The organism is Micromonospora antibiotica (assembly GCF_017599305.1).
In the GTDB taxonomy this organism is placed as follows: domain Bacteria; phylum Actinomycetota; class Actinomycetes; order Mycobacteriales; family Micromonosporaceae; genus Micromonospora; species Micromonospora antibiotica.
Window position 1 is genome coordinate 173,015 of sequence record NZ_JAGFWR010000006.1, and the last position, 57,671, is coordinate 230,685.

At 71.8% G+C, this 57,671-nt stretch carries 49 protein-coding genes (2 of these 49 running past the window's edge); 31 read left to right on the plus strand and 18 right to left on the minus strand.

The window, feature by feature from the left end; genetic code table 11:
• Together JQN83_RS13910 and JQN83_RS13915 are read right to left on the minus strand one after the other, a co-directional pair.
• Positions 1–247: the start of an FNR domain-containing protein gene (locus JQN83_RS13910; protein WP_208567552.1), read on the minus strand. It extends 1,100 nt beyond the left edge of the window; the window shows 247 of its 1,347 coding nt (coding positions 1–247); it begins with the start codon at positions 245–247; the stop codon falls past the left edge of the window.
• Positions 244–1,896 (minus strand): amino acid adenylation domain-containing protein, encoded by a 1,653-nt coding sequence (locus tag JQN83_RS13915; RefSeq protein ID WP_244252411.1) that lies wholly within the window; start codon positions 1,894–1,896, stop codon positions 244–246. The genes JQN83_RS13910 and JQN83_RS13915 overlap by 4 nt, the downstream gene beginning before the upstream one ends.
• A gap of 857 nt (positions 1,897–2,753) precedes the next feature.
• On the opposite strand from JQN83_RS13915, the gene JQN83_RS13920 reads away from it, so the two are divergent.
• From JQN83_RS13920 to JQN83_RS13940, 5 genes are all read left to right on the plus strand, one after another.
• Positions 2,754–3,824 (plus strand): sugar ABC transporter substrate-binding protein, encoded by a 1,071-nt coding sequence (locus tag JQN83_RS13920; protein WP_208567553.1) that lies wholly within the window; start codon positions 2,754–2,756, stop codon positions 3,822–3,824.
• Positions 3,821–5,362 (plus strand): sugar ABC transporter ATP-binding protein, encoded by a 1,542-nt coding sequence (locus JQN83_RS13925; protein WP_208567554.1) that lies wholly within the window; start codon positions 3,821–3,823, stop codon positions 5,360–5,362. Before JQN83_RS13920 ends, JQN83_RS13925 begins: the two co-directional genes overlap by 4 nt.
• Positions 5,355–6,392, plus strand: coding sequence for an ABC transporter permease (locus tag JQN83_RS13930; RefSeq protein ID WP_208567555.1), 1,038 nt, complete (start codon positions 5,355–5,357; stop codon positions 6,390–6,392). The genes JQN83_RS13925 and JQN83_RS13930 overlap by 8 nt, the downstream gene beginning before the upstream one ends.
• Positions 6,393–6,467: 75 nt before the next feature.
• Positions 6,468–7,793, plus strand: a complete 1,326-nt coding sequence (locus tag JQN83_RS13935; RefSeq protein ID WP_208567556.1) for an enolase C-terminal domain-like protein — start codon at positions 6,468–6,470, stop codon at positions 7,791–7,793.
• The gene (locus tag JQN83_RS13940; RefSeq protein ID WP_208567557.1) at positions 7,790–8,671 is read left to right on the plus strand and encodes an amidohydrolase family protein; all 882 of its coding nucleotides are present in this window, start codon (positions 7,790–7,792) and stop codon (positions 8,669–8,671) included. The genes JQN83_RS13935 and JQN83_RS13940 overlap by 4 nt, the downstream gene beginning before the upstream one ends.
• Before the next feature lie 15 nt (positions 8,672–8,686).
• Here the strand turns inward: JQN83_RS13940 and JQN83_RS13945 are convergent, their stop codons facing one another.
• Positions 8,687–9,382, minus strand: coding sequence for a FadR/GntR family transcriptional regulator (locus JQN83_RS13945; RefSeq protein WP_208567558.1), 696 nt, complete (start codon positions 9,380–9,382; stop codon positions 8,687–8,689).
• A 173-nt stretch (positions 9,383–9,555) separates the two neighbouring features.
• On the opposite strand from JQN83_RS13945, the gene JQN83_RS13950 reads away from it, so the two are divergent.
• The 8 genes from JQN83_RS13950 (at position 9,556) to JQN83_RS13985 (ending at position 16,631) form a co-directional block, all read left to right on the plus strand.
• Complete coding sequence (locus JQN83_RS13950; protein WP_208567559.1) at positions 9,556–9,891, plus strand: L-rhamnose mutarotase; 336 nt, start codon at positions 9,556–9,558, stop codon at positions 9,889–9,891.
• Entirely contained in the window at positions 9,888–10,913 is a 1,026-nt protein-coding gene (locus JQN83_RS13955) for a zinc-dependent alcohol dehydrogenase (protein ID WP_208567560.1), read from the plus strand. Before JQN83_RS13950 ends, JQN83_RS13955 begins: the two co-directional genes overlap by 4 nt.
• A gap of 115 nt (positions 10,914–11,028) precedes the next feature.
• Entirely contained in the window at positions 11,029–11,352 is a 324-nt protein-coding gene (locus JQN83_RS13960) for a PadR family transcriptional regulator (protein ID WP_208567561.1), read from the plus strand.
• A 4-nt stretch (positions 11,353–11,356) separates the two neighbouring features.
• A complete protein-coding gene (locus JQN83_RS34110; RefSeq protein ID WP_307799261.1) occupies positions 11,357–11,896 on the plus strand; it encodes a PspC domain-containing protein in 540 nt (179 codons plus the stop codon).
• A gap of 80 nt (positions 11,897–11,976) precedes the next feature.
• The gene (locus JQN83_RS13970) at positions 11,977–12,759 is read left to right on the plus strand and encodes a hypothetical protein (RefSeq protein WP_307799262.1); all 783 of its coding nucleotides are present in this window, start codon (positions 11,977–11,979) and stop codon (positions 12,757–12,759) included.
• A 57-nt stretch (positions 12,760–12,816) separates the two neighbouring features.
• Complete coding sequence (locus JQN83_RS13975; protein WP_208567562.1) at positions 12,817–14,103, plus strand: ROK family protein; 1,287 nt, start codon at positions 12,817–12,819, stop codon at positions 14,101–14,103.
• A 17-nt stretch (positions 14,104–14,120) separates the two neighbouring features.
• Complete coding sequence (locus JQN83_RS13980) at positions 14,121–14,951, plus strand: LacI family DNA-binding transcriptional regulator (RefSeq protein WP_208567563.1); 831 nt, start codon at positions 14,121–14,123, stop codon at positions 14,949–14,951.
• 126 nt (positions 14,952–15,077) lie between these two features.
• A complete protein-coding gene (locus JQN83_RS13985; RefSeq protein ID WP_208567564.1) occupies positions 15,078–16,631 on the plus strand; it encodes a cellulase family glycosylhydrolase in 1,554 nt (517 codons plus the stop codon).
• Positions 16,632–16,796: 165 nt separating this feature from the next.
• Here JQN83_RS13985 and JQN83_RS13990 read toward each other — a convergent pair whose 3' ends face one another.
• The 3 genes from JQN83_RS13990 to JQN83_RS14000 form a co-directional block, all read right to left on the minus strand.
• A complete protein-coding gene (locus JQN83_RS13990; RefSeq protein ID WP_208567565.1) occupies positions 16,797–18,572 on the minus strand; it encodes a DUF1996 domain-containing protein in 1,776 nt (591 codons plus the stop codon).
• A gap of 251 nt (positions 18,573–18,823) precedes the next feature.
• Positions 18,824–20,161, minus strand: coding sequence for a hypothetical protein (locus JQN83_RS13995; RefSeq protein WP_208567671.1), 1,338 nt, complete (start codon positions 20,159–20,161; stop codon positions 18,824–18,826).
• A 197-nt stretch (positions 20,162–20,358) separates the two neighbouring features.
• The gene (locus tag JQN83_RS14000; RefSeq protein WP_307799266.1) at positions 20,359–21,408 is read right to left on the minus strand and encodes an NAD-dependent epimerase/dehydratase family protein; all 1,050 of its coding nucleotides are present in this window, start codon (positions 21,406–21,408) and stop codon (positions 20,359–20,361) included.
• A gap of 153 nt (positions 21,409–21,561) precedes the next feature.
• Here JQN83_RS14000 and JQN83_RS14005 point away from each other — a divergent pair, with 153 nt between their 5' ends.
• The 5 genes from JQN83_RS14005 to JQN83_RS14025 are packed head-to-tail and all read left to right on the plus strand — an operon-like array spanning position 21,562 to position 25,223.
• Positions 21,562–22,221, plus strand: coding sequence for a glycosyltransferase family 2 protein (locus tag JQN83_RS14005; RefSeq protein WP_208567566.1), 660 nt, complete (start codon positions 21,562–21,564; stop codon positions 22,219–22,221).
• On the plus strand, positions 22,218–22,910 hold the full coding sequence (locus JQN83_RS14010) for a TIGR04282 family arsenosugar biosynthesis glycosyltransferase (RefSeq protein ID WP_208567567.1): 693 nt from the start codon (positions 22,218–22,220) through the stop codon (positions 22,908–22,910). The genes JQN83_RS14005 and JQN83_RS14010 overlap by 4 nt, the downstream gene beginning before the upstream one ends.
• Before the next feature lie 5 nt (positions 22,911–22,915).
• The gene (locus JQN83_RS14015; RefSeq protein WP_372444026.1) at positions 22,916–23,548 is read left to right on the plus strand and encodes a methyltransferase domain-containing protein; all 633 of its coding nucleotides are present in this window, start codon (positions 22,916–22,918) and stop codon (positions 23,546–23,548) included.
• Positions 23,545–24,759 (plus strand): molybdopterin-dependent oxidoreductase, encoded by a 1,215-nt coding sequence (locus JQN83_RS14020; RefSeq protein WP_307799268.1) that lies wholly within the window; start codon positions 23,545–23,547, stop codon positions 24,757–24,759. Before JQN83_RS14015 ends, JQN83_RS14020 begins: the two co-directional genes overlap by 4 nt.
• Positions 24,756–25,223: a hypothetical protein gene (locus JQN83_RS14025; protein WP_208567569.1), complete on the plus strand. Its 468-nt coding sequence runs from the start codon at positions 24,756–24,758 to the stop codon at positions 25,221–25,223. The genes JQN83_RS14020 and JQN83_RS14025 overlap by 4 nt, the downstream gene beginning before the upstream one ends.
• Here JQN83_RS14025 and JQN83_RS14030 read toward each other — a convergent pair.
• The 4 genes from JQN83_RS14030 to JQN83_RS34115 all read right to left on the minus strand — a co-directional run bounded on the left by JQN83_RS14030 (position 25,198) and on the right by JQN83_RS34115 (position 30,018).
• The gene (locus JQN83_RS14030) at positions 25,198–27,054 is read right to left on the minus strand and encodes an ABC transporter permease (RefSeq protein ID WP_307799269.1); all 1,857 of its coding nucleotides are present in this window, start codon (positions 27,052–27,054) and stop codon (positions 25,198–25,200) included. The genes JQN83_RS14025 and JQN83_RS14030 overlap by 26 nt on opposite strands.
• A gap of 176 nt (positions 27,055–27,230) precedes the next feature.
• On the minus strand, positions 27,231–28,667 hold the full coding sequence (locus JQN83_RS14035) for an extracellular solute-binding protein (RefSeq protein WP_244252412.1): 1,437 nt from the start codon (positions 28,665–28,667) through the stop codon (positions 27,231–27,233).
• Between the two features lie 404 nt (positions 28,668–29,071).
• The gene (locus JQN83_RS14040; protein ID WP_208567571.1) at positions 29,072–29,617 is read right to left on the minus strand and encodes a hypothetical protein; all 546 of its coding nucleotides are present in this window, start codon (positions 29,615–29,617) and stop codon (positions 29,072–29,074) included.
• 26 nt (positions 29,618–29,643) lie between these two features.
• Positions 29,644–30,018, minus strand: coding sequence for a UBP-type zinc finger domain-containing protein (locus tag JQN83_RS34115; protein ID WP_307799270.1), 375 nt, complete (start codon positions 30,016–30,018; stop codon positions 29,644–29,646).
• 162 nt (positions 30,019–30,180) lie between these two features.
• On the opposite strand from JQN83_RS34115, the gene JQN83_RS14050 reads away from it, so the two are divergent.
• Positions 30,181–30,909, plus strand: a complete 729-nt coding sequence (locus tag JQN83_RS14050) for an alpha/beta fold hydrolase (RefSeq protein WP_208567573.1) — start codon at positions 30,181–30,183, stop codon at positions 30,907–30,909.
• A 226-nt stretch (positions 30,910–31,135) separates the two neighbouring features.
• Here JQN83_RS14050 and JQN83_RS14055 read toward each other — a convergent pair whose 3' ends face one another.
• Complete coding sequence (locus JQN83_RS14055) at positions 31,136–31,819, minus strand: alpha/beta fold hydrolase (RefSeq protein WP_208567574.1); 684 nt, start codon at positions 31,817–31,819, stop codon at positions 31,136–31,138.
• A 53-nt stretch (positions 31,820–31,872) separates the two neighbouring features.
• On the opposite strand from JQN83_RS14055, the gene JQN83_RS14060 reads away from it, so the two are divergent.
• The gene (locus JQN83_RS14060; RefSeq protein WP_208567575.1) at positions 31,873–32,850 is read left to right on the plus strand and encodes a helix-turn-helix transcriptional regulator; all 978 of its coding nucleotides are present in this window, start codon (positions 31,873–31,875) and stop codon (positions 32,848–32,850) included.
• 31 nt (positions 32,851–32,881) lie between these two features.
• On the opposite strand, the gene JQN83_RS14065 is transcribed toward JQN83_RS14060, so the two are convergent.
• On the minus strand, positions 32,882–33,925 hold the full coding sequence (locus tag JQN83_RS14065; RefSeq protein WP_208567576.1) for an arabinan endo-1,5-alpha-L-arabinosidase: 1,044 nt from the start codon (positions 33,923–33,925) through the stop codon (positions 32,882–32,884).
• Positions 33,926–34,372: 447 nt separating this feature from the next.
• Between JQN83_RS14065 and JQN83_RS14070 the strand changes: the two genes are divergently transcribed.
• The 8 genes from JQN83_RS14070 to JQN83_RS14105 all read left to right on the plus strand — a co-directional run bounded on the left by JQN83_RS14070 (position 34,373) and on the right by JQN83_RS14105 (position 45,938).
• Positions 34,373–36,541: a HelD family protein gene (locus JQN83_RS14070; protein WP_208567577.1), complete on the plus strand. Its 2,169-nt coding sequence runs from the start codon at positions 34,373–34,375 to the stop codon at positions 36,539–36,541.
• Positions 36,542–36,823: 282 nt separating this feature from the next.
• A complete protein-coding gene (locus JQN83_RS14075; protein WP_244252456.1) occupies positions 36,824–37,852 on the plus strand; it encodes a LacI family DNA-binding transcriptional regulator in 1,029 nt (342 codons plus the stop codon).
• 86 nt (positions 37,853–37,938) lie between these two features.
• Positions 37,939–39,243: an ABC transporter substrate-binding protein gene (locus JQN83_RS14080; RefSeq protein ID WP_208567579.1), complete on the plus strand. Its 1,305-nt coding sequence runs from the start codon at positions 37,939–37,941 to the stop codon at positions 39,241–39,243.
• 67 nt (positions 39,244–39,310) lie between these two features.
• Positions 39,311–40,294 carry a carbohydrate ABC transporter permease gene (locus tag JQN83_RS14085; RefSeq protein WP_208567580.1) on the plus strand — a complete coding sequence of 328 codons (984 nt, stop codon included), beginning with the start codon at positions 39,311–39,313 and terminating at the stop codon, positions 40,292–40,294.
• A gap of 1 nt (position 40,295) precedes the next feature.
• Positions 40,296–41,171: a carbohydrate ABC transporter permease gene (locus JQN83_RS14090; protein ID WP_208567581.1), complete on the plus strand. Its 876-nt coding sequence runs from the start codon at positions 40,296–40,298 to the stop codon at positions 41,169–41,171.
• On the plus strand, positions 41,168–43,408 hold the full coding sequence (gene yicI / locus JQN83_RS14095; RefSeq protein ID WP_208567582.1) for an alpha-xylosidase: 2,241 nt from the start codon (positions 41,168–41,170) through the stop codon (positions 43,406–43,408). Before JQN83_RS14090 ends, yicI begins: the two co-directional genes overlap by 4 nt.
• Positions 43,405–44,805, plus strand: coding sequence for a GH1 family beta-glucosidase (locus JQN83_RS14100; protein ID WP_208567583.1), 1,401 nt, complete (start codon positions 43,405–43,407; stop codon positions 44,803–44,805). Before yicI ends, JQN83_RS14100 begins: the two co-directional genes overlap by 4 nt.
• 473 nt (positions 44,806–45,278) lie before the next feature.
• Entirely contained in the window at positions 45,279–45,938 is a 660-nt protein-coding gene (locus JQN83_RS14105) for a YczE/YyaS/YitT family protein (protein WP_208567584.1), read from the plus strand.
• A 110-nt stretch (positions 45,939–46,048) separates the two neighbouring features.
• Here the strand turns inward: JQN83_RS14105 and JQN83_RS14110 are convergent, their stop codons facing one another.
• Both JQN83_RS14110 and JQN83_RS14115 read right to left on the minus strand, forming a co-directional pair.
• A complete protein-coding gene (locus JQN83_RS14110; RefSeq protein WP_208567585.1) occupies positions 46,049–46,354 on the minus strand; it encodes a hypothetical protein in 306 nt (101 codons plus the stop codon).
• A 159-nt stretch (positions 46,355–46,513) separates the two neighbouring features.
• Entirely contained in the window at positions 46,514–47,029 is a 516-nt protein-coding gene (locus JQN83_RS14115; protein ID WP_208567586.1) for a hypothetical protein, read from the minus strand.
• Positions 47,030–47,372: 343 nt separating this feature from the next.
• Here JQN83_RS14115 and JQN83_RS14120 point away from each other — a divergent pair, with 343 nt between their 5' ends.
• Complete coding sequence (locus JQN83_RS14120) at positions 47,373–48,068, plus strand: DUF2690 domain-containing protein (RefSeq protein ID WP_208567587.1); 696 nt, start codon at positions 47,373–47,375, stop codon at positions 48,066–48,068.
• 176 nt (positions 48,069–48,244) lie between these two features.
• Here the strand turns inward: JQN83_RS14120 and JQN83_RS14125 are convergent, their stop codons facing one another.
• Complete coding sequence (locus JQN83_RS14125) at positions 48,245–49,204, minus strand: hypothetical protein (RefSeq protein ID WP_208567588.1); 960 nt, start codon at positions 49,202–49,204, stop codon at positions 48,245–48,247.
• Between the two features lie 142 nt (positions 49,205–49,346).
• Between JQN83_RS14125 and JQN83_RS14130 the strand changes: the two genes are divergently transcribed.
• On the plus strand, positions 49,347–52,475 hold the full coding sequence (locus JQN83_RS14130; RefSeq protein ID WP_208567589.1) for an AfsR/SARP family transcriptional regulator: 3,129 nt from the start codon (positions 49,347–49,349) through the stop codon (positions 52,473–52,475).
• Between the two features lie 153 nt (positions 52,476–52,628).
• On the opposite strand, the gene JQN83_RS14135 is transcribed toward JQN83_RS14130, so the two are convergent.
• Genes JQN83_RS14135 through JQN83_RS14145 form a run of 3 tightly spaced genes read right to left on the minus strand, consistent with a single transcriptional unit; the run spans position 52,629 to position 57,234 of the window.
• The gene (locus JQN83_RS14135) at positions 52,629–53,636 is read right to left on the minus strand and encodes an NAD-dependent epimerase/dehydratase family protein (RefSeq protein ID WP_208567590.1); all 1,008 of its coding nucleotides are present in this window, start codon (positions 53,634–53,636) and stop codon (positions 52,629–52,631) included.
• Positions 53,633–56,266, minus strand: coding sequence for an alpha/beta fold hydrolase (locus JQN83_RS14140; RefSeq protein WP_307799271.1), 2,634 nt, complete (start codon positions 56,264–56,266; stop codon positions 53,633–53,635). Before JQN83_RS14140 ends, JQN83_RS14135 begins: the two co-directional genes overlap by 4 nt.
• Positions 56,212–57,234, minus strand: a complete 1,023-nt coding sequence (locus JQN83_RS14145; RefSeq protein WP_279632754.1) for a 3-oxoacyl-ACP synthase III — start codon at positions 57,232–57,234, stop codon at positions 56,212–56,214. The genes JQN83_RS14140 and JQN83_RS14145 overlap by 55 nt, the downstream gene beginning before the upstream one ends.
• A gap of 136 nt (positions 57,235–57,370) precedes the next feature.
• On the opposite strand from JQN83_RS14145, the gene JQN83_RS14150 reads away from it, so the two are divergent.
• On the plus strand, positions 57,371–57,671 hold the 5' portion of the coding sequence (locus tag JQN83_RS14150) for an SDR family NAD(P)-dependent oxidoreductase (protein ID WP_307799273.1). It continues 116 nt past the right edge of the window; the window shows 301 of its 417 coding nt (coding positions 1–301); it begins with the start codon at positions 57,371–57,373; the stop codon falls past the right edge of the window.

The following is a 57,671-nucleotide window of genomic DNA, read 5'->3' on the forward strand; positions in this document are numbered from 1 at the left end:
CGGCACCCAGCGCGCCGGGCGCGGCGGGGCCGCCCCACCAGCCGGCGGTCAGCCCGTACGCCAGCAGGGCGAGGTTGGTCGCGACGACCGCCGCGACCAGGCGGTGGTGGTGCATGAACCGGGGATGGGCCAGCAGCCGGCGCAGCGTCGAGCCCGGCGTTGGCGGCGCGTCGCCGGTCGTGGCCGCCGCCGCGGTACGCGGACGCGCCGCAGGAACCGGCGGGGGTCGCAGTCCGGTGGTGCTCACGCCGCCGCCTCCTCGATGTGCGCCCACTGCCACCGCAGGTCGAGGGCGATCCGGCGTAATGCGTCCCGGTCGACCTTGCCCCGCCCGGTCATCGGCAGTTCGGGCAGCGGGTGCACGGCCGCCGGCACGCAGTAGTAGGGCAGCGCGGCGGCCACCGTGTCCCGACACCGCTGCGGGTCCAACTCCGCCGGGGCGACGAAGGAGACCAGGTCCCGGTCGGTCAGCCGGAGCGTGACCGCCAGCCGGCAGCCGGGCACCGTCTCCAGCACGGTGGAGACCGCGTCCAGTTCGACCCGGAACCCCCGGACCTTGACCTGGTCGTCGGTGCGGCCCAGGTGTTCCAGTTCCCCGTCGGCACGCCAGCGCCCCCGGTCCCGGGTGCGGAACATCCGCCGGCCACCGCCCAGGAACGGGTCGGGGGCGTACCGCTCGGCGTTGAGCGCGTCGTTGTCCAGGTAACCGGCGGAGACGCAGTCACCGCCCGCCCACATCTCCCCGGTCTCGCCGATGCGGCAGGGCCGGCCGTCGGCGTCGAGGACGTAGACGGTGTTGTTCGGGGTCGGCCGGCCGATGGTGAGCGCCCCGCCGGGCCGGTGGCGGTGCATGGTGTTGACGATGGTGGTCTCGGTCGGCCCACAGCAGTTGTAGAAGACCCGGCCGACCGCCCACCGGTCCGCCAGCGGACGCGGACAGGGCTCCCCCGCCACGGCGACCACCCGCACCCCGGCGCACCGGTCCAGGTCGATGCGGCCGAGCACCGACGGGGTGGCGATCACCACGTCGGCGCGGGCGGCGGTGGCGGTGAGGTCCCGGTCGCGTACGAGCAGGGTGCCGCCGTTGGCGAGGCAGCCGAGGATCTCCCAGGCCGCCATGTCGAAGGCGACGTTGAGCAGTTGGGCGACCGTCCGTCCGGGCCGGATCCCCAGGTCGCCGGGGGCGGTGAGCAGGATGTTGGCCACGTTGCCGTGGGTGACGGTGACCCCGTTGGGGGTGCCCGTGGTGCCGGAGGTGAACAGCACGTAGCAGCCGTCGTCGGCGCGGACCGGCCGGTCCGGGACGGGGGCGGTCAGGTGCTGCCCCGGGGGCAGTGGTTCGGCCATCAGCTCGTCGACCGCGAGCCGGGGCACTCCGGGCAGTTGCGGCACCGCGTCCAGGGTGGCCGCGGTGGTCAGCACCACCCGGCACCGGGCCGCCGAGGTGACCTGCCGCAGCTGCGTGGTGGGTGCGACCCGGACGTCCTGTGGGACGTAGGCCGCCCCCGCCTTCAGCGTCGCCAGGATCCCCACCAGCATCGGCAGGGACCGGCTGGCGAAGACGCCCACGGTGTCCCCGGTCCGTACGCCGAGGGCGGTGAGCCGGGCGGCCAGCCGGTTGGCCTGGCGGTCCAGTTCGCGGTAGCCGATCCGTACCCCGAGGTGCTCGGCGGCGACGGCGTCCGGGACGGCGGCGGCCCAACGGGCGAACGCCTGGTGGACGCGCAGTTCGGGGGCGGGCACCCGGGGGCCCTGACCGAACCGGTGGAAGAGCCGACGTTCGCGGGGTGGCAGGTGGTCCAGCAGGGGGCCCCGCCACCCGTCCGGTGCGGTGGGCAGGGTGCCGACCGGGCGCGTGGCCGGGTCGTCGAGCGTGCGGGACTGTCGTACGGACATGGCTGCTCCTGTTCTGACCAGCCGCCCTGCGCGGCGATCGAGATCGATGCTCGCCAATGCAAATGGGAAATCTCTTAGATCCGGCGCGCGACAGCCAGCCCGGGACGACACACCTGCTGGACGTCCACCGGCGACCCGGAACCGGGCAGACCCGGGAGCCGTACGGGGTGGCGGGGCGGGCGGCGGGGGCCGGAGCGGCCAACTCACCTCGACAGGAGCAAGAAAAAGAGAGCCTTCGATGTTAGCGTTCGTTTTTGCACCGGGACGGGAGCGTCCCGCCTCGCCACCGAGGCTCACCAGCCGGGGCGACCGCTCGACCCGGCCGCTCGGCCCGACCGCTCGGCCCGGCCACGGGCGCGGCGGCGCGATTGGTATGACGCCTGCCCGCCGCACCTCGCCGAGGACGCCCGGATTGCTGGCATATTCAGCACCGCGCTCGACGGTCGAGGCATTGACGTTACACACTGGAAACTCTAACGTCTGATGTCTCGGTCGAGCGTGCAGGAAATCACCCCGCACCCCACCCGCCGTCAGGAGGGATCTCCGTGTCCCGTCCCGCGTCCGTCGCCATCCCCGGCCCCGGCAGCCGCACCGAGAGCCGGGCGTCGGTCGGCCGACGCCCGACGGCCGACGGCCGACGCCCCGGCGTACCTGCTGGAGCTGACCTCCGGCGGCGACTGCGCCGCCGCCGGCCCACCGCTGAGGCAGTGGCGCTTCGACCGCAGCACCAACCTGCCGTGGACCGTCGCTCCCGGCTGATCCGCGCGGCGCACCAGCCGGCGCGGGTGTCGCCGCGATCCCCCAGGTCGCGGCGACACCCGCGCCGGACCACTCCCCCGAGGAACGGAGCGAACACGATGAACCACCGACATCTGGTGAGCGCGGGACTGACCGTGCTGCTCGGGGTGACGGCCACCCTCGCCGCCGGCTGCGGTGACCGGTCGGGCGGCGGGACCGCAACGGGCAGTGGCAAGCCGCTGATCGGGGTCGACTATCCCCGCTCGGACACCGACTTCTGGAACTCCTACATCAGGTACGTGCCGCAGTCCGCCGACGGGTTGGGGATCGAACTCAAGACCACCAACTCGCAGAACGACATCGCGAACCTCATCTCGAACGCCCAGACCTTCATGAGCCAGGGCGTCAAGGCGGTGGTGATGGCCCCGCAGGACACCGCCGCCATCGCGCCCACCCTGACCCAGCTGGAAGGTCGCAAGATCCCGGTGGTCACCATCGACACCCGACCCGACAGCGGCAAGGTGTTCATGGTGGTCCGCGCCGACAACCGCGCGTACGGCACCAAGGCGTGCCAGTTCCTGGGCGCCAAGCTGGGCGGCAAGGGCAAGGTGGTCATGCTCCAGGGCGGCCTGGACTCGATCAACGGGCGGGACCGCACCGAGGCGTTCAACGAGTGCATGGGCCGGGATTTCCCCGGCATCAAGGTGTTCGGCGAGGCGACCGACTGGAAGGCCGACGTGGCGGCGTCGAAGTTGCAGACCCGCTTCGCGTCCGACCCGGACATCAGGGGCGTCTACATGCAGTCCTCGTTTGCGCTGTCGGGCACCCTGCAGATCCTCAAGCAGCGGGGCCTCCAGGTGCCGCCGACCGACCCGAAGCACGTCTTCGTCGTGTCCAACGACGGCATCCCCGAGGAGCTGAAGGACATCGGCGAGGGGTTGATCGATGCCACCGTCAGCCAACCCGCCGACCTCTACGCCCGCTACGGGCTGGAGTACGCCAAGGCGGCGATCGAGGGCAGGACGTTCCAGCCCGGCCCCACCGACCACGGCAGCACCATCATCCAGGTACGCGACGGCCTGCTGGAGGACCAACTGCCCGCGCCCCTGGTGACCCTGGACGGCGCACCGATCGGGGGGCAGCCGACCGTGAAGTTCGACGATGCCTCGCTGTGGGGCCGCAACGCATGAGTGCCACCCCGCACCGCCCCGGCGACGGGCCGGTCGGCCAGGACCGACCCGTCGTCGAGGCGGTCGACGTCAGCAAACGGTTCGGTTCCACGGTCGCCCTGTCCGGGGCTGGGATCATGGTCCGGCCCGGTGAGACCCACGCCCTGGTGGGCCGCAACGGCGCCGGCAAGTCGACGCTTGTCGGCATCCTGACCGGGTTGCTGGCCGCCGACGGCGGGGCGGTCGCCTTCGACGGGCGTCCCGCCCCACCACTGGCCGACCGGGACGCCTGGCGGCAACGGGTGGCGTGCGTCTACCAGAAGTCGACGATCATCCCGACCCTCACCGTGGCGGAGAACCTGTTCCTCAACCGGCACGCGCGCTCCCGCAGCGGACTGATCCGCTGGTCGAGCCTGCGACGGGAGGCCGAACAGCTGCTGGCGGCCTGGTCGGTCGAGGTCGACGTACGCCAGCCGGCCGCGACGCTCTCGGTCGAGCAGCGGCAGTTCGTGGAGATCGCCCGCGCGTTGTCCTTCGGTGCCCGGTTCATCATCCTCGACGAACCGACCGCCCAGCTCGACGCCGCCGGCATCAGCCGCCTGTTCACCCGGATCAGGGACCTGCGGGCGCACGGCGTGACGTTCCTGTTCATCAGCCACCACCTGCAGGAGATCTACGAGTTGTGCGACCGGGTCACGGTCTTCCGCGACGCCCGGCACGTCGTCACCGCCCCGGTCGCCGAGTTGAGCCGGCAGGCGCTGGTCGCCGCGATGACCGGGGAGGACGTGACGATGCCGGAGGCCGACCGTCGGCCCCTGACGTCCGACGCGCCGGTGCTGCTGTCGGTACGGGACCTGGTCACCTCGTCCGGCGCCGAGATGTCGATGCAGGCCCGGGCGGGCGAGGTCGTCGGCCTCGCCGGGGGCGGCGGCAGCGGCAAGGTCGAGGTCGCCGAGGCGATGGTCGGTCTCGCCCGCCCGGTGGGCGGGACGGTCAGCCTGGCCGGCCGGGTGTTACGACCGGGCAATGTGCCCGACGCCCTCGCCGCCGGGGTGGGGCTGGTGCCGCAGGACCGGCACCGGGAGGGTCTGGTGCCGTCGTTGTCGATCGCGGAGAACGTCACGATGACCGTGCCGGACCGGATCGGACGGTACGGCCTCATCTCGCCGGCCCGTCGCGACGCCCTGGCCCGGGACACGATCGCCGACCTGACGATCAAGGCGGCCGGGCCGCAGGTGCCGGTCGCCGAGTTGTCCGGCGGCAACCAGCAGAAGGTCGTCATGGGCCGGGCGCTGGCCAACGACCCGCGGCTGCTGGTGCTGATCACACCCACCGCCGGGGTCGACGTGCGGTCCAAGCAGACCCTCCTCGGGGTCGTCGAGGACGTACGGCGGCGCGGCGCCGCCGTGCTGGTGGTCTCCGACGAACTCGACGACCTGCGCATCTGCGACCGGGTGCTGGTGATGTTCCAGGGGCGGGTCGTCGGCGAGATGGCCCACGGCTGGAGCGACAACGATCTGGTAGCCGCCATGGAAGGGGTGGACATCCACCATGTCTGAGACGCTGTCCACCGGCAAGGCGTCGCCTCCGGTGCCGCCACCGAGCCGACCGCCGTCGCGGCACCTGACTCTCGCCCGGCTGCGGGACCTGGCGCTGGTGCCGGCGATCGTCGCGGTGGCGATCGTCGGGTGGATCATCAGCCCGGTCTTCCTGAGTTCCGACAACGTCATCAACGTGCTGCAGAGCATGTCGGAGATCGCCATCCTGGTGCTGGCCCAGACGATCGTGCTGATCACCGGCAAGATGGACCTGTCGCTGGAGAGCACCTTCGGGCTCGCCCCGGGCATCGCCGCCTGGCTGGTCGTCGATCCGGCCCTCACCCGGGGGCTGGGGCTCGGCCTGCTGCCGGACGCCTGGGCGGTGCCGGTGGTGCTGCTGGTCGGGGCGCTGGTCGGGGCGTTCAACGGGCTGCTCATCGTCCGGTTCGGGCTCAACGGCTTCATCGTGACGCTGGGCATGCTCATCATCCTGCGGGGACTGCTCACCGGCATCTCCGGTGGCCAGACCTTCTTCGCGCTGCCCGGGTCGATGACGTACCTCGGTTCGACGAGCTGGTTCGGGGTGCCGGCCTCGATCTGGGTGTCGCTGCTGCTGTTCGCCGTGGGGATCGTGGTGCTCGGTCACACCCGTGCCGGGCGGGCCTTGTACGCCATCGGCGGCAACGCCGACGCGGCCCGGGCCGCGGGCATCCGCACCGACCGGGTGCTGTGGGTCGCGCTCATCGTGGCCAGCGTGCTCGCCGCTCTCGCCGGGCTGCTGATCAGCGGCCGGCTGGCGGCGGTGCCGGCGGCCCAGGGTGACGGCGCGATCTTCCAGGTCTTCGCGGCGGCGGTGATCGGCGGGGTCAGCCTCAACGGCGGCAAGGGCAGCGTCTTCGGCGCGTTCACCGGTGTCCTGCTGCTCTTCATGATCATTAATGTGCTGACCCTGGCCGGGGTACCGGCACAGTGGACGAACTTCCTCAACGGCGCGGTCATCCTGGTCGCCCTGGTGGTCTCCCGCATCACCGGCGGCAAGGCACAGACCTGACCCACCCCGATCCCGCGCGCCACGCCCACGAAGCGGGCCGCAGACCCAGCACCGTTCCCCCCTCCAGGAGTTCCGTTGACTGAACGCATCACCTCGGTGGACACGATCGACGTCCGCTTCCCCACCTCCGTGCACCGCGACGGGTCGGACGCGATGAACCCGTTCCCCGACTACTCCGCCGCCTACGTCGTCCTGCGGACCTCGGCGGACGCCGAGGGGCACGGGCTGGTCTTCACGGTGGGACGCGGCACCGAGATCCAGGTCGCCGCCGTCCGGTCGCTGGCCGCGATGGTGATCGGCCAGCCGGTCGACGAGCTGGTCGCCGACCCGGGGGCCCTCGCCCGCCGGCTCGTCGGCGACAGTCAGATCCGTTGGCTCGGCCCGGCCAAGGGGGTCGTGCACATGGCCGCCGGTGGCCTGGTCAACGCGGTCTGGGACCTCGCCGCCCGGCGGGCGGGCAAGCCACTGTGGAAGCTGCTGGCCGACCTCACCCCCGAACAGCTCGTCGCCCAGGTCGACTTCCGTTACCTGCGCGACGCCCTCACCGAGGACGAGGCGCTCGCGTTGCTGCGGCGGGCGGGCGACGGTCGGGCCGAGCGGGAACAGCGGCTACTGGCCGAGGGGTATCCGGCGTACACCACCACCCCGGGGTGGTTGGGCTACGACGACGAGAAACTGGCCCGGCTCTGCGCGGAGGCGGTCCGCGACGGCTACCAGCTGATCAAGCTCAAGGTCGGCGGGGACCTGACCGACGACGTACGCCGGATGGGCATCGCCCGGCAGGCCGTCGGGCCGCAGATCCGCCTCGCCGTCGACGCCAACCAGATCTGGGGGGTGCCCGAGGCGATCGGGTGGATGCGGCAGCTGGCCGCGTACGACCCGTACTGGATCGAGGAGCCGACGTCGCCGGACGACATCCTCGGGCACGCCGCCGTACGCAAGGCGCTCAGCCCGGTCCGGGTGGCCACCGGTGAGCACGTGCACAACGCGGTGATGTTCAAGCAGCTGCTCCAGGCCGACGCCGTCGACGTGGTGCAGATCGACGCCTGCCGGGTCGCCGGGGTCAACGAGAACCTGGCGGTCCTGCTGCTCGCCGCGCACTTCGGGGTGCCGGTCTGCCCGCACGCCGGTGGGGTCGGGCTGTGTGAGCTGGTGCAGCACCTGGCGATGTTCGACTTCGTGGCGGTCAGCGGCAGCACCGACGACCGGGCCATCGAGTACGTCGACCACCTGCACGAACACTTCGTCGACCCGGTCCGGGTCACCGGCGGGCGGTACCTGGCACCCACCACCCCGGGGATGAGCGCGGAGATCCTGCCGGCCTCGCTGGCCGCGTTCCGGTTCCCGGACGGCCCGCAGTGGGTCGACGCATCGGTGCCGGCGGAAGCGCCCATCCCATGATCATCGACGCGCACCACCACCTGTGGCGACCGGAACGCGGGTACACCTGGCTCGACGCGCCGGAACTCGCCACCATCCGGCGACCGTTCACCCCGGCGGACCTGACCACCGAGCTGGCCGCCGCCGGGGTGGCCGGCACCGTGCTGGTCGAGGGCGGTCGCTGCCATCCCGACGAGGCGGCCGAATTCCTCGGCTACGCCGCCGACACCGCACCGATCCTGGCGGTGGTGGCCTGGCTGGACGTCGCCGCCGACGACGTGCCCGCCACCGTCGGGCGGTACCGCCGGCTGCGCGGCGGCGAATACCTGGCCGGGGTGCGTTCACAGGTGCAGGGCGAGGCGGACCCGGACTACCTCGACCGGCCCGACGTGCGTCGCGGGCTCGCCGCGCTCGCCGCCGCCGGGCTGGCGTTCGACCTGGTGATCCGCGCCGACCAGCTCCCGGCGGCGGCACGGGCGGCCCGGGCGGTGCCGCAGCTCCGGTTCGTCCTGGACCACCTCGGCAAACCCCGGATCGACGAGGGTACGGCCGGGCTGCGGCGCTGGCGCGGCCCGCTGGCCGCGTTGGCCGCCCAACCCAACGTCACCGCCAAGCTGTCCGGCCTGGTCACCGAGGCCGGCCCGGACTGGTCACCGGACGAGCTGCGCCCCTTCGTCGAGGTGGCGGTCGCCGAGTTCGGTGCCGAGCGTCTGATGTTCGGGTCGGACTGGCCGGTATGCCTGCTCAGGTCGGACTACGCCGGGGTGGGGCGGGCGTTGACCGCGGCGCTGCCCCCGCTGTCGGACCGGGAACGGCACGAGATCCTCGCCGGCACCGCCGTACGCACCTACCGGTTGGCCGACCGGGTCGCGGCGCTGCTCCCGGCGCGGCCCGCGTGATCCCGGCCGGTGGGCTCACCCGTTCGCCACCTTGGCGGCCAGCACCGTCCGCAGCCATGCCTCGGAGGTGTTGACGTGCAGCAACGCACTCGCCTGCGCGAGCAGTTGGTCGCGCGAGCGCAGCGCGAGGTAGATCGCGTGGTGCTCGTCGATCGTCGTGTGCGCGGAGTTGCTCTCGATCAGCCCCCGCCACACCCGGGCCCGCAGCGTACGGCCGGACAACCCGTCCAGCAGCGAGGTGAGGGTCTCGTTGCCGGTGGTCGCGACGACGGTGTGGTGGAAGGCCGTGTCGAACCGGATCAGCTGCTCCGCGTCGTCGGCCGCCGCCCGCATCTGCTCCAGGATGGCGCTGAGGTCGTCGAGTTGGGCGTCGGTCATCCGCAGCGCCGCCAGGCCGGTCGCCATCGGTTCCAGCAGCCGCCGCACCTCCATGACCTCCAACAGCGTGTCGTCGCGCAGCAGCTCCACCGCGACCCCCAGCCCCTCCAGCAACAGCCGGGGGGCGAGGCTGGTGACGTACGTCCCGTCGCCGCGTCGTACGTCGAGCACCCGGGCCGATTCGAGGACCTTGACCGCCTCCCGGACCCCGCTGCGCGACAGGCCCATCTGTTCGGCCAGCTGCGGCTCGGGGGGCAGCCGGGCCCCCGGCGGCAGCTCACCACTCTGGACCATGCTCCGGATCTTCGCGATCGCGTCGTCGGTCAGTGCCATCCGCGTCCCCTTCTGGCCGGTCCGTCGGGCGTCGTCACGACGGTCCGTGCGCGGCGGGCGACGACAGCCCACCCCAATATAGAGACATCGGATGTTTTCCCCGGCTCCGGTCACCCCCGGGTACCGCACACCCGGCCGGCCGGAGAACGCCACCGCAACCGGAAGGGTACGACGTGCAACGCTACGGCTGGCTGATCCGGCTCCGACCGGAGCAACGCGAGACCTACCTTCGGCTGCACGCCGCCGTGTGGCCCGACGTCGAGCAGACGCTGCGCGCGGCGAACATCCGCAACTACAGCATCTTCCTGCACCACGACTTGCTGTTCGGCTACTACGAGTACGTCGGTGCCGACCACGACGCCGACCAGCGCCGCATCGCCGACGACCCCCGTACCCGGCAGTGGTGGACGTTGACCGATCCATGCCAGGAATCGCTCGCCGAACCCGGCTCGGGGCACTGGTGGGCCCCGATGCGCGAGGTCTGGCACCTGACCGAGGAGGCGTCATGAACCACAGCGCACACTACGTCGGCGACAACACCTTCGTCGTCGAGCCGACCGCGATCGTGCCGCCCGGCCCCGGCCAGGTACGCATCGACGTCGCGTACACCGGGATCTGCGGCACCGACCTGCACATCGCGCACGGTGCGATGGACCAGCGGGTGCGGGTGCCGGCGGTGATCGGCCACGAGATGTCCGGTCGGATCGCCGAGACCGGCCCGGGGGTCGAGGACCACCGGGTGGGCGATCCGGTGACCGTGATGCCGCTGGACTGGTGCGGCGAGTGCGCCGCCTGCCGGGCCGGCCACAGCCACATCTGTCACCGGCTCACCTTCGTCGGCATCGACTCCCCCGGCTCGATGCAACAGTCCTGGACGGTGCCCGCGCGGATTCTCGTGCCACTGCCCGGGGACCTGCCGCTGACCCACGCCGCCCTGATCGAGCCGACCGCGGTGGCCGTGCACGACGTACGACGCTCCCGGCTCACCGCCGGTGAACACGCGGTGGTCATCGGGGCCGGCCCGGTCGGCCTGCTCATCGGCACGGTCGCCCGGGCCACCGGCGCCGAGGTGACCGTGCTCGAACTCGACCCGCGTCGCCGCGCGCTCGCCACCGAACTCGGGCTGCGCACCGTCGACCCGGCGACGGTCGACGTCGCCCGGCACGTCCACGAGACGACCGGTGGTGCCGGGGCCGCCGTGGTCTTCGAGGTGTCGGGGTCGGCCGCCGGGGTCCGCACCGCGACCGACCTGCTCGCCGCGCGCGGTCGGCTGGTGATCGTGGCGATCCATCCCACCCCCCGGGAGGTGGACCTGCACCGGGTCTTCTGGCGTGAACTGGAGATGATCGGCGTCCGGGTCTACGAACGCGGGGACTACACCGAGGCCGTCCGGTTGGTGCACACCGGACAGGTGCCGGCCACCCGGCTGATCACCCGGATCGTGCCGTTGGCCGAGGTGGCCGAGGCGTTCGGGGCCCTGGCCACCGGCGGCGAGGTGAAGATCCTGGTGGACTGCGGGGGCGTGGGCTGAACCCGCACGTCGGGTAGCTGCCCTACCCCCCGGGGGTACGGCGAGTTCGACCGGGCCGGGAGCCGCCGCCCGGTCCGGCGTTGCCACAGGTACCTTGTTGTGACAAGGTAGCCGCATGCAGACCGACCCCAAGCTCGTCGCGCTGCGACGCGGCCTGCTCGAACCCCTCGTCCTGGCCACCGTCGAGTCCCGGCAGCGGTACGCGGCGGAGATCCTCTCCGCACTCCAGGAAGCCCGCTTCCCCACCCAGGAGGGCACGCTGTATCCGCTGCTGAGCAAGCTGCGCCGCGACGGGCTCGTGCAGCACGAATGGCGTGAGTCGCCGTCCGGCCCGCCCCGGAAGTACTTCTCCCTCACCGGGGCCGGCACGGCTCAGCTCGCCGCGTTCCGCGAGCACTGGAACGAACTCACCCACATGATCAACACGATCGGACGATGACTCCGTGGACGACCCGACCACCATCCGGCTCACCGGCCACCACACGGCCTTTCCCGCCACCGGCGACGCCCGTGCCGCCCTGCGGCGGTACCTCGACGAGGCGCACCGCGCGCTGCGCGGCGACCAGGACACCGACGAGGACGCCGACGACGTCGTCCGAGACCTCGAAGCCGCGATCGGCGACCGCCTGGGCGCCCTCACCGGGCCCGGCCGCGCCCCGGTGACCGGTGCGCAGATGGCAGCGATCCTGGACGGGTTCGGCCCGGTCCGCCCGGCAGGTCCCCCACCACCCGCCGCCGGACAGCGCCCGCGGGGCCGGTTCTGGTGCCGGATCGACGAGGGGAAGTGGTTCGGCGGCGTCTGCCTCGGCATCGCGGCGTACGGCGACTTCCGCGTCGACTGGGTCCGCACCGTCGTGCTGCTGCTCACCCTGGTCACCGGTGGACTACTCGGCATCCCGTACCTGGTCCTGCTGCTCGTACTCCCCACCGTCCCGACGGTCGCCGACTACCGACGCCGACGGGACGCGCCGCGCCCCGCGTGAGCCGGCGGTCCCGGCGGACGTGGCACGGCCGCCGCCGGTCGGGGCCACGCCCGCCGGGCCGACCGTGTGATGATCAGAGCGTGCGGGTGGTGCTGGCGACCGACGCGGGACATCCCGGTCGCCCCAACGAGGACTTCGCCGGTGCGGTGGCGGCCGGGCTGGTGCTGGTCGACGGCGCGGGTGGCGTTCCCGGTGCCGACCAGGTCTGCCGCCACGGTGTGGCCTGGTACGCCAACCGGCTCGGTGGCGCCCTGCTGGGCGGGTTGTCCGCGCAGCGGAGCCTGCGGGAGGTCCTGGCGGAAGGGATCGTCCAGGTCACCGACGTCCACCGGGACACCTGCGACGTCACCCACCCGAGCAGCCCGCACGCCGCCGTGGCGATGCTCCGGTTCTCCGACGACCTGGTCGAGCACCTGGTCCTCGGGGACGCGGTGGTGGTCGTCGGGCGGGCGTCCGGTGCGCCGGTCGTCGCCCATGACCCCCGCGAGGTGGTGATCGCCCGGTCCTTCGAGCGCCGGCTGGTGGGCGTCGCCGCCGGCAGCGAGGAGTACCGGCGGCTGCTCCGCGAGCTGCGGGGGCACCGCAACAAGCCGGGCGGTTTCTGGGTGGCCAAGGACGACCCGCAGGTGGTGGCCGAGGCGGTCACCGGCAACCACCCGGCGGGCGAGGTGACGCTGGCGGCGCTGCTGAGCAATGGTGCGAGCCGACTCGTGGACACCTTCGGGCTCACCGACTGGGCGGGACTGCTGCGCCTGCTGGACCACGGTCCGGCCGAGGTGATCCGACAGGTCCGGCAGGCCGAGGACCGGCACGGCGTCGCGACCGACGACGCGACGGTCATCTGCCGCAGCCGAGCCCTGTGACATCGGGATCCTTGTATACTCGGCTCGGCCGACCTAACAGCCCCTGGCAGAGAAGCAGTGAGCGGACCAGCAGCGAGCAAACCCCAGGCGAGCAGCAAGTCGGTCGTTCTCGACGCGATCCGGGCGGCCGGCACGATCAGCCGGGTCGGCCTGATCCGGGCCACCGGCTTCACCGCCCCGACCATCTCCACCCTGGTCCGCAAGCTGATCAACGAGGATCTGGTCGTCGAGACCGGGCACGCGAAGTCGACCGGGGGCAAGCGGCGGGTGCTGCTCCAGCTCAACCACGCCTCCCGCTACGCCGTCGGCGTGCACCTGGACCACGGTGTCATCACGTACGCCCTGACCAACCTGGGCGGGACGGTGGTGGCCCGGATCTCCCGACCGGGTGCCGGCGCCGAAGAGCCGCAGGTGGTGGTCGCCCGGATCGCCACCGAGATCGCCGCGTTGATCGACGGGGTGGGGGTGGAACGCCTGCGGATCCTCGGCGTCGGCGTGGTGTTCCCCGGCCCGGTCGACGCCCCCCGGGGCATCGGTGGCCCGCCGGACGTGGGGCTCGCCCCCGCCATGCGGCAGTGGAACGGGTTCCCGCTGGGCCGGGCATTGGAACAGGTGGCGGGCCTGCCGGTGGTGTTGGACAACGACTCGACCGCGGCGGCGCTGGGCGAGCACTGGACGGGCGGTTTCGGCACCGCGGCCTCGGCCGCCGCCCTCTACATGGGCACCGGCATCGGTGCCGGCCTGGTCATCAACGGCGTCACCTACCGGGGGCCGAGCGGCAACGTCGGTGAACTGGGCCATGTCAGTGTGTCGGCCGACGGCCCCCGGTGCTGGTGCGGTGCCCGGGGGTGTGTGGAGGCGTTGGCCGGGCCGGCGGCGGTGGTCGCCGCCGTCCGGTCGGATCCGGCGGCGACCCGGGCGGCGGGGTTGGCGGCCGGTGGCCGGCGCTCCTCGGTGGTCGCCGACTTCGCCGCGATCAGCCGCGCCGCCCGCCGGGGCGAGCCGCGCGCGCTGGCCCTGCTGGAGCGGTCGGCCCGGTACGTCGGGACGGCCGCCCGGACCCTGGCGAACCTCATGGACCTCGAGGTGCTCGTGCTGACCGGTCCCAGTCTGGCCGCCGCCGGGTCGGTGTACCTGCCCATCGTCCGGCACGAACTGCGTACCGCCTTCTCCCGGGGCACACACACCGTCGACGTGCGGCTCTCCCGGTCCGCCGCCACGGCCTCGGCCATCGGCGCCGCCGCATTGATCCTCGAATCCGAGCTCGTGCCCCTGGGCCACGGGCCGCGCCCGGCGGAACACCTGGCCGAGGAGCGGACCAGGCTCACCGAATCGGCAAGCTGACTGACCGGGGGTACGCAGTGGACGACGCGTGGCGGACGAGCGCGGTGGGCCTGGTGCTCGCCCGCCCTCCCCGGCTGCTCGGCACCGAACCGTTCTTCATGGAGTTCATCGCGGGTATCGAGGAGCGGCTCGCCGGACACGGTCGGTCGGTGCTGCTGCACGTGGTCGCCCATCACGCCGCCGAGATCGCCGCGTACCGCAGGTGGGCGCAGCAGCGGCTGGTCGACGCGATCGTGCTGGTGAACCCGTCGGTGGACGACCCCCGACCGGCGGTGCTGCGGGAGTTGCGGCTGCCCGTCGTGGTAGCGGGGGAGCCGAGCCACGACACCCCGGCGGTACGGCGCGACGACGTCGGTTCGATGCGGGCAGCCCTGGCGCACCTGGTCGGTCTCGGGCATCAGCGGATAGCCCGGATCACCGGCCCCGGGACCCTGCTGCACACCCGGACCCGCACCACCGCCATGTTGGCCGCCGACGTCGACGCCGTCGTCGTGGAGGGCGACTACTCGGCGGAGTCCGGGGCCCGGTTGACCGCCCGGTTGATGACCGGCCCCGAGCCACCCACGGCGATCATCTACGACAACGACCTGATGGCGGTGGCGGGCCTGCACGCGGCCAAGGAGCTGGGCCACCGGGTCCCCCGTGACGTCAGCCTGATCGCCTGGGACGACTCCAGCCTGTGCCGGCTGGCCTCGCCGGCCCTGACCACGATGAGCCTCGACGTGCACTCGTTCGGGGAGTCGGTGGGCGAGTCGGTGCTGCGGCTGATCGACGGTGGGTCGGTGCCGGAGCGGTGGTGTGCGACCGAAACCGTGGTGGCCCGGGAGACGACCAGCACGCCCCGATAGGTCAGTGGCGCGGTTCACCTGGCGGTCCGTCGAAACGGCATCGATACGCTTGACTTAGTGAGGCGCATAAAGAAAGCTCGCAGACGCGCTCCCATCGACGCTCCCCGCTATATCTAGGAGAGCTTCATGACACGTCGACATGCCCTGCTGGCATCGGCAGCCGCCGGCACGCTGGTGGCGGCCAGCCTGACCGCAGCCACCCTGCCCGCCTCGGCCGCAGCCTCGGGCTGCGCGGTCACCTACACCGTGCAGAGCCAGTGGAACGGCGGGTTCAGCGGCAACATCGCCATCACCAACCTCGGCTCGGCCGTGGCCGGCTGGACGCTGACGTTCGACTTCCCGGACACCGACCAGCGGGTCACCCAGGGCTGGAGCGCCACCTGGTCGCAATCCGGCGCCCGGGTGTCGGCGGCCAGCCTGAGCTGGAACGGCGCGCTGAACACCGGCGCGTCCACCACGATCGGCTTCAACGGCGCGTGGAGCGGGACCAACCCCGTACCCAAGTCGTTCGCGCTCAACGGGACGACCTGCACCGGCGTGGTCGACCCCACGACGCCCACCCCGCCGCCCACGACCACCCCACCGCCGCCCACCACCACGCCGCCACCCACCACTCCCCCGCCGACCACCCCGCCGCCGACGACCACCCCGCCGCCCGGCGGTGCCGCGCCGAGCCTGCGGGTCTCCGGCAACCGGCTGGTGACGGCGGCCGGCGCGACCTACCGCCTGCTCGGCGTCAACCGGGCCAGCGGCGAGTTCGCCTGCGTCCAGGGCAAGGGCATGTGGGACAGCGGCCCGGTCGACCAGGCCTCCGTCGACGCGATGAAGGCATGGAACATCCGCGCCGTCCGGATCCCGCTCAACGAGGACTGCTGGCTGGGCCTGTCCGGCTCGCCCAGCGGCGCCACCTACCAGCAGGCGGTCAAGGCGTACGCGAACCTGCTCGTCGCCAACGGCATCAACCCGATCCTCGACCTGCACTGGACCCACGGCCAGTACACCGGCAACATCTCGGCCTGCCCCGACGTGAACGCCACCTGTCAGAAGCCGATGCCGAGCCGGCAGTACACACCCCAGTTCTGGACCGGGGTCGCCAACGCGTTCAAGGGCAACGACGCGGTGCTGTTCGACCTGTTCAACGAGCCGTACCCGGACGCCGCCAACAACTGGTCGGACATGACGGCCGCGTGGCGCTGCCTGCGTGACGGCGGCACCTGCACCGGCATCGAGTACCCGGTGGCGGGCATGCAGAGCCTGGTCGACGCCGTCCGCGCCACCGGCGCCACCAACGTCCTGCTGGTCCCCGGTCTGACCTGGACCAACGACCTGACCCAGTGGCTGGCCTACAAGCCGACCGACCCGCGCAACAACATTGTGGCCTCCTGGCACTCGTACAACTTCAACGCCTGCGTCACCGAGACCTGCTGGGACACCCAGATCGCACCGGTGGCCGCGCAGGTGCCGGTGCACGCCGGGGAGATCGGCCAGGACAGCTGCGCCCACGACTACATCGACCGGTTGATGACCTGGCTGGACGGCAAGCGGCTCGGCTACACCGCGTGGACCTGGAACCCGTGGGGTTGCAGCGGTGGCAACGTGCTCATCGAGGACTACAGCGGCACCCCGACCAAGAGCTACGGCGAGGGTTACCGCGCGCACCTGCTCTCCGTCACGCCGTAACCGACCCCGGCCCTCCCCCGCCGGCAGCAACCCGGCGTCGGTGGTCGGTGACGCGACCGACGGAGTAACGGTGGGGGTGGGCGCGGCGACCGTTCGCCGCACCCACCCCCGTCCGCACTGCAGCCCCGGATGGAAGGCTCGTGTGCAGGCTCCCGCCCCGGCACGTCAGGAGCAGTTCTTGCCCTTGTTGATGCAGGTCGCGATGCGCTGCATGGTCTGCGCCGAGTTGACGTTGACGAAGTCGTTGTGGTCGGAGAACGGGTTGTGGTTCTCCTCGGGGAACGAGTCGAGCGCGTACTGACCCTTGACCTGCACGTCGCGGGGGATGTCGTAGCCGATGGTGATCCGCAGCTGCGGGATCGCCTGGAAGCCCTGCGGGCAGGCACCGGTGGCCTTGTCGGCGAAAGCGACGTGGTTGCGGTGGTTGTCGCTGTCGATGTTCTTGCCGTCCCAGCAGCCGGGGAAGTCCTGCACGCGCTGGACCTGGCTGCCGGCGGGGCAGATCGGGTACTTGTCGGAGAGCCGGTCGGCGAAGCCCGAGCAGCTCCAGGTGGCGCGGGCGTTGGCCGGGCCCCGGCTGGTGGGCTTGGCGTCACCGGTGAGGGCACGGAGGAACTTCGGCATCGGCACCACCTTGCTGACGGGGTTGCCGCGGTATTCGATCAGCACCTGCGCCGGGCGGACGATGCCGCCGGTGTTGCCGGGCAGCTCGAAGTCGGGCCCCTGCGGGTCGGGCAGCGCGGCGGGGGTGGTGGGCGCGGCGGCGGTCGGCGCGTTACTCGGTGCCGCCGAGGCACCCGGGGCCTGGTCCAGGGTGCAGGTGGCGAACGCTTCGAGACCCTGCGGACGGGCGGCCTGCCGGCTGATCGCGATGGCGATCCGGTCGAGCACGGCGATCCGCTTGGCCCGCAGCGGCCCGAGGATGGCGTTGTCGACGAAGGCCGGGCCGCCCTGGCCCCGGCTGGTGACGAGGCGCTCGTTGGCCTCGGAGATCTGCCGGTCGAGTTCGTCGAGGTTGCGGTTCACCTCGGCGAGCGCCCCGGCGGGCACGCCGGGCAGCTTGTCGCGGACCGTGGGACACTGGATGCGCGGGTTCGCTGCCTGGGCCGCCTTGATGCTGGCGCGGTGGGCGCTGCCGGGCATCCGGGCGTGCATGTCGTCGTAGCTGATGTCGCACTCGACCAGCGAGACCAGGCCGGGCTGGTTGCCGCCGGCGGCGGTGACCGTGGTGCTGATCTGCTTGATCATCGCGGCGCGGCGTTCCCGCAACGAGTCGATGACCTCCCGGTTGAACGCGGCGTCGATGCGGCCCCGGCTGGCCGTCATCCGCTGGTTCGCGGCGGCCTGCTGGCGGTCCAGCTCGGCGAGCAGCCGGTCCACGGTGCCGCGGGCCCCGGTGGGGACGGCACGCAGCCGCTTGCCGACCGAGGGGCAGACGACCACCGGCTGGGTCTGGGCGAGGGCCTGCTGGACCTGGTTGTCGCTGCGCACGCTCTTGTCGATGCGCACCACCGGCCAGAAGTAGGACGACTTGTCACCGTTGCGGCAGGTGGTGCCGGAGGCGTCCAGGTCGGCGTTGGAGGAGTTCGCGGTGATGGCCAGGTTGCCGACGAAGTCGTGGACGTGTTCGGCGCCGTTGCGGATGCCGGGCTGGGCCACCGGGTTGTCCGGGCTGAACTTGCCGTTGCCGTTCGTGCCGCAGTCCACGGTGAACCGGCCGGTCGACCCGCCGGCAGCCGGCTGTGGATTCCGCACGTTCGGCGACACGTTCTCGATCTGCACGAACTGGTCGAGGCTGGTGGCGGCGTCGGCGGTGCCCTTGCCGCCGCTGGAGACGAAGGTGACGGTGAGCGCACCGGTGGCCGCCAGCACGACCGCGGCCAGGGCGATCCTGGCCGGCCGGGTCTGGACCAGCGCGGTCCCGTTCTTTCTGCGGTTCATCGGAATCTCCTCAAAGCCGCGAACGGCTCCGGTGATGTTGCTGTCTCCACTCGGTACGGGCCGGCACCCGGTCGACGGTCAACGGTCGCCGGCCCCGTCATGGTTCGGTAAGAAGTCCCCGGCTCCCTCGGTGACGGCGGTGACCGGCACGCCGCTGAGCCGTTGCGTCCTCGGGCAGCCGGCAACAGCGGCCGACGACACGGTCTTCGGCCGCTGCGTCAGCGGTGTGGGGGTGGTCGCCGCCGGGTGGTCTACCAGACCGTCAGCAGCAGGTGGTTGATCGTGAGCGCCACCGCCGCCTGCGCGGCCAACCAGCCACGGCGGTCGGCGGGCGGGATCAGGGCCGCCCCCGCCATCAGCCAGACCATGAAGGGCAGCCAGATGCGTTCGACCTCGGCCTTGCTGTAGCCGGACAGGTCGGCGGCGAGGATCACCGCCGTGGCGGCCAGCGGCAGCAGCCAGCTGGCGTGCACCACCCCCGGCCGCCGGTCGGCAGTCCGCACGCCGTCCCGGTGCCGCCGAGAAACGGCCCGCCACCCGGCCGGCACCGCGCGCCGCAGGATCACGGCCACCACGGGACCGGCGGCCACGACGACCACCGCGAGGTCGGCCCAGACCCAGTAGGCGTACGCCCGGTCGGAGGCGAGACCCTGGTAGTAGCGCTCGATGACGAGGTCATAGCCGGTGGGCCACCAGAAGCCGGCGACGGTGAACGCGGCGGCGACCGGCACCGCCCCGACGAACGCCCAGCCCACGGTGCGCCAGCGTCGGCCGGCCAGCACGACGACGGCCAACGCGACCGGCGCCATCAGGACCAGCCCGTAGGAGAGGTAGCAGCCGAACGCCAACAGGGCGCCACCGCCGACCGCGCCCAGCGCACGCCCCCGGATGACGCCGTACGCCAGCAGGGCCACCGCGGTGGCGGTCACCCCGGCGAACAACCCGTCGGCGGACACCCCGGACCAGACCGCCCCGGGGAACAGCACCACGAACGGCACCACCGCACGGGCCGCCTCGTCGGTGCCGAGCAGCCGTACGGTGTGCGGCACGGCGACGGCGACGAGGGCCGCCACCAGGATGCACAGCACCCCGGCCCAGCCGCCGCCGGACAACCCGATCCGGTCGAGGACGACGAAGACGAGCAGGGCCCCCGGTGGGTGACCGGACACGTGGGTGGTCCAGGAGTCCGGTTGGAGGCCGAGGATCCGACCGCTGAACCCGGCCAGCATGGCGGGGATGTCGGTGACGCCCGGGACCTCGTGCAGGTACTCGTAGGTGGTGGTCAGCCGACCGGCGACGCCGCGCTGCCAGCCGTCGACCAGGGCCAGCGACAGCGTCCAGGCCACGGCGGCGGCGTAGGAGACCGCGAGCAGCCCTCGCCAGGCCAGCCGGGCGGCCAGGGCGGGCCCGCGCCACCAGACCAGCGCGGCCACCAGCAGGGCCAGCGGGGTGCCGGGGCCGACGTGCGGCAGCCACTGCGCGAACAGCGGCGCCGAGGTGGCATGCACCGGGCGTCCCCACAGGTAGAGCAGGCCACCGGTGACGGAGGCCACCGCGAACAGGCCGAGCGCGGCAGCGACGGCGATCAGGTCGGCGCGCGGCGGCCGGTGGCGCGGGGTGTCACCCGACGGGCGCGGACGGTCGCCCGGGGCGCGGTGGCCCGGGGGGTCACCCGGCTCCGCCGCACGGCCACCCGGCGGACCGCCCGCACCCACCGGCCCGCCGCACAGGGTGCCGCTCGCGGGCGACGGGGGGCCCGCCCGCTCGGGGCGACGCGGGATGCCGCTCACCCGCGCAGCGGCGCGTGGGCGAACTCCGCGATCCCGTCGGCGAGGCCCACCACGGCCCGGAAGCCGAGTTCGGTCTCGGCCCGGGTGGGCGAGGCGACCACGTGCCGCACGTCGGCCAGCCGGAACTCGCCGGTGACCACCGGCGACGGCCCGCCGGCAGCTCGGGCCAGCTCCGTGGCCAACTGGCCGATGGTGGCCGGCCGGCCGGAGGCCACGTTGTACGCCCGCCAACCGGTGCCCGTACCGGTCGCGTCCAGGGCGGCGAGGTTGGCCGCCGCCACGTCGCGGACGTGCACGAAGTCGCGGCGCTGGCCGCCGTCCTCGAACACCCGCGGTGCCTGCCCCGCCTCCAGCGCCGAACGGAACATCGCCGCGACCCCGCTGTACGGGGTGTCCCGGGGCATCCCCGGCCCGTAGACGTTGTGGTAGCGCAACGCCACCACCGCGCCGCCGGTCTGCCGGGCCCACGCGGCGGTGAGGTGCTCCTGGGCGACCTTGGTGGCGGCGTACCCGCTGCGGGGGTCCAGCGGGGCGTCCTCGTCGACCAGGCCCGGCGTGACGGCGACGCCGCAGCTCGGACAGGTCGCCTCGAAGCGGCCGGCGGCCAGGTCGGCGACGGTACGCGGCCCGGGGCGCACCGGGCCATGTCCGGCGCAGACGTAGGCGCCCTCGCCGTAGACCACCATGGAGCTGGCGAGCACCAACCGGTGCACGCCCGCCCGGGCCATCGCGGCGAGCAGGACGGCGGTGCCGAGGTCGTTGCAGCCGACGTACTCGGGCAGGTCGTCCAGGTCGACGCCGAGTCCCACCATGGCCGCCTGGTGCACCACCGCGTCGACACCGGCCAGGACCCCGGCGACGCCCGGCCCGTCGCGCACGTCGAGCCGGACGACCGGGGCGCCCGCCACCGTGTCCGGCAACGGCCGGCGGTGCGCACCGGGATGACCGCAGTCCACGATCGTCACCCGGTGGCCGGCATCGTGCAGGGCGGTCACCACGTGGGTGCCGATGAAACCGGCGCCGCCGGTCACGAGTACGTGAGTCACCCGCCGACGGTAGGGCCGGGACGCGTCGCCGTGCCCCGGCCGCGACGGCCCGTCAGCGGTTCGTAAGAACTCCGTGCGCGGGTCGCCGGTGCCCCGGATTCCGTCATCAGCAGGTAAGAACTTCCGGCCGGATCGTGTCCTAGCGTCCGCAGCATGACCGACGTGGTTCTTCCCTGCCGCAACGAGGCCCCGGCCCTGCCCGACCTGCTGGCCCGGATGCCGGCCGGCTACCGGCCGATCGTGGTGGACAACGGCTCGACCGACGGCTCGGCGGCAGTGGCCCGCGCCTGCGGCGTCGAGGTGATCAGCGTGACCGAACCCGGGTACGGTGCCGCCGTGCACGCCGGGGTCCTGGCGGCCGACCCGGTCGACGGGGTGGTGTGTGTGCTGGACGCCGACGGGTCGTTCGATCCGGCGCAGCTGCCCCGGCTGGCCGATCCCGTCCGGGCCGGCGAGGCGGAGTTGGGCACCGGCCGGCGACGCCCCACCGCACGCGGCGTGTGGCCCCTGCACGCCCGGGTCGCCAACGCCCTGCTGGCGCACCGGCTGCGCCGGACCACCGGCCTCGACGTCCACGACATCGGGCCGATCCGGGCCGTCCGCCGGGCCGACCTGCTGGCGTTGGGGCTGCGTGACCGCCGTTTCGGTTACCCGTTGGAGCTGCTGATCTCGGCCGGTCGGGCCGGCTGGCGGGTGGTCGAGATCGACGTCGACTACCACCCGAGGGCGGCCGGGACCCGGTCGAAGGTGACCGGCACGGTGCTCGGCACCGCCCGCGCCGTCCGCGACATGAGCGCGGTGCTGGCCCGGTGAACGTCCCCCGACAGTCGCACGTTCCCGGGTCCCGCGCACCGCAGGTGCTGGTGCTGGCCAAGACCCCGGAGCCCGGCCGGGTCAAGACCCGGCTCTGCCCGCCCTGCACTCCGGTCCAGGCCGCCCGGGTGGCCGCGGCGGCGTTGGCCGACACCCTCGACACCGTCGCCACGGCCACGGCCGGCACCCGGGTCCTGGTCGTCGACGGCGACCACCCGGCCCCCCAGGGCTGGACGAGGCTCGCCCAACGGGGCGGCCCGCTCGGCGACCGCCTCGCCCACGCCTTCGCCGACACCCGCACGGCGGGCACGGCCACCCTGCTGATCGGCATGGACACCCCGCAGCTCACCGCCGCCCACCTCGACGCCGCACTGGAACTGCTGCGCCGGCCGGACGGGCCGGACGCGGTGCTCGGTCCGGCCGACGACGGCGGCTGGTGGACGCTGGGACTACGCGAGCCCGGCCACGCCTCGGTCCTGCGCGCGATCCCCACCTCTCTGCCGAGCACCGGGCAGCTCACCCTGGCCGCGTTGCGCCGCCTCGGTCTGCGGGTCCACCTGCTGCCCCGGCTGCGGGACGTGGACACCGCCGCCGACGCCCACGCGGTGGCCGCGGTGTGCCCGCCGGGCAGCCGGTTCACCGTGGCCGTCGCCCGCGACGTGCCGTCCCCCACGGCGGTCGCCCGGTGAACGCGGTGGCCCTCTTCGATGCCGTATTCGACCGGGCCGCGTCGGGTGTCCCCGCCGCGTTCACCGCCCGGCACCCGAGCGGTGGCGTGCACCGGTTCGACCCGGCCGGCTGGTGCCGGGACGCCATCGCCGGGGACGCGACCCTGCTGCGGCGCTGCACCGGACCCACCCTCGACGTCGGTTGCGGCCCCGGGCGGCTCACCGGCGCGCTGATCGACGCCGGGCAGCCGGCGCTCGGCATCGACGTCAGCGCCACCGCCGTCCGGCTGGCCCGGGAACGCGGTGCCGTCGCGCTGCAACGCGACGTCTTCGGCCCGGTGCCGGGTGCCGGGCGTTGGCCGCACCTGCTGCTGGCCGACGGCAACGTCGGCATCGGCGGTGACCCGTACCGGCTGCTGCGGCGGTGTCGTCGGCTGCTGGCGGCCGACGGCCACCTGCACGCCGAGTTCGCGCCGCCGGGCACGCCGGCCTGGTCCGGCACGGCCATGGTGCAGACCCCGGGTGGTGTCGGCAGCCCGCTGCCGTGGGCCTGCGTACCCCTCGACGACCTTTCCGTACTGGCCGGGGGCACCGCGTTGCGGGTGCACGACACCTGGACGGAGGCGGGCCGGTGGTTCGCCACCCTCACCCCCCGGTGACCGGCCGGCCGGCCGCGCTGCGGCGGCTCGCCCGACGGTGGTCGGCACCCCTGCCGGCCCCGCCCGGGGCGCTGCGGCGCGGGCCGCTGCGGCCTGACGGTTTCCCGTCCCCGTTACGGTCGACCCGGTTGACCAGCCAGCTCGGCGTCGCGCTCGGGGTGGCGTTCGCCGTCTGCTTCCTGACCGGGCTGCTCAGTCACCTGATCCAGCACCCGCCGGGCTGGTTGCCGTGGCCGTCCCGCCCGGTGGGCCTCTACCGGTTCACCCAGGGCCTGCACGTGGCGACCGGTCTGGCCACGGTGCCGCTGCTCGGGGCCAAGCTGTGGTCGGTCTACCACCACCTGTTCCGCTGGCCGCCGGTCCGGTCGCTCGCCCACGCGCTCGAACGCGCCAGCGTCGCCGTGCTGGTCGCGGCGGCGCTGTTCCAGGTGATCGGCGGCGTCCTCAACGTCGCCCGCTGGTACGCGCCGATGCCGTTCTTCTTCACCGCCGGGCACTACCGGGTGGCGTGGTTGTCGGTCGGTGCGCTGCTGGTGCACGTCGGCGTGCAGTTGCCTGCGGTACGCGCTGCGCTCGGCCCGACCACCGCCGAATCTGCGCGGGAGCGGCTCAGCCGACGCGGGTTGCTCGGTGGGATCGCCGCCGCGGCCGGGCTGGTCACCCTGACCACCGTCGGGCAGACCGTCCGCCCGCTGTCCGCCCTGGCGGTGCTCGCGCCCCGCCGACCGGACGTCGGGCCGCAGGGGCTGCCGGTCAACAAGACCGCCCACCGCGCCGGGGTCCGCGCCCAGGCGCTCGACCCGGCGTACCGGCTGGTGGTCGAGGGTCCCCACCGGCGCACCGAACTGGATCTCGCCGCCCTGCGCGCCCTGCCGCAGCACACCGCCGAGCTGCCGATCGCCTGTGTGGAGGGGTGGAGCGCCACCGGGCGGTGGACCGGCGTACGACTGCGGGACCTGGTCGCGTTGGTGGGCGTCGACCCGGACCGGGCGACGGTGCTGGTCGAGTCGTTGGAGACGGCCGGCCGCTACCGCACGTCGACCGTCGGGGCGGCGCACGTGCGTGACCCGTTGACGCTGATCGCGCTGCGGTTGGGTGGGGCACCCCTGCACCCCGACCACGGCTACCCGGCCCGGTTGATCGCCCCGAACCGGCCCGGTGTGTTGCAGACCAAGTGGGTCGGTCGGCTCACCGTCCGGGAGGCGTCGTGAGGACCCGGGTGGCGCTCGTCGCGGTCGGCACCCTGCTGATCGGGTACGCCGTGGTGGGCGCGCTCGCCGACCCCGACCTGCGGCCGGCCGGGGTGCTGCTCTTCCTGGCCGGGGTGTTGGCCGGGCACGACCTCGTCTGGATGGCCGGGCTGCTGGGCGTCGGCGCGCTGCTCGCCCGGTGGGTCCCGCAACGTCACCGGCCGGTGGTGCGGGCCGGCGTGATCAGTGCCGCCACGGTCACCGTCGTGGCGTTTCCGCTCGTCCTCGGTGTCGGCCGGCCGCCGGACGACCCGTCGGTGCTGCCGCTGCCCTACGGCCGTAACCTCGCGGTCGTCCTGCTGCTGATCGCCGTTGCGACACTGCTGACCTGCTGGGCGGCCGACCGGCGGCGCTCCCGGCGACCGGCCCCGGACGGGCCGGACGGGCCGACCGCCCCGGTCAGCCCTTCACCGCCCCGGCGGTGAGCCCTTCGGTCAGGAAGCGCTGCCCGAAGGCGTACATGATCACCACGGGGATGCTGACCAGCAGCGACGCGGCGGCGAGCTGCCCCTGCGGCACGACGTCCCCGGTGATCATCGACTGCATCCCCACCGGGAGGGTCTTGTACTCGTCCTTGGTGATGAACACGAAGGCGAAGAGGAACTCGTTCCAGGCGTTGGTCAGGGTGAACAACGCGACCGCCAGCAGTCCCGGCTTGGCCAGGGGCAGCATCACCCGCAGGAACGCCTGGAACCGGGTGCAGCCGTCGACCAGCGCGGCCTCCTCCAACTCGACGGGGATCGACGCGAAGTACCCGGCCAGCAGCCAGGTGGCGAACGGCAGGGTGAAGGTCGGGTAGGTCACGACCAGCGACCACAGCGAGTCGGTGAGCCGCACCCCGATGAGCAGTTGGTAGAGCGGGATGAACAGCAGCGCGCCCGGCATCACGTAGGTCACCAGCACCGTGACGGTGAAGCCCTGCGCCCCCCGGAACCGCAGCCGGGCCAGGGCGTAGCCGGCGAGGGCGGCGCAGACCAGCGCGACCACGGTGGACGCCACGGACACCAGCACCGTGTTGAGGTACCAGCGGCCGAACGGCTTGGTGGCGAAGAGGTCGGTGAACTGTTGCAGGCTCCACGGCGTCGGCCACAGGTCGCGGTCGTGCATGACGATCTGGCCGTCGGACTTGAAGGCCGTGACGACGATCCAGTACAGCGGGGCCAGGACGAACAGGAGCAGCCCGGCCAGGGCGACCCAGGACGCCAGCCCCGACACCAGCGACGACGCCCGGCGACGCCCCCGGGCCCCGAGGGCCGAGACCACCCGGCCGACCACCGCCGCGACCAGGAGGAAGACCCCGAGGACGACGGCCGCCTTCCAGAAGATGTGCGGTGACGCCCAGGCCAGCAGGGCGGCGGCGACCACCGCGACGACCCACGGCAGTGCGGTGCGGACCGTACGGGTGGCGCGGGCAGAGCGGTCCGGCCGGGGCTTGCGGGAACGTCGGGGCGGCGCCACGCCCGAGTCCCGGCGTAACAGGCGGACCAGCACGAACACCAGCGAGCCGATGACCGGCAGCATGACGAGGGTGACCGCCGCTCCCGCGCCGTACTGCAGTTGCAGGATCGCCTTCGAGTACGCGACCAGCACGTACGGTGCCGTCGCGTCGCCGGGGCCGCCCTGGGTCAGCAGCCAGATGAGGTCGAAGTTGTTGAACGTCCAGATCGACGACAGGGTGACCGTCACGGTGATCACGTGGCGCAGTCCGGGCAGCGTCACGTGGACGAACCGCCGCCACGGCGAGGCACCGTCGACGGTCGCCGCCTCGTACAGGTCGGTGGGGATGGCCTTCAATCCGGCGAGGAAGGCGACGGTGAAGAACGGCACCCCCTTCCACACGTTGACCATGATCACCGACGGCATGGCCAGGGACGCCTCGGACAGCCAGCCCGCCGGCCAGCTGTCGACCAGGTGCGCGTCGACCAGCAGCGGCCCGATCCCCGACTCGGTGAGCAGCAGGTTGACGCTGCCGAAGATCGGGTCGAGCAGCGAGCGCCAACTGAACGCGGTGACCACCGTCGGCACCACCCACGGCAGCAGGAGCAGCCCGGCCAGCACGGCCCGTCCCCGCCGTCGGTGGTGCAGCAGCAGGGCCGCGGCCAGCCCCAGCACCGCCTTGAACACCTCGGCGTACGCGGTGAAGACGAACGAGTTCACCACTCCCGTGTGGAACTGGTCGTCGTCGGCGAGGGCGAGGTAGTTGGCCAGGCCGACGAACACGCTCTGCTGCCCGTGCCGTTCCGTCGTGCTGGTCACGACCGACCAGGCGATCGGCACGAGCACGAGACCGCCGACCAGCACGGCGGTGGGCGCCAGGAACAGCGCCGCCAGTCGCCAGTCGCGGCCCAGCCGGCGTCGGGTCGCGATGCGGAATCGGGATTCCGGCGGCGAGGATCTCCGCGACGCCGGGGCGGACGCCGGGCGGACCGACGTCACTGCGGCAGCCCCTGCTGGGTGAAGATCTGCACCATCTTGGCGTGCGCGGCCCGCACGGCCTGCGCGGGCGGCGTGCCCTGGATGACCTGCTGCATCATGTCGGTGAGGACGTAGGCGCCGACGGCGGCCTGCTGCCCCGCGCTGGCCTTCTGCGGGAAGTTGAGGCCGTTCCTGGTCGACAGCGGCAGCTGCTGTTGGGTGATCCTGCGCATGATGGGGAAGGCCGGGTCGCCGCTGGTGAAGAACGGGTCGGCGTCCCAGACCTTCTCCCAGGCCGGCAGCGCCAGACCGGGCGCCTCCTTCGCCACCCCCACGAGGGCAGGCGCGGTGACCAGGTATTGCGTCAGGAGCTTGGCCAGGGCGGCGTTCTTGGCGCCCTTGAAGATGACGAAGCCCTGGGACTGGCCGAGCAGCAGGGACTTGTCGGTGGCCGGGCCGGTGCAGTCGGCGAAGACGTGGGTGTTGTCGTAGACGGGGTTCTTCTTGGTCTTGGAGTCCGCGTAGACGCTGAACTGGTTGCGGGTGTAGCCGAGGATGCCGGCGAGCCAGTTCTCGTTGTTGCTGGAGTCGGTCCAGGCGGCCACTCCCGGCGGCAGCATCGGCTTGTAGCGGGGGTTGGTGTAGATGTCGGCGAGGAAGGTCACCGCCTGCACCGTCTCGGGAGAGTCGAAGGTGACCTTCCGGCCGTCGTTGGAGGCGATCGCCCCGCCGTAGGAGTTGATCAGCGCCTCGATCATGCCGTTGGCGTCACCGGAGCGGTTCACGGTCATGCCCCAGCCGAACCGCCGCTTGCCGGGGTCGGAGATCGCCAGGCACAGGTCCCGCAGCTCCTCCCAGGTGTAGACGTCCCTGGGGGTGATGCCCTCGTCGCGCATCCAGTCCTTGCGCAGGAACGACCCGATCCCGATGAAGTGGTAGGGAATGGCGAACCACCTGCCGTCGAAGACGCAGAAGTTCTTGGATTCGGCGGTGGGTTCGCCGTACGTCGCCGTCAGCGCCTGGACGACGTCCGTCACGTCCTCCAGGTCGCCGAGCGCCTGGAACTGGGCGACGAACCGCGAGTCGGTCATGAACGCGAGGTCACGCGCCACACCACCCTGGACCTCGGCGTGGATCTTGGCAACCACGTCGCCCGCGTCCGCCTGGACCAGGCTGTTGCCGATCTTGGTGCCGGTGGTGTCGGCGAACTTCCTGATCGAGGCGTCGAGCGCCGCGTTCGCCGCCTCCGAGTACAGCTTCTGCGACAGCATCCCCAGCGAGGAGCCCTTCAGCGCCACCGCGGCGTCGACGAGTTCCTTCGGGACCTCGGCCTGCGCCCTGGGCGTCGACGGTGCGGTGCCTCCGCAGGCGGCCAGGCCGGCCGCACCGAGCAGCCCCACCCCCATTCCCAGAAAGCCGCGCCGGGACCGTAACGCACTGTCCTCGATGGACATCCGTCTCCTCCGTCTCGCCTCACCGGGACCCACCGGGAGAGGCCAGGGGCAAGACCGTCCTGTATGGACGCCAGTACAGCACGCGCCCGGGGACGGTTGCCTGATCGGATGGCCTCAGCCCGCTCCTGCCCGCGCAGTCATCGGGAAAGTCGCCCCGCCACCGGCGGGCCCTCCCCGGCCTGCCCCGAGCTGTTCGTGCCCCGGGCGGCGGAACGGCGACCGGGGCGGCGCTGCGCCCACTCTACACATTTCGGAAAGTCGCGCCTAGCCTTGAACACAATTCGGGAGACCGCCCGCGCAATTCATCTTCACCAATATTGCTAACCGAGAACACACTCCGGGTCTCAGGCCCGAGCCATTGACGCTGGTGAGCCGCGCGATGGCCGGCCGGTGACGCCGGAACGTCAGGCGGGAAGGCGGCGGGCCAGTTCGCGCCGCAGCTGGTCACGGCCGGGGCTCAGGTAGACCAGCGGGACCCGGATCTCGTACGGCCGGCTCTGCCCGTACGTCGCCCACTCCCACCGGGCGATCGGGGGGCGGGTCCGGTCCGGGTCGGCCGGCTCGATCGCCAGGACCGGGTACCACCATCCGCTGATCTCGGCACGCGCGACATTCGACCACTCGATGGCCAGGGTGCGCTCACCCGGACCCGCCACCTGGAGGTGGTCCACGGCGAGCCGCAGGGGCAGCCCCGGCCTCTGGCCGCTGGACGGCGGACGGGCCACCCCCCGGAAGAACCCCCAGAGCAGGAACCACGTCAGCGGCAGCCACAGCCCGTCCCACCACGGGTCGCCGGAGGCCAGATTGACGACCGCCAGCGCCACCGCCAGCACAGGGAGCGCGGTGGCCAGGAAACCGACCTCACGACCCCGGGAACGGCGGAACTCGATGACGGTCGGCTCATCGGCGGTGGTCACTGCGGCGTACTGCCCGGCGGGCCTGAGCGCCAAACCCGCCGCCCCCGGCATGCGTACAGTCAGTGCAGCCGGCGCTTCCAGTCCTCCGGCACCCGCCCCTCGGGGCCGGGGGCGGGCTGGTCGGGCGGACGCGACTGCGGCCCGGCCAGCTCCGGACCAGCGGCATAGAACTGATCGTCGGAGTAGTCCCAGAACCACGACTCGCCGGGTTCGAAACTGCGTACCACCGGATGCCCCGTCGCGGCCGCGTGCGCCGTCGCGTGCTGGCCCGGCGAGGAGTCGCAGCAGCCGACCTGGCCGCAGGACGCGCAGCGGCGCAGGTGGAACCACCACCCACCGGAGGACTCACACTCGACGCAACCCGGGCCGCTCGGCGGCACCGTCGTAGTTACACCCACCGCGGTCGCGGCGAGGAGCTTGGGCTGATCGGCCACGGCGTGTTCCTCTCGACTCGCCGCTACGGTACCCGGACTCATCCGTCGACACCCCACCCCGGTTACCCGGCCGGGTGAGCCGGTCGGTCGACGCACGCCGGGGTACGCCCGTGGTCCGAGAATGAAGCCGGCACCCGGCCAACTATCCGGAGGAACCCGACGATGTCCCTCACCACCGCACAGCCCGGCCGACCGACGGTCGTCCTCGTCCACGGCGCCTTCGCCGAATCGGCGAGTTGGGCCGGGGTGATCACCGCACTGCGCGACGACGGCTACCCCGCGGTGGCCGTGGCCAACCCGCTGCGCGGCGTCCGGCACGACGCCGACCACCTGCGCGCGGTGCTCACCGGGATCGACGGGCCGGTCGTCCTCGTCGGCCACTCGTACGGCGGAATGGTGATCTCGAACGTGCCGGCGGCGGGTGCCGGCGTGATCGCGCTGGTCTACGTCGGGGCCTTCGCCCCCCTCGCCGGCGAGAGCGCCGCCGACCTGGCCGGTCGGTTCCCCGGCAGCTCCCTGGGTGAGACGCTGGCCCCCGTCACGCTCCCGGGCGGGGCGACCGACCTCTACATCCGGCAGGACCGCTACCACCAGCAGTTCGCCGCCGACTCGACGACGGCGCAGGCCGCCGTGATGGCGGTGACCCAGCGGCCGATCACCGAGGCGGCCCTGGGTGAGCCCTCCGGCGAGCCCGCCTGGCAGTCGCTGCCGTCCTGGTTCCTCTTCGGCAGCGAGGATCTCAACATCCCGGTCGCGGCCCACCGGTTCATGGCCGAACGGGCGGGCTCCCGGCGGACGGTGGAGATTCCCGGAGGTTCGCACACGGTGGCCATCCCGGAGGCCGCCATGCTGGCCGACCTCATCCGGGAGGCCGCCGACGCGACCCTCTAGCCGGGCCCGGCCGGAAAACCGTGATCCGCCCCCCGGCCACCGCACTCCGCCCGGTCACGCCGGGCCCGGGAGGCACGGCGCGGCTACCTCACCCACCACGGGCGAGGTAGCCGCCGCTGCCCCGAGGCACGTCCCCGACCGTGCCGGTGCGCCCCCGTTCACCGTCGCCCGGTACCGCCGTGTCGTCGTCGCCGAGATCGGGGTCGTCGAACTGCTGCCGGGTCCGTCAGAGGTCGGCCAGGATGCGGGCCAACTCGACCGGCCGGCTCAGCATCGGCCAGTGCCCGGAGTCGATGTCGACCAGGTCGACCTTCCGGGCCTTGGCGAGTTCGGGCAGGTCACCCCCGTCGAGCATCGCCTGGGCCTGCTCCGGGGTGAACTCGGGGCACACCAGGACGACAGGCACGTCGAAGCGCCGCGCATCGGTCAGCCGGACTGTCCCCCGGGCCACGCCCTCGGGCACCGGGATGGCGGTGGCCAGGAATTCCGCCCGCGCCCGTTCGTCGAGGTCGGCCGCGTCCGCGCCCTCGAAGGGCGCCCAGCCGGGGAACGGCATCGCCCCGTCCTCGATCGGGAAGAAGTCGGCGTACAGGTCCCCGTCGGCCTGCGGGAAACCGCCGATCAGCACGACCCGGGCGACCGTCGAGGGCCGCGCGTCGGCGATCAACCAGGCCAGGGCGCAGGAGGCCGAGTGCCCCACCACCACCGACCCCGCCGGTGCCGCGTCCACGACGGCCAGCACCGCGGCAACCTGGTCGTCGAGCGTCGCCGCCGTGTTCCCGTCGCCCTGGCCCGGCAGGTCCACCGCCACCGCGTGTCGCCCCACCCGGGTCAACTCGGCGACGACGCCGTCCCACGCCGAGGCGTCGAGCCACAGGCCGCCGACGAGCACGATCTGTTCATCAGTCATGACGACAACGTAGCGTCGATTCCGGACGTTCCACTTCCGGTACCGTCCGGTGCGTGGAGAATGCCGACAGCCCCACCGCCCGTGCCCTGCGGACGCTCGACATCCTGCGGGACCGCCCGGGTACGACCGCCGAGGAGCTGGCCGCCGGTCTCGGCGTGACCGAACGCGCCGCGCGCCGCTATGTCGGGATCCTCCGCGAGGCGGGCATCCCGGTCGAGTCCGTGCGCGGGCCCTACGGCGGCTACCGCCTCGGCCGGGGCGCCCGGCTGCCGGCCGTCGTCTTCACCCAGGAGCAGGTCATCGGCCTGGTCATGGCCGTTCTCGACGGGCAACCGGCCGCGATCGACGCCGACGGCCTGGTCGGGTCCGCGCTCAGCAAACTCATCCGGGCGCTGCCCGACAGCGTCGGACGGCAGGCGGCGGCACTGCGGGCGTACGCGGCAGCCGCCTCCGACCGACGGTCGGCGCACGCCGATCCCACCACGACGAGCACGCTGGTGGCGGCCGTGGCCGACCACCACCAGGTGGCCTTCACCTACACGACCGAAGGCGGCGAGTCCTGGGAGGCCGTGGTCGACCCGTGGGCGGTGGTGGTGCGCTTCGGCCGCTGGTACCTGCTGTGCCACTCGCACCGGGCGGGCGCGATCCGCACGTACCGCATCGACCGGATCGGGGCCGTGCGGCACCTGCCGCAACGGTTCATCCCGCCCGACGATCTCGACCCCGTGGCCACCCTGGAGGCGCACCTGGGTTCCGGGTGGAAGTACCCGACCCGGGTGGTGTTCCACGAGCCCTACGAGCGGGTGGCACCGTGGGTCCGGCCGACGATGGGCCGCCTGGAGCCTACCGGCGACCGGTGCGTCCTGACCGGCAGCACGACCAACGCCCGGATGTACGCCCAGGAGTGGCTGGCCGCCGTCCCGTTCGACTTCACCGTCGAGGAGGGTCCCGAGCTGCGGGCCGCCGTGGCCGCGGTCGCCGCCCGCCTCACCGCCGCGCTGGACGGCGGCCCCCGACCGTCGCCATCCTGACCGGGGGCGCACCGTCGGATCGTGGTCGCCGTCAGTAGACGAACGGCCAGCCGGCGTTGTCGTAGCCCAGCAGGTTGACGCCCAGCAGTGCGGTGCCGTTGTCGGCGTAGTAGTGGTAGACGAGGACTTCGGCGTCGGTGTCGGTGAACACCGCCTGGTGGCCGGGGCCGTGGATGCTGCCGTGTCCGGCGAGGACCTGGGTGCCGCCACCGGCGGTCATCGCCACCCCGTTACGGTCGACGTACGGGCCGGTGACCGAGGTCGACCTGCCCACCATGACCCGGTAGGTGCTCGCCGCCCCCTGACAGCACCGGTCGAACGACACCCACAGGTAGTAGTAGGCGCCGTGCCGCACGATCACCGGCGCCTCGATGGCACCCCCGTTGCGGCCCGCGACGCTCCGCACGGTCGTGTCGGCGCGTTTCCCGGTCGCCGGATTCAACGACACCATCTTGATACCGGACCAGAACGACCCGAAGCTCAACCACCACCTGCCGGAAGCGTCGACCACCAGATTGGGATCGATGGCGTTGAAGTCGTCCGACGTCCGGGACTCGATCACCAGACCCTGGTTGGTCCAACTCCCCGACGCCCCGGTGGTGCTCGTGGCCAGGAAGATCGCCGACCGGTTGGAGCCGAACGTCGAGGCCGAGTAGTACAACCAGTACCGGCCGTCACGGTAGGATAGATCCGGCGCCCAGAGGTTACGACTGCCCCCGGTGTACGTCGTCGTCCACGGTGCGCCGCCGGGGAACACCGTGCCCGCGTTGCGGAACGCGATCCGGTCAGTGGAGGTCTTGAGCGCGATGTTGTCGCCGGTGTGGGCCAGCAGGTAACTTCCACCGGGACGGATCACGACCGTCGGGTCGTGCACCCCGACGTCCCCGGTCACCCGACCCGGGCCGGGGTAGGACCCGGGCGGGGTGGTGGGCGTCGCCGCGACCCTCGGTGCGGCCGTCGACGCCGACGGCGATCCCTGAACGATGCCGGCGACCACCAGCACGACCGACAGGGAGATCAACGCCAGTCGGCGGAGGGTGGACGGATTCTGTACGGAGGCGAGCGAAGTGGTCACGACAGTTCCCTGGGTCGGGCGTCGGGCAGCGTGATGCCGACGCGGCGGGACGTCGACAAAATGTCGAGATCATTGCATTCATGTTTTCCCAGAAGTTAACGCAGGCATCGAAGCCTGTCAACGCCTGTGGCCGCCGGCCCCCGTCGGCCGCCCCTCCTCGACAGCCGACGCCGGCGGGGGTCGCGCCGGGCCGGCCCGGCGGCCCCGCACCACGTCGTCCACGACCACCCACGTGGTATCCCGCCACCGGCACCCGCCCGCGAAAGGGCCGGCACGACCCGTCCAGATGGGATGAGGCCACAATCGGCAAGAAACTGTGAGGTATTGAGACGCTTGTCTCCGCCGCCGATTTCACGGCACGCCGACGAGACCGCGACCCTATGCTTGTCGCCGAAATACCTGCGGCCGGTCGGGTAGCAGGAAAAGAACCAGTCCGAGGATCTGCGAATGCGTCGGAAATCTGCTCTGGACAATGGCATCGCTGACGTCACCACGGCAATTGCCCGCAGTGGAGCACCAACCTCCCCCGCAGCGGAGGCCGCGCGCCGAGCCGCGGTCGCCGAGGAACAGGAGTTCCTCGACTCGGCCGTGGCGCGGCGCGACAGTCTTGTCGACCATCTACAGGCCGAGCTTTCCTCAGCTGCCCTGGACGTGTTGGAACGGGCGCGGCTGCGCATGCTCCGCCAGCAGTACGAGCAGTTGCGGCGAGCGCAGGAACGGTTGGTCTTCGGCCGCCTCGACGGTCTTGACGGCACCGTGCGGCACGTCGGCCGGGTCGGCCTGCGCAACGACGACGAGGACGGTGAGCCGCTGCTGCTGGACTGGCGCGCTCCCGCGGCCCGGCCGTTCTACACCGCGACCGCTGTCGACCCGCAGGGGCAGGCACGACGGCGGCACATCCGCACGACGGGACAGGTGGTCGTCGGGGTGGACGACGAGCCGCTGGACGGGACCATGACAGCGGAACTCGTCGGTGAGGGGGCGCTGCTGGCCGCCCTGGACCAGCGGCGCACCGGTCACATGTCGGCGGCGATCTCCACGCTGCAACGCGAACAGGACGACATCATCCGGGCGGAGGCGACCGGCCCGCTGATCGTGCAGGGCGGTCCCGGCACCGGCAAGACCGTGGTGGCCCTGCACCGCGTCGCCTACCTGCTGTTCGCCCACTCGGCAATGGCCGACCAGGCGGTCCTGGTCCTCGGCCCCTCCCCGCGGTTCCTCCAGTACATCGCCCAGGTGCTGCCCGCTCTCGGTGAGACCGCCGTCGTCTCGGCGACCTGCGACACCCTGCTGCCCGACATCCGCGTGGGCCGCGACGAGAGCCGGACCCTCGCCGAGATCAAGGGCCGGGCCCTCTGGCAGGCCGCGCTCGAGAACTACGTCGGCTCGCTGTTCCCGCGCCCCCGCGAGTTGACGCTGCGCTGGGAGGGCGAGTTCTACGCCATCCCCGCCGGGACGGTCGCCCAGGTACTCGCCTCGGTGCGGGGACGCCCCTATCACCGGGCCCGTCAGGCGTGCGCCGAGCAGCTGCACCACCTCCTGACCGAAGCCGTCGTCGATCAACGCGAGGCGCTGGTGAACGCGATGGACGAGGGCTTCGAGGACATCCTCGCCCGCGTCGACCGGAGCATGCAGCACGACCACCGGTCCGCCGGTGGGCCCACCGGCAGTGACGTCGACGGGCTGCTCTCCGAGGAAGAGATCGACGCCCTCCGTGGTCGAATCGCGGAGAACGCGAGCATCGCCCGGTTCGTCGAGGCATGGTGGCCCACCCTCGACGCCGAAGACCTGTTGCGGGGTCTGGTGACCGACCGCGCCCTGCTCGCCCGCTTCGCCCCCCAGTTGTCCGCGGCGGAGATCACCGCCGTCGCGACGGAGCCCGCGCCGTGGGCTTCGAGCGACATCCCCCTGCTCGACGCGGTCGCCGACCTGCTGGGCGAGGTCGAAGCCCCGCCGCCGCAGGGCGAGTTCGTCGCCGACCACGCTCGCCGGCAGCGCGGCTGGGTGTACGGCCACGTCGTCATCGACGAGGCGCAGGAGCTGTCCGAGATGCAGTGGCAGATGGTACTGCGGCGTTGTCCCAGCCGTTCCGTCACGGCGGTCGGCGACATCGATCAGACGGAGGCGGCGCACCGGCACACCACCTGGGCACAGGCGGTGCAGGCGGCTTTCGGACAGCGGTGGACCGCTGCGGAGCTGACCATCTGCTACCGCACCCCGCGCGAGGTCATGGACCTCACCGGGCCCGTCCTGAGGCAGGCCGGTAGCCACAACTCCCCGCCCCGGGCGGTGCGTTCCTGCGGCATCGACCCCTGGGTCCTCACGGTCGCCCCTGCGGAGCTTGCCGACACCGCCGCCCGGGCGGTGCGACAGTTGCAGCAGCGGTGGCACGGCGGCACGGTGGGCGTCATCGCCCCCGCCGACCGCATCGCCGAACTCCACGCCGCACTGGCTGACGTCCCGGTGCTCACCGCGGTGCAGTCCAAGGGCCTGGAATGGGATGCGGCGCTCCTCATCGATCCCCAGGGCATCGCCGCCGGGCCGCGCGGCTGGAACGGCCTCTACGTCGCGCTCACCCGATGCACCCAGGAACTGGGACAGCTGGTTCTCGGGTAGCGAACTCCCCGGGTGTGCCGCCGTTGCGCCGGCGTCCGGTCACCGCCGGCGCCGGGTGGCCAGGGCGCCGTCCCAGGCCACCCGGCGTCGACGCGGAAGGACGCGGCCGACCACCGGGCGGGCGGCACAGGCGGGAAGTGCCGAGCTGACCGCTTCCGACATCGGCTATTGACGTCGCCGTAACACCGGGTCTAGCGTCTGTCGAACCGCTTCGTCGAACCGCTTCGACGAGCCGGCGAACACGGTTCCCTGCCTGCCCGGAGGAGGTGCGCGGTGGCCACCATGCAGGACGTCGCCCGCCTGGCGCAGGTCTCGGTCAGCACCGTCTCCTACGTGCTCACCGGAGCCCGGCCGATCTCCCAGGGCACCCGGGCCAAGGTGCTCGCCGCCATGGCCCAGCTCGACTACCAGCCCAACGCCATGGCCCGGGGTCTGGCCAGTCGCCGCAGCCGGATCCTGGGCCTGCTGCTGCCGATGGACGAGCGCGGCCTCGGGGCGACCGAGACGGCGTTCGTCACCGGGGCCGCCGCGGCGGCCAGCGCCGTCGGCTACCACCTGGTGCTGTCACCCGTCGGCGGGGGCGGCGACCTCGACGGGCTGCGTCGGCTGGCCAGCCAGCGGATGTTCGACGGCGTCGTGCTGATGGAGGTGCAGCTCGCCGACGAGCGGGTCGGCGCGCTCCAGCAGGCCGGGGTGCCGCTGGTGCTGATCGGGCGCACCGGGGACACCGCCGGGCTCTCCTACGTCGACATCGACTTCGAGCAGACCGTACGGGAGGCGGTGGCGTACCTGGTCGGCCTGGGACACCGGCAGATCGTCTACGTCAACCACTCGGCCGAGACCCTGGCCAGCGGTTACGGGCCGGCGCTGCGGACCCGGGACGCCTTCGTCACGGCGATGACCGGCCACGGCCTGGAACCGGTCATGATCCCGGCGCAGGACAGCGCCGCCGGTGGCCGGGCCGCGTTGGCCGCCGCCATCACACGGACGCCGGGCCTGACGGCCGTGCTGGCGATGAACGAGACGGCGGTCTTCGGCATCCTCGGCGAGCTGACCGGGCGGGGGCTGGCCGTGCCCGACGACGTGTCGGTCGTCTCGATGGTCACCTCGCCGCAGGTCGCCGAGCTGGCCACCCCGGCGCTGACCGCGATGACGTCCCCCGGTTCGGCGCTGGGCCGGATCGCGGTCGAGGCCCTGGTGCGCCACCTGGACGGGGCCGGTGACGAGCGCCACCAGCAGTTGCTGCCGTGCGCGCTGGAGATCCGGGGATCGACCGCAGCACCACGAAGCCGTCACCCCGATGGGGGTTGACCAGGTAAAACGGCCCGTCGCCGCGCGGCAACGCGACGACGGACCCAGTGAAGTACCGGGCTCGATACTCAACGAGGAGGATAGCAATGCAGCGATTCCGCCGGATCGTCGCCGCGATCGCCCTGGCGGCGACCGCGACGACCACCGTGGCCGCCTGCGGGGGCGACGACAGCGGTGACGACAGCGGGGCCAAGACCCTCAAGCTCTGGCACTACGAGGGCGAGAACAGCGCGATGGGGGTCGGCTGGGACAAGGCCATCGAGATCTTCAAGACCGAACACCCGGGCGTCGAGGTGCGCTTCGAGCGCAAGGCGTTCGAGCAGATCCAGCAGAACGCCGGCATGATCATCAACTCGTCCGAGGGTCCGGACATCATGGAGTACAACAAGGGCAACGCGACGGCCGGCCTGCTGTCGTCGCAGGGACTGCTCACCGACCTCAGCGGCGAGGCCGAGAAGCGCGGTTGGGCCGGCAAGCTCAGCCCCAGCCTCCAGACCACCGCGCGGTACAGCGACAAGGGCGTGATGGGCTCGGGCAACTGGTTCGGCGTGCCGAACTACGGGGAGTACGTCACGGTCTACTACAACAAGGACCTGTTCGACCGTAACGGCGTCACGGTGCCCACCACCATGGCGGAGCTGACCGCCGCGATGGACACCTTCGTCGGCAAGGGCATCACCCCGCTGGGCATGGCCGGCGCGGAATACCCGGCCGGGCAGCTGTTCTACCAGTTGGCCCTGGCAAAGGCCGACCGGCAGTTCGTCGACAACTACCAGCTCTACAAGAACCCGGTCGACTTCCGCGCCGACCCGCTGAAGTACGGCGCGGACACCTTCGCCGACTGGGTGCGCAAGGGCTACGTCGCCAAGGACTCGTCGAGCCTCAAGGCCGAGGACATGGGTACCGCCTTCATCGCGGGCAAGACCCCGATGATCGTCTCGGGCAGCTGGTGGTACGGCCGGTTCAAGGCCGAGATGAAGGCCAACTGGGACACCTTCCTGTTCCCGGGCAACACCCTCAACGCCGGCTCGTCCGGCAACATCTGGGTCGTCCCGACCAACAGCAAGGCCAAGAGCCTGGCGTACGACTTCATCGACATCACCCTGCGCCCTGAGGTCCAGGACCTGATCGGCAACAACGGTGGCATCCCGGTGGCCGGCGACCCCGCCAAGATCGCCGACCCGAAGGACCGCAAGCTCATCGAGGACTTCAACACGGTCAGCAAGCAGGACGGCCTGGCCTTCTACCCGGACTGGCCGGTGCCCGGTTACTACGACGTGCTGGTCGGCGGGTTCCAGGCGCTGATCAACGGATCCAAGTCCCCCGACCAGGTGCTCGACACGATCGCCAAGCCGTACGCCGACGGCGTCAAGGAGATCACCGGCAAGTGACACGGCGAGCGGCGGGCGTGCCCGGTACGACCGGCACGCCCGCCCGCCCTGCCGGGAAGGATCCTGCATGGCAGTCCCCGACACCGTCGCCGGCACACCACCGGCGGCGACCCCCACCCCCACCCCCACGCCTGCGCCTGCGTCCCGCCGTCGACCGCGTGGCCGCGACGCGGCGTACTGGCTCTACCTGCTCCCCGGAGCGGTGCTGTTCATCCTGGTCATCGGCGTGCCACTGGTCGGCACCGGCTACCTGTCGCTGACCCGGTGGTCAGGCGTCGGCGACCCCACCTTCGTCGGCCTGGACAACTACCAGCGGTTGCTGCACGACGAGGTGTTCTGGGCATCGTTCCGCAACACCGTGGCGATGATCGTCGCGATGGTGGTGGTGCCGACCCTGGTCGGGCTGCTGCTCGCCTCGGTGCTCTTCGACGTCGTCGGGCGACGGTTCCGGCCCCGGACGGCGGCGGCGTTGCGGGCCGCGTTCTATCTGCCGCAGGTGCTGCCCGTGGTGGTCGCCGGCATCGTCTGGGGCTGGATCCTGCGCCCCGACGGCGCGTTCAACAGCACGCTCGACGCGATCGGTCTCGGGGCGCTGCGCCACGACTGGTTGGGCGACCCGGACACCGCGCTGCCGGCGGTGATGGCGGTGATGATCTGGGTGCAGATCGGCTACCCGGTGGTCGTGTTCATGGCGGCGTTGCAGCGGGTCGACCCGGAGCTGTACGAGGCGGCCGAGGTCGACGGGGCGAACTGGCTGCACCGGTTCCGGGCGATCACCCTGGCGCAGATCCGGCCGGAGACCTTCGTGGTCGCCCTGACCTGCACCATCGCCGCTCTGAAGGTGTTCGGGCCGATCTACGCGCTGACCCGGGGCGGCCCGGAGAACGCCACCAACGTGCCGTCGTACTTCGCCTACTACACGTTCTTCAAGAAGCTCCAGGTCGGGTACGGCTCGGCGATCTCCACCGTGCTCACCGTGATAATCGTGGTGGTGGCCGTGGTCTTCATCGGGGTGCAGGCCCGCAGCGAACGCCGGGACCGGGGGATCTGAGATGACCGCGACGATCACCAAGGTCCCGATCCGCCCGAAGGTGCGCGACCGGCACCACCGGGGCCTCAGCCGCTGGGTGGTGCTCGCCGGCGTCACCGTCGGCGCGCTGGTCATGCTGGTGCCGTTCGCGTTCATGCTGCTCAACGCGTTCAAGTCGCCCGGTGACTACTCGTCGGGCGGCCCGTTGAGCTGGCCGACGCAGTTCTACACCCAGGGCCTGCGGACGTACTGGTCGGAGGTGAACTTCCCGCTCAAGCTGTGGAACTCGACGCTCATCGCCGGGTCGGTGGCGGTGTTCGGCGTCATCGTGTCGCTGCTCAACGCGTACGCCCTGGGCATCGGCCGGGTCCGCGGCCGGCTGTGGATCGTCGGGCTGTTCCTGCTGGCCAACATGCTGCCGCAGGAGGCGTTGATCTATCCGCTGTACTACGTCGCCAAGGAGATCGGCCTCTACAACACCCGGCTGTCGGTGATCATCATCTTCACCGTCATCCAGAGCGCGTTCGGCACGTACCTGCTCGCCTCGGTGCTGGGCACGTTCCCCCGCGCGCTGCTGGAGGCCGCGGCGCTCGACGGCGCCGGGAAGTGGACGGTGCTGTGGCGGGTGGTCTTTCCCAACCTGCGGCCCACCCTCGCCGTCCTGCTCATCTTCTTCTTCATCTGGACCTGGAACGAGTTCCTCATCCCGCTGGTCATGTTGATCGACAACCAGACCCAGACCATCCCGGTCGCCCTCGCATCGTTGCAGGGCGACCGGCTGATGGACGCCCCGACGACCAACGCCGGTGCGCTGATCAGCCTGGTGCCGGCCATCCTGTTCTTCCTCATCTTCCAGCGCACCCTCGCGCGCGGCATCACGGCAGGAGCCGAGAAGTGAAGTTCACCGACGGGTACTGGCAACTGCGTCCGGGGGTCAGCGTGCTGCGCCCCGGCACGGTCGAATCGGTCGAGCCGGACGAGCGCGGCTTCACCGTCTTCGCCCCGTCCGGGCAGATCAACGGCCGGGGCGACACGCTGAACCGGCCCGTCGTCACCGCCCGCTTCTTCTCCCCCGCGCCCGGCGTCGTCGGGGTCACCATCGGCCACCACAGCGGCGGGCTGCCCCGCGAACCCCACTTCGGGGTCAGCACCGACCACACCCACCCGGTCACCGTCGACATCACCGGACTCAGCGCGTCGCTGACCACCGGCGAGCTGACCGTCCGGGTCGCGCTGGTCGACGGCTGGCGGGTCGAGTTCCGGCACGGCGACCGGCTGGTCACCGCGTCCACCGCACGCAGCGTCGGCATCGCCACCGACGGCGAGGGCCGCCGGTACGTGCACGAACGGCTCGCGCTCGGCGTCGGCGAGACGGTGTACGGGTTGGGCGAACGGTTCGGCCCGTTCGTGAAGAACGGTCAGACGGTCGACATCTGGAACGCCGACGGCGGCACCGCCAGCGAGCAGGCGTACAAGAACGTGCCGTTCTATCTCAGCAGCGCCGGCTACGGGGTGTTCGTGGACCACCCGGAGCACGTGTCGTTCGAGGTCGGTTCGGAGGTCGTCGCGCAGACCCAGTTCAGCGTCGAGGGCCAGTCGCTCACCTACCACGTCATCGACGGGCCCACCCCGAAGGACGTGCTGCGCCGCTACACGGCGCTGACCGGCCGACCGGCCCGGGTGCCCGCCTGGTCGTACGGGCTGTGGCTGTCCACGTCGTTCACCACGTCGTACGACGAGAAGACGGTGACCGAGTTCGTCGACGGGATGGCCGAACGGGACCTGCCGCTGTCGGTGTTCCACTTCGACTGCTTCTGGATGCGCCAGTTCCACTGGGTCGACTTCGTGTGGGACCCGGCGACCTTCCCCGACCCGGAGGGGATGCTGCGCCGGCTGCACGAGCGGGGCCTGAAGGTCTGCGTGTGGATCAATCCGTACATCGCGCAGCGGTCGTACCTGTTCGAGGAGGGCCGCGAGGCCGGCTACCTGGTACGCAACCCGGACGGGTCGGTGTGGCAGTGGGACAAGTGGCAGGCCGGCATGGCGCTCGTCGACTTCACCAACCCCGACGCGGTGGCCTGGTTCACCGGCAAGCTCAAGTCGCTGCTGGACATGGGCGTCGACTGCTTCAAGACCGACTTCGGCGAGCGCATCCCGACCGACGTGGTGTGGCACGACGGGTCGGACCCGCAGCGCATGCACAACTACTACTCCTACCTCTACAACCGGGCGGTCTTCGAGCTGCTGGAGACCGAACGCGGCGAGGGTGAGGCGGTGGTGTTCGCCCGCTCCGCCACCACCGGCGGCCAGCAGTTCCCGGTGCACTGGGGCGGCGACTGCGAGTCGACGTTCGTCGCGATGGCCGAGTCGCTGCGCGGCGGGCTGTCCCTGGCGTCGTCCGGCTTCGGCTACTGGAGTCACGACATCGGCGGCTTCGAGGGCACCCCCGACCCGGCGGTGTTCAAGCGGTGGATCGCGTTCGGCCTGCTGTCGTCGCACTCGCGGTTGCACGGCTCCGGCTCATACCGGGTGCCGTGGGCGTACGACGAGGAGGCCGTGGAGGTGCTGCGCCACTTCACCCGGCTCAAGCTCGGCCTCATGCCGTACCTGGCGGCGACGGCCGAGGAGGCGCACCGCGACGGCATCCCGATGATGCGCCCGATGATCGTGGAGTTCCCGGACGACCCGGCCGTGGCGCACCTCGACCGGCAGTACATGCTCGGCCCGGACGTGCTGGTCGCACCGGTGCTCAGCGCCGACGGGCAGGTCACCTTCTACGTACCCGCCGGCACGTGGACCCACCTGGTCACCGGCGCGCAGCTCACCGGCCCGGCGTGGGTGACCGAGAAACACGAGTACGACAGTCTGCCGGTGCTCGCCCGCCCCGGCGCGGTCATCGGGTTCGGGGCGCGCTGCGACCGGCCCGACTACGACTGGGCCGACGGGGTGCAGCTGCGGCTCTACGCACCGGCCGAGGGGCAACGGCACCGGGTGCGCATCCCGTCGCCCGACGGGGGCCCGGGTGCGCAGTTCGAGGTGGGTTTCCGTGACGGGGTGGCCACCGCCGAGCTGGTGGCGGGCGAATCGTCGGCCTACCACTGCGTGGTGGTCGGCGCGGAGAGGGCGGGACGATGACGGCACGCAACTTCCCGGAGAGCTTCGTCTGGGGGTCGGCCACGGCGGCGTACCAGATCGAGGGCGCGGCCACCGAGGACGGCCGGGGGCGGTCCATCTGGGACACCTACAGCCACACCCCCGGGCGTACGTTGAACGGCGACACCGGCGACGTGGCCGCCGACCACTACCACCGGTGGCCGCAGGATCTCGACCACATCGCCGGGCTGGGGTTGTCCGCGTACCGTTTCTCGATCTCCTGGCCCCGGGTGCAGCCGGGCGGTTCCGGCCGGTTCAACCCGGCCGGCCTGGACTTCTACGCGCGGCTGGTCGACGGCCTGTTGGAGCGCGGCATCCGGCCGGTCGCCACCATGTACCACTGGGACCTGCCGCAGGAGTTGGAGGACGCCGGCGGGTGGCCGGCGCGGGACACGGCGCTGCGCTTCGAGGAGTACGCCTCGGGGATCGTCGGCGCGCTCGGCGACCGGGTGCACACCTGGACCACGCTCAACGAACCGTGGTGCTCGGCCTACCTGGGGTACGGCTCCGGCGTGCACGCGCCCGGTCGCACCGAACCGGCGGCGGCGCTGGCGGCGGTGCACCACCTCAACCTCGCGCACGGCCTGGCCGGGCGGGTGGTGCGGGAGCTGGTGCCGAGCGCCGAGCTGTCGGTGACGCTCAACCTGCACGTCGTGCGGGGCGCGTCCGGGTCGGATGCCGACCGCGACGCGGTCCGGCGGATCGACGCGTTGGCGAACCGGGCGTTCCTCGGCCCGATGCTGGACGGGGCGTACCCGGCCGACCTGCTGGCCGACACCGCCGCCGTCACCGACTGGTCGTTCGTGCGCTCCGGTGACGAGAAGCTGATCGCGGTGCCGTTGGACGTGCTCGGGGTCAACTACTACTCCAGCACCCTGGTCCGCGCCTGGGACGGACACTCGGCCCGCTCCGATGCCGACGGGCACGGCGCGTCGACCCACTCGCCGTGGGTGGGTGCCGAGGACGTCGACTTCCTGCCGCAACCCGGCCCGTACACGGCGATGGGGTGGAACATCGACCCACCGGCCTTCACCGAGCTGCTGCTGCGGCTGCGGCACGACTACCCGGGCCAACCGTTGATGATCACCGAGAACGGCGCAGCGTTCGACGACGTGGTCGCGGCGGACGGGCGGGTCCACGACGACCGGCGCATCGATTACCTGCGCCGGCACATCGGCGCGGTGGCCGACGCCCGCGCGCAGGGCGTGGACGTGCGGGGTTACTTCGTCTGGTCGCTGCTGGACAACTTCGAGTGGGGCTACGGCTACGACCGCCGCTTCGGCATCATCCGCGTCGACTACGACACCCAGGAACGCCTCTGGAAGGACAGCGCCCACTGGTACCACCGGCTGGCCCACACCGGACACCTGGACGGGTAGGTCGCGGGCGGGCCGACCAACGGTCGGTCGGGCACCGTCGGGCCCGCACCCGGCCGGCGCGGCGTCAGGGGGTCGCCGCGCCGGCCGTTCACCGTGCGACGGTGCCGAGGTCACGGTGGCCACGAACCCTGTGTGATGCATCTCTCACCCCTGGTGACCACCGCTGGTCACCAGGGGTGGGCGCCAGGGTCGGCCGAACACGGGCCCATCCGGCGTCCCGCGCGGTCGAATACGACTAAGACATTGATGGCGATCAAGCCAAGCTGTGCGGCAGAATTCGGACCACGCGAACACGCTCCGACGTTATCGCCCATCGCGACCATGCTCGACCGATCAGCGCGCGACAGCTGCGTGCCGGCTCCGGCAGGGGCCACCGCCACCTGGATGCGCGCACTCCCGACGTGCCGGACGCCTGCTCCCGACGTCACGAACCGCCCCATCAGGCAGACGGCCCCCGACAATCGGAGACCTGGATGCCTGCCGCCCCTGTTCGCCCTGCCGTCGACAAAGCCTTTCCCTATCTCATCGGCTGCTTCTTCTTTTCGCTGGGCGCGTATTTCTTCATCGTCTCGCACCTCGGCACGGATCCGCTCGACACGTTCGCGCTCGGCCTGCTGCGCCACGTACCCGGGACGATCGGTATCGCCCAGGCCGCCGTCGCGGTCACCTGCGTGTCCATCGTCGCCGTGTGGACCCGTCGCCGACCGGTGCTCTCCCCCATGCTGACGTTCTTCCTCTGCGGCAGCGCCATCGACGGGCTGCTGATCCTCGACCCGGTTCGCCTCGCCCCGGCACCCGCGGCGACGTTGCTAGCCGCCGGCACCGCATGCTGTGCGTACGGTTCGGCGCTGATCATCATGAGCGGGTTCGGCATCCGGGCGATGGACCTTCTCGCGATCGCCATGGTGCAGCGCTGGCGGTGGCCGTTCTGGCTGGCCAAGGGCGCGCTAGAACTGACCCTGCTCGCAACCGGGTGGCTGATGGGCGGGCCGGCCGGGGTGGGGACGCTCTGCTTTCTGATCGGCGTCGACCTGCTGATCCAGCCGCTGATGTGGCTCAATGCCACAGTCTTCCGGGTACGGAACCTGGGTCTGCCACCGCACCCGGCGCCGGCCGGCGGCGGCCCCACGTGACGGGCGGGGTGGTGACACCCTGAGCGCAGCGAGGCTCGTCACCCCCCGTAAAGCATCCTAGGACATCGCCGGCCCCGCGTCACGAGCTGGACCGTCGACCGTCCCGCTGCTCAGTCGTCTGCCAGGTATCCGGTGCTCGGGTCGACGGTGTCCAGGAAGTCACGGATGTTCTTGGTGTGCTCGTCAGCCGACAGGTCCGCCGTCGGGCCCACACCGAAGCCGTAGCCAGGGTTCGGCCCGCTGAGCCAGGCGTAGTCGGTGCCGCCGAGCCCGTTCGGGCGGAGAACGAAGGTCTCCCCGTCGACCTCGAGCGTGCGGGACGTGGCGTCGGTCGCCCCGTCGGTCACGGGGCGCAGACCGGGCACCGCCCCGGGGTCCACCGCCGGATCGCCGTCGTCGGAGTAGATCGCCTTCACGCAACCATCATCGCGGGTCGACCGGCCCGGCGCGCGCATCCGGCGCGGACCGGACGGCACGTCGGAGGTGGATCAGATCGACGGGCCCATCCGACAGCCTCCGACCCGGCGTGCCACCCGCATGCGCGGTGACGGACGCCGGGTCGGAGGCTCACGACGTCAGACGCACAAGCGCGCACCGTTGGTGTGGTAATTGAGCGTGCCGAAGTCCGATGACAGCCACGCCTGCACGCACGCCGTGCTCTGCGAGTTCGCCAGCCGAATATAAGGTGACCAGGCACTTGTTCCACCGGCGCCCGTCAGCAGATTGGGGTCGTACGCGCTCGCCCTGCGGCCCTCCGATTCGACGACCTGTTCCACGGTCACCGGGTTCGAGTACATTCCGCCGTACAGGACGACCCGCGACCAGTTTCCGTGGCAGGACCACGACCAACGCAGCTGAAGTTCCCCGATCGCCTTGCCCGCGAGGGCGCCCCGCGAACCGTGGATGGGCACGGTGGCGACAGTGCTGGTCTGCGAGCAACCGGTGGGGCTGCCATCACCACCGGAGTCCGTCGCCTGCGCCGGAGCCGCGCCCGTGAGAATGATCGTGCCGGCGGCCAGGATCGCGGTGACAGCCGCCAGCAGGGCTCTGCCGAATCGACGGGGTCGTTCGACCGTGGACGTTGTACTCATCGGGTTTCTCCTCACCAATTATGATCCGCGCCGCAGCGGCGGATCGTGGGATGTCCGAGGCGACGCCACCATGCGAGCGAACTGCCGACGGCGGTACGTCCCGGACACCCCGAACTGCACCCGTTCAGTCGTCCATCCACCAGGGAGATGGAGGAATAGACCGCGATTACGCCACACTGGTCCGGCGGTGGCGAATCCGTCGCGGGCGGGGGGTGTGGTGAAGCAGGAGTCGGATCGGCAGGACCGGGGCGACTCGGTTGACCGTTTCGTGGGTGACCTACGCAGGCTGCGCGACGACCGTGAGGTGCCGCCCACATGGGACGCGATGGTCCACCGCGCCAGAATGAACGGTGTACGGGTCAGTAAGAGCACCCTGCACAAGGTCGCGAAACTCGAAGCGCTGCCCTCCGAGTTGGCGGTACGCGGCTACCTGACCGCCCTCGGCGTCGACCACGCGGAAATCGAACGGTGGGTGGCTCGTCGTACGGCGCTGGTCACGCCAGCCGGCGAGCAGAACGCTGCGGAGTTCACCAGTCGACCACCTGGACAACCTCGATGGCGGTGGTGGGCAGCGGTCGCGGTCACACTGCTGAGCACCAATGTCGTGACCGGGTTCGTCGTACACCGTGTCTCGACGTCTGAGCCGGCCACCGCCACGGCAACGAAGCCGACCTCCGCACCGGCAGCGACCGGTGACAACCCGCTGGACACGCCGTGCCTGGACGACGCGAAGGTCGCGACGAGCACGAACAAGAACCCGGAGTTCCTGCTGGAGATCGTGTTCTCGGTCAGGTGTCGGGCCGCGTGGGCCCGAATCACCCGAGCAGACGACAGCCCGCTGGGCAACCACGTCGAGGTCGCCATCTACCGCAGGTCCGACCCGCACGGGGATACCCGCCAGGAAGCCGTGGAACCCGATGTGAAGTCGGCCTTCACCACCCTGATCGTCCGCGCCGACCCCACCGACCGGCTCTGCGCGATCGGAGCCGTCGTCACTCGTGACGACCGCTCCGCCGCCGCAGAACCGATCTGTGTCTGACGTCGACGGCCGCCGAACCGCCGCTCGTCCACCCGGTGATGATCTGATGTCCGGGCCCGGAGCCGGCAACCCGGCCAGGGAGCTGCGGGTCCCGGCCAGGGGTGGCGGCGTGAAGGGCGCGGCCACCGCGCGACAACGGTGGTTGTCGCGCGGTGACCGCGGGGACGGGTGCGGAATCAGGCAGCGATGGTCTGCAGGTAGGCGGTCCCTCCGCAGGACAGTGTGCTGAGGTTCTTGAACCACATCGCGAGCTGACGCTGAGAGGATCCGTCACCGTTGATGCGCTGGATGTAGACCAGGCGCGTGACCTCGAACTGGCAGTAGGTGGGGAAGCTGCCCTGGGGCGACGGACCGACCACGTAGGCCGAGGTGACGGGATTGGCGTTGTTCCAGGTCGTGGACCAGGTGCTGCCGGGGCCCACGGTCGCCATGGAGAACTGCGAGCCGACGGTGGTGGAGCCGAGCCGGATGTCGGCCTGGCAAGTGATGCTCCCTACGTTCTTGGCCTCCACCCAGATCTGCCGGAGCGAGCTGCCCGGCTGCACGGTCCAGATGCGCGACACCTGGAACTGGCAGGCCGCCGAACTCGTGGCGCCGCTCGGGTTCAGAGCGGGCACCCAGATGGTGTTCCAGGGGACGTTCCACAGGCTCGTCTGGGTGCCACCCGGGCTGACGCCGCCGGTCGAGCCGAGGAACGTACTGGTCACCGCCGTGAGTTGCACCGTCGCACCACAGGCGATCGAGCCGACGTTCTTGAGGGTGAACTGGTACTGCCGCTCCCCACTGGGCAGTTGGACGTACCGGCTGTTGATCGTCTCGAACTGGCACGTGGCCGAGGTGGTCGCGCCGACCGGGTTGTAGCCGACCACGTAGGCGGCGTCGGCCGGGGCGTTGGTCCAGGTCCAGCCCTGTGTGCCGCCGGCGGCGAGGGTGCCGGTGAACCACGTCGCGGCGATGCCGATCCCGCCCTTCGCGGCGTGGCTCAGCCCGCCCGACGCGGCTGCGGCGGCCCGTGCGTCGCGCAGTGACGACTGCGCTGGCTGCGACGACTCGTCGGCCTGCGCGACCCCGACCGACGCGACGACCATGCTGAGTGTCGTCACCGCGAGGAGAGCCGCGCGGATTCTTCGTCTCATTGAAGCTCCTTTACCCCAGGTTCCGGACCGTCCGCCCGGCTCCATCAGGCTGCGCGGCCCGGCTTGCCATCGGCTAGCCATCCGATAGCCGCCCTGGAGGCGACACATAGAATCGAGTTCGATACATCAATGTGGGGGCTGGATGACATGGCGCTTGCTCGGCCCGGTCGAGGCCGTGGTGCGGGGCGGGCGAGTGCCGCTGGGACGACCCCAACAACGCGCTGTGCTGGCGTTCCTGTTGCTCAATGCCAACGTGGTGGTGTCGGCGGAGCAGTTGACCGAGGCGCTGTGGGGCGGAGCTCTCCCCACCCGCGCACGAGCGCAGGTCCAGGTCTGTGTCTCCCGGTTGCGACAACTGACCCGTGCGGCCGGGATACCCGAGACCATCTATTCCGATTCCGGCGGATACCGCCTTGAGTTGGCCGGCGACGACCTGGACGTGGTGGTCTTCTCCGGGCTGACCGAAGCTGCCCGTCGGTATGCCGACTCCGGCGAGCACGAACGGGCCACCATTCTGTTACGGCAGGCGTTGGCGCTGTGGCGTGGCCCGGCACTCGCCGGGGCGTCCGGCGCTTTCGTACCGGCGGCCGCCGCCGCCCTGCACGACAAGCGGCTTGCCGCGTCCGAGGACCTGTTCGACGCCGAGTTCGCACTCGGTCGACACGCCGCCGTGGTGGCGCCGCTGCGCGAGCTGGTCACCGGGAACCCGTGGCACGAGGGCCTCGCCGTGCGGCTGATGACGGCACTGGCCGGATCGGGACACCGGGCCGAGGCGCTGCGGGTGTTCGAGCGGATCCGCCGCCTCCTCGCCGACGAGCTGGGCATCGAGCCGGGAGCACTGCTCGCGGAGGCCCACGTACGGGTGCTGCGGCAACAGTTTCCGCCGAACAGACCCGCACCACCGGTCCGGGAACCCGGATCCGCTCCGCGTCCCGCCCAACTGCCCGCCGGCCTGTCCACCTTCACCGGTCGCGGCGACGCACTCGCCGCGATGGACACGATGCTGGACCAGGCCCGGGAAAGCGGCGCCCTGGCGGTCGTCGCGATCATCGGGACGGCCGGGGTGGGCAAGACGGCGCTGGCGGTCCGGTGGGCGCACCAGGTACGGCCACTCTTCGGCGACGGGCAGCTCTTCCTGGACCTGCGCGGTTACTCGCCCGGAGCGGCGACAGCACCGCTGGAGGCGGTGTCGCGCTGCCTTCGCGCGCTCGGTGTGCCGCCCGCCCGGGTGCCCGACGACGTCGACGAGGCGACGGATCTCTACCGCAGCGTGCTCGCCGACCGGCGGATGCTGATCCTGCTGGACAACGCCCGCGACACCGCGCACGTACGGCCGCTGTTGCCCGGCGGCGCCGGCTGCCTGGTGATCGTGACCAGCCGTGATCGCCTCGGCGGGCTGGCCGCCCGGCACGACGCGCAGCGGCTGTCGTTGGACGTGCTCGCGCCGCAGGAGGCCACCGAACTGTTGATCCGCGTCATCGGCGCGGAACGGGTCGTCGAGCAGCGGGACGCTCTCGCGGAACTGGCCCGTGACTGCGCACACCTGCCGCTGGCCCTGCGTATCGCCGCAGCAGACCTGCACGCCCGCCCGCACGAGATGGTCAGCGGGTACCTGGCGCGGCTTCGCGCGGGCGACCCGCTGACCGTGCTGACCGTCCGTGACGACGAGCAGGTCGCGGTGCGTTCGGCGTTCGCCGTCTCCTACCGGACTCTGCCACCGCGACTCCAGCGGCTCTTCCGGCTGTTCGGCCTGGTGCCCGGCTGCGACGTGACAGCGGAGTCGGCCGCCGCGATGCTGCGGTGCGAAACCGGCGAGGCGGCGGACATGCTCGCCCGGATCGCCGACGCGCACCTGGCGCAGGAGCGCACGCCGGGCCACTTCGGCACCCACGACCTGCTCGGCCGGTACGTGACCGAACTGGCGGCGGTCGAGGACAACCGGGACAGACTCGTCGACCTGCTGTCCTGGTACCTCTTCAGCGTGTACGCCGCAGCCGATCGGCTGTATCCACAGGTGTTGCGCGTACCCACGCAGCTAGCTGCGCCCACCGGTCCACCGATGCGATTCGCCGCCCATGTCGACGCTCTCGCCTGGCTCGACGCACACCGGCACAACCTCGTCGCCGTGACACGCCATGCCGCGCACCAGGAACTGCACACCTTCGCCTGGTCGCTGGCGGACGCGCTACGCGGCTACCTGTGGCTGGGGATGCACACCACGCAATGGTCCGAGGTCGCGAGGATCGGTCTTTCCGCGGCCCGGGCCGACCGGCACGAGCAGGCCGAGGCGGCGGCCCGGCTGAGTCTCGCCGCCCTGCACTGGCGGCTGGAACGGTTCCCCGAGGCGATCGACGACTACCAGCTGGCGCTACTCGCCGCGAACCGTTCAGGGTGGCGCGACGGCGAGGCGGCCGCGCTGGGCAACCTGGGACCGGTCTTCCGGATGACCGGCCAGCCGGGTGAAGCCCTACGGGTCATGGAGCGGGCGCTGGAGTTCAACCGGCGCAACGGCCGGACCGCAGGCGTCGCCGTCAACCACAACAACCTCGGACTGGTCTGCGCCGACCTCGGACGGCTCCGCGAGGCCGCAGACCATCACCACGCGGCACTCACCCTGGCACACCAGGGTGGGGCAACCTCCAGCCGGGCCCTCATCCTGAGCAACCTGGGCGTCGTCTACCACCTTCTCGGCCGGTCCGACGATGCACTACGGACACTGACCGAGGCGCTGGAACTCCATGAGCAGACGGGCAGCCGGGGCCGTGCCACCACCCTGTGTGCGCTGGCTCGGGTCCACTGCGACCGTGGCGACCATCCGCACGCGGCCAGCCTCGCCCGGCAGGCACTCGACATGGCGCGCGCACCGGTCGAGCCCCGGGTCGAAGCGCTCGCTCTCCACATCCTGGGCGTCGTCGAGCGGAAACCCGGCACCCTGTTGGATGCCCTGCGAACCGCGCGCACCACCGCGGATCGGTACATCGAGGCCGACATCACCGTCAGCCTCGCCGAAATCGACGAGCCTGCGGCACCCTCCTGGTGCCATGCGGCGCTGTCCATCACGCGGCAGTGCGGCTATCGGCTGCTCGAAGGCCGGGCGCTCGCCGCCCGCGCCGCAGCCGAGTACTCGGCCGGTGACGTGGTCGCCGCCCGGCGCAGCGCCGGGCTGGCGGCCCAGTCGCACACCCTGACCGGCCACCAGCCGGGCACCGAACGAATCGAGAAGCTGCTCGCCCTTCTCGCGTCGGAGTCCCTGCCCGGGCACCGCACGTAGGCCACCCGTCAGACGCCAGCGACCCACCACGAGGGAGCAGGCCGGCACCGGTGCACAACAAGCATGACTGTGACTACGAAAAGTGACGGCACCACGAGCGGCGCGGTCCCGGCATGCGCGGTGTCGCCACCGGCGTGGTCGGCGGTGCCGCGCTCAGTCCCCGCCAGTGGCTGCGGGGACGGGGACCGTGCTCCGGTACGCCATGGCCAGCCGAACGAAGCCTTCCTCAAGCGTCACCTGCGGTGACCAGCCCAGTGCCTCTCGGGTTCGGCGTTGGTCGAACCAGTGGGCGGTGGACAACTGCTCGGCCAGGAACCGGGTCATGGGCGGTTCCTCGGTGCGCCGAAGCGCCGACCAGAGCCGCTCCACCACGGCGCCGCCGGCCTTTGCCACGGCCACCGGCACCCGGAGCCTCGGTGACGCCGTACCGGCGGCGACGCAGATCCGGTCGACGAGCTCGTGCACCGTCCGCGGTTCACCGTTCGTCACGACAAAGGCCTGTCCGTGTACGCCGGCCTCGGGGGCCCGGTCGATCGCGGCGACGAGGGCGTCGGCGGCGTTACTGACGTACGTCGTGTCGATCAGGGCGGTTCCCCGGCCTACCAGTGCCAGCCGGTTGCCCCGGGCCCGCTCGACGATCCGACCCACCAACTGGGTGTCGCCCGGCCCCCAGACCAGGTGGGGGCGGATCGCCACCACGGCGAAGTCGGGCGAGTCGGCGGCCAGCGCGAGCAACTCCGCCGAGGCCTTGCTCCGGGCGTAGTGGCCCCGGGCACGGTCCGGGTCGGCGGTGCCGGCGCCGACGCCGGCCAGGCCGGTGCCGTGGTGGGCCACCGACGGCGAGGACACGTGCACGAATCGCGGCACGCCGGCTGCCCGGGCGGCGGCGAGCAGGGTGGCCGTACCACCGATGTTGGTGTGCGCGAAGTGTTGCCACGGCCCGGTCATCGACACCTTCGCGGCCAGATGGACCACGGCGTCGACTCCTTCGGTGGCCGCGCGTACCGCTTCCGGATCGGTGATGTCGCCGCGGTGCTCGTCGACCCCGACCAGGCCGCTGGGCCGACGTTGCAGGACGCGGACGTGGTCGCCGCGCATCCGCGCAGCCGCGGCGGTGGCGCCGCCGAGCATGCCGCTGGCACCGGTGACGAGGATCTTCACGGGCGGCGCAACCCCCCGCCGGCGAGCACTCGTTCCGCCCAGTGCCGCAGCCGGGTACGGTCGATCTTCGAGTTGTGGCGGATGTCCGTGGGCAGGGCCGGGACCACCAACACGGCCGCGACCGGTGTCGCGGCTGCGGTGCGTACCGCGGCGGCCAGGTCACGGCTGGCCATTCGGGCACGGCGGCTCCCGGGCAGGGTTTCGGCGATGACCACGACCTTTGCCACCCCGGGTGGTCCCACACCGACCACTGCGGCCCGCGCGATCTGCGGCAACGACTCGATTCGCTGTTCGGTCCCGACCGGAGTGAGCACGCCGTCGGACGTGACCAGGACGTGGGCAAGCCGACCCTGCACCCACAGTCGGCCGTCGGAATCCAGGTAGCCCACGTCGCCCGTGCGGTGCCATCCGGGATTGCGGGAGCTGTCCCGCTCGGTCAGCCAGAGCCCGTCGTACCGGTCCTTGACATGGGCGGCCCTGACCAGGATCTCGCCGGTGCGCCCAGGAGGGCAACCGGGTTGCTCGGAAGGCGTGCCGGTCGTGTCCAGGGCCGCGATCGCCACCTGGACACCGGGCAACGGCCGGCCGACGCAGACACCGTCGCCCGGCCCGGCGTCGACGATCTCGTCGAGGGTGACGTCGGTGACCGGGAGAACCTCGGTCATTCCGTAGGGGGTGTGCGGCTGCGCCTCGGGCATCAGCACCCGCGTCCGGGTGAGCAGCGCGGCGGGCACCGGCGCGCCCGCGCTGAGCAGCAATGTCACCCCCTGCAGCGCGGCGCGGTGGTGGTCGTCCAACACGTCGCCGGTGTCGACCACGTTGCGTAGCGCGGCCGGTGACGCGAACACCGCCGAGCCGTCGACCGCGGCTGCCGCCTCGGCGAGAGCGGTGGCGGTCAACGTCCCTGGTGCGGTGACCCTCATGTCCGGGATCGCCGAAGGGGCACCGAGAGCCGGCCCGAACAGTGCGAACGGCGCGAAAGCCGCCACGATCCCGGCGTCGGTGTTCACCCCGAGCTCGAACAGCGCGTCACGCATCGCGGCGAGTTGGCGATGGGTGTAGACCACACCCTTCGCCGGGCCGGTGGAACCGGAGGTGAACAGCACGGCCGCGTCGTCGTCCGGTTGTGGGGCGGCCGGAAGTTCCCGGACGTCGGCGCCGAGGCGGGCAAGCCCACCCAGGGTCAACGCCCCCAACGCGGCGGCGCCCGGCCCGGCTCCGATACGCCGTCCGGGCCAGCCCATGGCCCGGGCGACGGCGAGGCCCCGGCCGACGGCGACCAGGTGCGCGGGGTCCGCGCTGCGCAGGGCCCGACTCATGCCGGCCAGCCCCAGACCCGGATCGACCACCACGATCACCGCACCGATGCGAAGACACGCGTAGACGGCGGCGGTCAGGTCGGCCCCGGGCGGTACGAGTAGTGCCACCCGATCACCGCGGCGTACTCCGGAGGCCGACAACCCGGCCCCGATCTCCCGGATCCGCTGCCACAACAGGGACCAGCTGACCTGCCGGCCGTTGTTCGCCAGCTCCACCAGGGCGACCGACCGGTCCTCGGCGCGCTCGGCCAACGCCGCCCACAGCGGACGCCATGGCACCGCCGGTGCCGGTGCGGATGCCGGAGTCGGGTCGGCGGGCCGATGGTCCAGTTCAACCAGCCACCGAGCCACCGCACCGGCGACATCAGCATCCTCGGGGAGCAGGTGACCGGCACCTTCGAACCGGTGCAACCGCGCATGCGGCAACCGGTTGCGCAGGTCCCGGAGATGCACGTCGCCGAAGACCGGGTCACGCGGCCCCCACAACAGCAGTGTCGGGATCTCCGCCAGCGTGTGCAGACCCTGTGCGACGTCTTGCAGCGCCTGCCAGCTCGAATGGTCGGATCCGAGTGGGATGTCCGCGACGAAGCCGCCGATCGCCGCCCGCCGGTCCGCCCCCCGGTACGGAGCGAGATAGCCCTCTCGCACCGGCTCCGGCAGCCACGGGTTCGCCAGGGCGAGGGTGGCCTGCAGGAACGTCGGGGTCCGCACGGTCACCGCCGGCAGCACGCCGGGCAGCCGGGCCAGGCGGATCAGCGTGGGTGCCGGCGACCCACTCGGCTGGTGCACCGCGGTGTTGGTCAACACGACACCGCGTAGTTGATCACGGTGCCGCAGCGCCCAACCCAACGAGATGGACCCGCCCCAGTCGTGCCCGACCGTGACCACCGGCCCGGTCAGTCCCAGCGCGTCGGTGACCGTGGTGAGGTCGTCGATCCGCTGCGCCAGCCCACGTACGGTGCCGGTGCGCTCGGAGAACCCCATGTCCAGGTGGTCCACGGCGACCACCCGCCACGGCGGTGCGTCATCCCGCCCGAACCGGGCCAACAGGTGTCGCCACAGGTACGACCAGGTCGGATTGCCGTGCACGCACAGGATGGTCCCCACGGGTCGGACCGGACCGGTCGGGGCCTCGGCAGCGGTGTCCAGTACATGCCAGGTGCGCTGCACGCCCTGACTGTCTACCGCGGTGACCCACCGGGACCAGGAACTGTCCAGTCCCGACAGCCCGAGCGGCGACACCGTGTCTCGATTGCTCACCACACGATCTCCAGGGCACACGTGTTCAGGCCGGAGCCGACCCCCATACACAGCACCCGGTCACCTGAGTTGAGCGACCCGGCGTGGTGAGCCAGGGTCAGCGGCAGCGACGCCGGGCCGACGTTCCCCCACAACGGGAACGTCTCGGGCACCTTGCGAGGGTCGAGGCCGAGCCGGCTGACGACGCCGTGCGTGTGCGCCGCCGAGACCTGGTGCATGACGTAGAGGTCCATGTTCTGCCAGTCCCACGCCCCGGTGCGCGCCCAGGCCGCCGCCGCGAGGTCCACCCCCGCGTCGAGCAGACCCTTCGCGTCGGTACGCATCCGCGTGCTGTCCCCGACACACAGCGTGTGGTGTTGCGTGGCCGCCCGACTCACCCCGCCGACGAGGCGGTGCCCCTCCTGGTGGGCGTCGGCTGCGGCCAGCACCATCGCGGCGGCGCCTGATCCGAGGGTCAACGTGGCGAACTGCTCCCGGACGTCGTCGCGGGTGGAGTCGGACCGGCGTAACCGCTCGATCGTCGCCTGTTGCGCCTCGCGGGCACTCTCGCCCGCCACGATCAGCGCGTACCGGATCTGTCCGGCGTCGATCATGTTGGCGGCGACCTGGATCCCGTTGACGAACCCGAGGCAGGCATTGGCGATGTCGAAGTTCAAGGCCGACGGCGGCAGGTCCAGGGCGTGGTGGATCGCCACCGCCGTCGATGGCTCCAGATGCGCTCGGGACACGGACGTGTTGATCAGCAGGCCGACGTCATGCGCGTCGACACCCGCCTCCGACAGCGCCTTAGCCCCGGCAGTCGCCGCCGCGTCGGCAAACCCGAAACCCTCCGGCCACCAGCGCCGCTCCTGGACGCCGGCGATCCGCTGAAGCATCCGTGGGCGCAGCCTCAGCCGCCGGAAGGTCTCGCTCAGCTGCTCGTCGAACTGGTCAGAGGTGACGACGACCGGAGCTTCCACAGCCGCCACCGACATTATCGCCGTGTTCGTGTAGCGATACTCAGCGTTGCCACGCGTCATCCATCCTCCGCCCGTCGCCCACCTTGAGAGCTCGAAGCTATCCGCCCGGTTCCACCAATCACCAACGGCCGATCGGTATCGCGGCGAACGTCACCCACCCGCGAACTTGCCCGGCGGGATTCATGTCCTGGCCGGGGTGCGACGCGGCACCGACGCCGACGCCATCCGCACGACCGGCGTCGAACCGGTCATCCTCGCCATCACCGACGCCGAGCAGGTGGCGGTCCTCGCCGCCCGGGTCGGCGACGACCCGCGCACGGTGCACGCGCTGGTCAACAACGCGGGAATCCCGGTGAACGCGCCGGTCGAAGCACTGCCGATGGCGCAGTGGCGGCGGGTGTTCGAGGTCAACCTGTTCGGCCACGTCGCCGTCACCCAGGCACTCCTGCCCGCGCCCCTGCACGGCGGGGGTCGCGTGATCAACGTCAGCTCGATCG

Coding starts and splice junctions, on each gene's coding strand:
- JQN83_RS13915 (WP_244252411.1), bottom strand. CDS start 1,896: ATGTCCGTACGACAGTCCCGCACGCTCGACGACCCGGCCACGCGCCCG.
- JQN83_RS13920 (WP_208567553.1), top strand. CDS start 2,754: ATGAACCACCGACATCTGGTGAGCGCGGGACTGACCGTGCTGCTCGGG.
- JQN83_RS13925 (WP_208567554.1), top strand. CDS start 3,821: ATGAGTGCCACCCCGCACCGCCCCGGCGACGGGCCGGTCGGCCAGGAC.
- JQN83_RS13930 (WP_208567555.1), top strand. CDS start 5,355: ATGTCTGAGACGCTGTCCACCGGCAAGGCGTCGCCTCCGGTGCCGCCA.
- JQN83_RS13940 (WP_208567557.1), top strand. CDS start 7,790: ATGATCATCGACGCGCACCACCACCTGTGGCGACCGGAACGCGGGTAC.
- JQN83_RS13945 (WP_208567558.1), bottom strand. CDS start 9,382: ATGGCACTGACCGACGACGCGATCGCGAAGATCCGGAGCATGGTCCAG.
- JQN83_RS13955 (WP_208567560.1), top strand. CDS start 9,888: ATGAACCACAGCGCACACTACGTCGGCGACAACACCTTCGTCGTCGAG.
- JQN83_RS13960 (WP_208567561.1), top strand. CDS start 11,029: ATGCAGACCGACCCCAAGCTCGTCGCGCTGCGACGCGGCCTGCTCGAA.
- JQN83_RS13985 (WP_208567564.1), top strand. CDS start 15,078: ATGACACGTCGACATGCCCTGCTGGCATCGGCAGCCGCCGGCACGCTG.
- JQN83_RS13990 (WP_208567565.1), bottom strand. CDS start 18,572: ATGAACCGCAGAAAGAACGGGACCGCGCTGGTCCAGACCCGGCCGGCC.
- JQN83_RS14005 (WP_208567566.1), top strand. CDS start 21,562: ATGACCGACGTGGTTCTTCCCTGCCGCAACGAGGCCCCGGCCCTGCCC.
- JQN83_RS14035 (WP_244252412.1), bottom strand. CDS start 28,667: ATGTCCATCGAGGACAGTGCGTTACGGTCCCGGCGCGGCTTTCTGGGA.
- JQN83_RS14050 (WP_208567573.1), top strand. CDS start 30,181: ATGTCCCTCACCACCGCACAGCCCGGCCGACCGACGGTCGTCCTCGTC.
- JQN83_RS14055 (WP_208567574.1), bottom strand. CDS start 31,819: ATGACTGATGAACAGATCGTGCTCGTCGGCGGCCTGTGGCTCGACGCC.
- JQN83_RS14070 (WP_208567577.1), top strand. CDS start 34,373: ATGCGTCGGAAATCTGCTCTGGACAATGGCATCGCTGACGTCACCACG.
- JQN83_RS14075 (WP_244252456.1), top strand. CDS start 36,824: ATGCAGGACGTCGCCCGCCTGGCGCAGGTCTCGGTCAGCACCGTCTCC.
- JQN83_RS14080 (WP_208567579.1), top strand. CDS start 37,939: ATGCAGCGATTCCGCCGGATCGTCGCCGCGATCGCCCTGGCGGCGACC.
- JQN83_RS14085 (WP_208567580.1), top strand. CDS start 39,311: ATGGCAGTCCCCGACACCGTCGCCGGCACACCACCGGCGGCGACCCCC.
- JQN83_RS14090 (WP_208567581.1), top strand. CDS start 40,296: ATGACCGCGACGATCACCAAGGTCCCGATCCGCCCGAAGGTGCGCGAC.
- JQN83_RS14100 (WP_208567583.1), top strand. CDS start 43,405: ATGACGGCACGCAACTTCCCGGAGAGCTTCGTCTGGGGGTCGGCCACG.
- JQN83_RS14105 (WP_208567584.1), top strand. CDS start 45,279: ATGCCTGCCGCCCCTGTTCGCCCTGCCGTCGACAAAGCCTTTCCCTAT.
- JQN83_RS14115 (WP_208567586.1), bottom strand. CDS start 47,029: ATGAGTACAACGTCCACGGTCGAACGACCCCGTCGATTCGGCAGAGCC.
- JQN83_RS14120 (WP_208567587.1), top strand. CDS start 47,373: ATGAACGGTGTACGGGTCAGTAAGAGCACCCTGCACAAGGTCGCGAAA.
- JQN83_RS14125 (WP_208567588.1), bottom strand. CDS start 49,204: ATGAGACGAAGAATCCGCGCGGCTCTCCTCGCGGTGACGACACTCAGC.
- JQN83_RS14130 (WP_208567589.1), top strand. CDS start 49,347: ATGACATGGCGCTTGCTCGGCCCGGTCGAGGCCGTGGTGCGGGGCGGG.
- JQN83_RS14145 (WP_279632754.1), bottom strand. CDS start 57,234: ATGACGCGTGGCAACGCTGAGTATCGCTACACGAACACGGCGATAATG.